This is a genomic window from Motilimonas sp. 1_MG-2023 (assembly GCF_030547455.1).
Classification (GTDB): domain Bacteria; phylum Pseudomonadota; class Gammaproteobacteria; order Enterobacterales; family CBDFNC01; genus Motilimonas.
In genome coordinates this window covers 57,672-102,945 of sequence record NZ_JAUOPX010000016.1, presented here as the reverse complement: position 1 = coordinate 102,945, position 45,274 = coordinate 57,672, and the positions used below count along the sequence as shown (strand labels likewise).

At 43.2% G+C, this 45,274-nt stretch carries 36 protein-coding genes (1 of these 36 running past the window's edge); 20 read left to right on the top strand and 16 right to left on the bottom strand.

Annotation, left to right across the window (positions count from 1 at the left end):
* Positions 1-196 precede the first annotated feature (196 nt).
* The 6 genes from Q4519_RS10865 to Q4519_RS10840 form a co-directional block, all read right to left on the bottom strand.
* Complete coding sequence (locus Q4519_RS10865) at positions 197-508, bottom strand: transposase (RefSeq protein WP_303512130.1); 312 nt, start codon at positions 506-508, stop codon at positions 197-199.
* 150 nt (positions 509-658) lie between these two features.
* A complete protein-coding gene (locus Q4519_RS10860; RefSeq protein ID WP_232801554.1) occupies positions 659-934 on the bottom strand; it encodes a peptidylprolyl isomerase in 276 nt (91 codons plus the stop codon).
* 178 nt (positions 935-1,112) lie between these two features.
* A complete protein-coding gene (locus Q4519_RS10855; RefSeq protein WP_233051470.1) occupies positions 1,113-2,105 on the bottom strand; it encodes a hypothetical protein in 993 nt (330 codons plus the stop codon).
* 432 nt (positions 2,106-2,537) lie between these two features.
* Positions 2,538-4,232: a murein L,D-transpeptidase gene (locus Q4519_RS10850; RefSeq protein ID WP_232801556.1), complete on the bottom strand. Its 1,695-nt coding sequence runs from the start codon at positions 4,230-4,232 to the stop codon at positions 2,538-2,540.
* A gap of 25 nt (positions 4,233-4,257) precedes the next feature.
* The gene (locus Q4519_RS10845) at positions 4,258-5,400 is read right to left on the bottom strand and encodes a BamA/TamA family outer membrane protein (protein ID WP_303512125.1); all 1,143 of its coding nucleotides are present in this window, start codon (positions 5,398-5,400) and stop codon (positions 4,258-4,260) included.
* A gap of 184 nt (positions 5,401-5,584) precedes the next feature.
* Positions 5,585-5,860 carry a hypothetical protein gene (locus Q4519_RS10840; protein ID WP_232801559.1) on the bottom strand — a complete coding sequence of 92 codons (276 nt, stop codon included), beginning with the start codon at positions 5,858-5,860 and terminating at the stop codon, positions 5,585-5,587.
* Positions 5,861-6,207: 347 nt separating this feature from the next.
* Between Q4519_RS10840 and yjeH the strand changes: the two genes are divergently transcribed.
* The 4 genes from yjeH to Q4519_RS10820 all read left to right on the top strand — a co-directional run bounded on the left by yjeH (position 6,208) and on the right by Q4519_RS10820 (position 10,644).
* Positions 6,208-7,470, top strand: a complete 1,263-nt coding sequence (yjeH, locus tag Q4519_RS10835) for an L-methionine/branched-chain amino acid transporter (protein WP_303512124.1) — start codon at positions 6,208-6,210, stop codon at positions 7,468-7,470.
* Between the two features lie 74 nt (positions 7,471-7,544).
* Positions 7,545-8,579, top strand: coding sequence for a porphobilinogen synthase (hemB, locus tag Q4519_RS10830; protein WP_232801561.1), 1,035 nt, complete (start codon positions 7,545-7,547; stop codon positions 8,577-8,579).
* Positions 8,580-8,587: 8 nt separating this feature from the next.
* Positions 8,588-9,466, top strand: a complete 879-nt coding sequence (locus tag Q4519_RS10825; protein WP_232801562.1) for a LysR family transcriptional regulator — start codon at positions 8,588-8,590, stop codon at positions 9,464-9,466.
* Between the two features lie 284 nt (positions 9,467-9,750).
* Positions 9,751-10,644: a cation diffusion facilitator family transporter gene (locus Q4519_RS10820; protein ID WP_232801563.1), complete on the top strand. Its 894-nt coding sequence runs from the start codon at positions 9,751-9,753 to the stop codon at positions 10,642-10,644.
* Positions 10,645-10,716: 72 nt separating this feature from the next.
* On the opposite strand, the gene gppA is transcribed toward Q4519_RS10820, so the two are convergent.
* Positions 10,717-12,216 carry a guanosine-5'-triphosphate,3'-diphosphate diphosphatase gene (gene gppA, locus Q4519_RS10815; protein WP_303512123.1) on the bottom strand — a complete coding sequence of 500 codons (1,500 nt, stop codon included), beginning with the start codon at positions 12,214-12,216 and terminating at the stop codon, positions 10,717-10,719.
* A gap of 80 nt (positions 12,217-12,296) precedes the next feature.
* Positions 12,297-13,574 (bottom strand): ATP-dependent RNA helicase RhlB, encoded by a 1,278-nt coding sequence (gene rhlB / locus Q4519_RS10810; RefSeq protein ID WP_232801564.1) that lies wholly within the window; start codon positions 13,572-13,574, stop codon positions 12,297-12,299.
* Positions 13,575-13,684: 110 nt separating this feature from the next.
* Between rhlB and trxA the strand changes: the two genes are divergently transcribed.
* From trxA to Q4519_RS10770, 8 genes are all read left to right on the top strand, one after another.
* Positions 13,685-14,011, top strand: a complete 327-nt coding sequence (gene trxA, locus Q4519_RS10805; protein ID WP_232801565.1) for a thioredoxin TrxA — start codon at positions 13,685-13,687, stop codon at positions 14,009-14,011.
* A 235-nt stretch (positions 14,012-14,246) separates the two neighbouring features.
* Entirely contained in the window at positions 14,247-15,512 is a 1,266-nt protein-coding gene (gene rho, locus Q4519_RS10800) for a transcription termination factor Rho (RefSeq protein WP_232801566.1), read from the top strand.
* A 126-nt stretch (positions 15,513-15,638) separates the two neighbouring features.
* Positions 15,639-16,754 carry a hypothetical protein gene (locus Q4519_RS10795; protein ID WP_232801567.1) on the top strand — a complete coding sequence of 372 codons (1,116 nt, stop codon included), beginning with the start codon at positions 15,639-15,641 and terminating at the stop codon, positions 16,752-16,754.
* A gap of 220 nt (positions 16,755-16,974) precedes the next feature.
* Positions 16,975-18,459, top strand: a complete 1,485-nt coding sequence (gene ubiD, locus Q4519_RS10790) for a 4-hydroxy-3-polyprenylbenzoate decarboxylase (RefSeq protein ID WP_303512119.1) — start codon at positions 16,975-16,977, stop codon at positions 18,457-18,459.
* Between the two features lie 17 nt (positions 18,460-18,476).
* On the top strand, positions 18,477-18,740 hold the full coding sequence (locus Q4519_RS10785; RefSeq protein ID WP_232801569.1) for a 2Fe-2S iron-sulfur cluster-binding protein: 264 nt from the start codon (positions 18,477-18,479) through the stop codon (positions 18,738-18,740).
* Positions 18,741-18,755: 15 nt separating this feature from the next.
* Positions 18,756-19,451: an NAD(P)H-flavin reductase gene (fre, locus tag Q4519_RS10780; protein ID WP_232801570.1), complete on the top strand. Its 696-nt coding sequence runs from the start codon at positions 18,756-18,758 to the stop codon at positions 19,449-19,451.
* Between the two features lie 156 nt (positions 19,452-19,607).
* Positions 19,608-21,401 (top strand): choice-of-anchor I family protein, encoded by a 1,794-nt coding sequence (locus tag Q4519_RS10775; protein WP_303512114.1) that lies wholly within the window; start codon positions 19,608-19,610, stop codon positions 21,399-21,401.
* A gap of 211 nt (positions 21,402-21,612) precedes the next feature.
* Positions 21,613-22,629: a 2Fe-2S iron-sulfur cluster binding domain-containing protein gene (locus Q4519_RS10770; RefSeq protein ID WP_303512112.1), complete on the top strand. Its 1,017-nt coding sequence runs from the start codon at positions 21,613-21,615 to the stop codon at positions 22,627-22,629.
* Between the two features lie 41 nt (positions 22,630-22,670).
* On the opposite strand, the gene Q4519_RS10765 is transcribed toward Q4519_RS10770, so the two are convergent.
* From Q4519_RS10765 to Q4519_RS10750, 4 genes are all read right to left on the bottom strand, one after another.
* A complete protein-coding gene (locus tag Q4519_RS10765; RefSeq protein ID WP_303512110.1) occupies positions 22,671-23,996 on the bottom strand; it encodes a hypothetical protein in 1,326 nt (441 codons plus the stop codon).
* Positions 23,997-24,292: 296 nt separating this feature from the next.
* Positions 24,293-25,741: a dihydrolipoyl dehydrogenase gene (locus Q4519_RS10760; protein WP_303512108.1), complete on the bottom strand. Its 1,449-nt coding sequence runs from the start codon at positions 25,739-25,741 to the stop codon at positions 24,293-24,295.
* A gap of 110 nt (positions 25,742-25,851) precedes the next feature.
* The gene (locus Q4519_RS10755; protein ID WP_303512106.1) at positions 25,852-26,580 is read right to left on the bottom strand and encodes a glutathione peroxidase; all 729 of its coding nucleotides are present in this window, start codon (positions 26,578-26,580) and stop codon (positions 25,852-25,854) included.
* 141 nt (positions 26,581-26,721) lie between these two features.
* Positions 26,722-30,081, bottom strand: a complete 3,360-nt coding sequence (locus Q4519_RS10750; protein WP_303512104.1) for a transporter substrate-binding domain-containing protein — start codon at positions 30,079-30,081, stop codon at positions 26,722-26,724.
* Positions 30,082-30,157: 76 nt separating this feature from the next.
* On the opposite strand from Q4519_RS10750, the gene epd reads away from it, so the two are divergent.
* Complete coding sequence (gene epd / locus Q4519_RS10745) at positions 30,158-31,192, top strand: erythrose-4-phosphate dehydrogenase (protein WP_303512102.1); 1,035 nt, start codon at positions 30,158-30,160, stop codon at positions 31,190-31,192.
* A 253-nt stretch (positions 31,193-31,445) separates the two neighbouring features.
* Here epd and Q4519_RS10740 read toward each other — a convergent pair whose 3' ends face one another.
* The 3 genes from Q4519_RS10740 to Q4519_RS10730 all read right to left on the bottom strand — a co-directional run bounded on the left by Q4519_RS10740 (position 31,446) and on the right by Q4519_RS10730 (position 35,211).
* The gene (locus tag Q4519_RS10740) at positions 31,446-33,449 is read right to left on the bottom strand and encodes a methyl-accepting chemotaxis protein (protein ID WP_303512100.1); all 2,004 of its coding nucleotides are present in this window, start codon (positions 33,447-33,449) and stop codon (positions 31,446-31,448) included.
* Positions 33,450-34,247: 798 nt separating this feature from the next.
* Positions 34,248-34,688, bottom strand: a complete 441-nt coding sequence (locus Q4519_RS10735; protein WP_303512098.1) for a DUF3010 family protein — start codon at positions 34,686-34,688, stop codon at positions 34,248-34,250.
* A gap of 397 nt (positions 34,689-35,085) precedes the next feature.
* Positions 35,086-35,211 carry a hypothetical protein gene (locus tag Q4519_RS10730; RefSeq protein WP_282561121.1) on the bottom strand — a complete coding sequence of 42 codons (126 nt, stop codon included), beginning with the start codon at positions 35,209-35,211 and terminating at the stop codon, positions 35,086-35,088.
* Positions 35,212-35,608: 397 nt separating this feature from the next.
* On the opposite strand from Q4519_RS10730, the gene polA reads away from it, so the two are divergent.
* On the top strand, positions 35,609-38,368 hold the full coding sequence (gene polA / locus Q4519_RS10725; protein ID WP_303512095.1) for a DNA polymerase I: 2,760 nt from the start codon (positions 35,609-35,611) through the stop codon (positions 38,366-38,368).
* Between the two features lie 620 nt (positions 38,369-38,988).
* Here polA and yihA read toward each other — a convergent pair.
* Positions 38,989-39,633 carry a ribosome biogenesis GTP-binding protein YihA/YsxC gene (yihA, locus tag Q4519_RS10720; protein WP_348983265.1) on the bottom strand — a complete coding sequence of 215 codons (645 nt, stop codon included), beginning with the start codon at positions 39,631-39,633 and terminating at the stop codon, positions 38,989-38,991.
* 143 nt (positions 39,634-39,776) lie between these two features.
* Here yihA and Q4519_RS10715 point away from each other — a divergent pair, with 143 nt between their 5' ends.
* The 6 genes from Q4519_RS10715 to coaA form a co-directional block, all read left to right on the top strand.
* Positions 39,777-40,400 (top strand): cytochrome c, encoded by a 624-nt coding sequence (locus tag Q4519_RS10715; protein ID WP_232801585.1) that lies wholly within the window; start codon positions 39,777-39,779, stop codon positions 40,398-40,400.
* Between the two features lie 342 nt (positions 40,401-40,742).
* The gene (gene yihI / locus Q4519_RS10710; protein ID WP_232801586.1) at positions 40,743-41,321 is read left to right on the top strand and encodes a Der GTPase-activating protein YihI; all 579 of its coding nucleotides are present in this window, start codon (positions 40,743-40,745) and stop codon (positions 41,319-41,321) included.
* A 3-nt stretch (positions 41,322-41,324) separates the two neighbouring features.
* The gene (locus tag Q4519_RS10705; RefSeq protein ID WP_303512091.1) at positions 41,325-41,771 is read left to right on the top strand and encodes a DUF2489 domain-containing protein; all 447 of its coding nucleotides are present in this window, start codon (positions 41,325-41,327) and stop codon (positions 41,769-41,771) included.
* A gap of 245 nt (positions 41,772-42,016) precedes the next feature.
* Positions 42,017-43,357, top strand: a complete 1,341-nt coding sequence (gene hemN, locus Q4519_RS10700) for an oxygen-independent coproporphyrinogen III oxidase (protein WP_303512136.1) — start codon at positions 42,017-42,019, stop codon at positions 43,355-43,357.
* A 153-nt stretch (positions 43,358-43,510) separates the two neighbouring features.
* The gene (locus Q4519_RS10695) at positions 43,511-44,701 is read left to right on the top strand and encodes a sugar efflux transporter (protein WP_232801588.1); all 1,191 of its coding nucleotides are present in this window, start codon (positions 43,511-43,513) and stop codon (positions 44,699-44,701) included.
* 62 nt (positions 44,702-44,763) lie between these two features.
* Positions 44,764-45,274: the 5' portion of a type I pantothenate kinase gene (coaA, locus tag Q4519_RS10690; protein WP_232801589.1), read on the top strand. Its footprint extends 446 nt past the window's final position; only the first 511 of its 957 coding nucleotides appear in the window; its start codon is at positions 44,764-44,766; the stop codon falls past the right edge of the window.

Sequence of the window (45,274 nt, the reverse complement as noted above, 5' to 3'; positions counted from 1 at the left end):
GCGAGCAATACCTGCAACGTCCTTTGACCTGCCGAACCACAACTTTTACCAAACCAGCGCTTCAGCTCAGAGATGAGTTTCAGCCTTTTGGGGTCTAACTCATGACGACGCTCGACCCAATAACGATAGCTACTACGATTGACCTTAAATGCCTTACACAGCCGTTCAACACCCCAATAGGCGCTTAGCTCCCTTATTAACGCGAACCTTTGAGCGAGTCCTGCATCAAGAGAGCGGAAGCCTTTTTTAGGATGGTGTTATCCTCTTCAAGGCGTTTAATCTTACGCTCTAGCTCGCGTATTTTGACTTGGTCTGGCGTCATCGGCATGGCACTCGATAGGTTGCCATTTCGCTCTTCTTTAAGCTGTCTTGCCCATTTATCGACGGTTGACTTGCCTAACTCTAGTGACTCAGCAACCTCGCGAACTGAGCGCCCCTTGTCGACGATTTCTTGGGCAACTTCTAGTCGGAATTCTGGTGAATAAGTTAGTCTTGTACGTTTTGACATATTGATACCTGCTTAGTTACGGTGATCTTATCACCTCTAATCAGGTGGCCAAAATAGTTGTACCACTACAATAGCGGCTTCTAAGCTAGAAAGTGTATGGGAGTTGTTGGTGGATGTACCTATTTTACAGCTTAGCTGGGTAATAAGCTATCAACTACGATAGAGGATCTTAATTAGGTGAAAGCCAAATTTGGTTTTGATTGGGCCGTGCACTTTGTAGAGCTCTTGCTTAAAGACAACATCATCAAAGGCTTTAACCATAGTGCCTTTACGGAATTCGCCTAAAAATCCTCCTTTTTTGCCTGAAGGGCAAACAGAGTGAAGTTTGGCGAGTTTGGCGAAATCGGCACCTTTGTCGAGCTGTTGTTTCAGCTTTTCACATTTATCACGTTGCTTAACTAAGATATGGACGGCGCTGGCTTTCATGCTGGTGTTCCTGATATGAGTGGAAGTGTGCATGTTACCTTAGCTAGGTAGAGAGGAAAAGCTCACCTAAAGGGATAAGGGTAGGTGAGCTTAGTGATATTAATAAGATCAAGATAATAGCGCGGCGGTGATTTTTATTGGGTCGCGATAGCTAGTATCTCAATAGTGTGGGTTCTTTCTATTCCACTTCTAGTTCAAATGAGAAGAACTCGCTAGTACCGTCATCGTTATCGCTAACAAGTGCGCCAGAGATTTCCTCTTTGTCACTTTCTACAATAGCAATAGACTCAACTTTGGTGATGATTGGCTCACCTATTTCGTTTAGCAATGGTACAGAGGTAGCGGTTAAATCAATGTTTTGCTGCTCTTTTTTGAATGCTTTTAATGGAATAAGGCCGATAAAGCTACCCAAGATTTCACCATCGTTATAAGCATCACCTGTTGCTTCAACTGAGGCTGTGTAGACAAGTGATTTACCTTCAACCCAGAATTCGCCACCAGATAGCCCAGCTTCAAAACCTGCCACGGTCGGTAGCGTTACGTTAAAGGTTTTTAGCTCAGTTACTTGAGTGGTTTTACCAACCATGTAATCAACTAGCTCAGCTTTATCTAGCATAAAGATCAAATTGCCGCCTGAGTTGCCACGGTTAAAGATGAACGCTTTGTCTTTGGCAATGGCTAAGCCTTCGATGTTCAACTCTTGGTCACCACTAAAACCACCTGCTTGGTATAATTGAGCGTATAAAGGCGCAAGTGATGTCTCAATCTGTTGCTTGGTGTTTTTGGCGATCATGTAACCCCATTCACGCACCTCCGCTTTGCTGCCTGAGCCCAAAACAAGGAACCAGTCTTTTAACTCGTGCTCTACCATTGCCATTGCTTCATAGTCAGGCTTAACTGCTTTGACAATGCGGCCGTCTTCGGTCATTGGATAGTCTTTGATTAGGTGTTTATCTTTAATATTAAAGCGTTGGTTGAGTTTAAATAACCAAGGTGAGTCATCACCTACCGCATATAGTGCTTTACCGTGAGAAACTAAACCAGAAGCAGAGGATAGTTCGGTATTGAGCACAGATGGGCCTAATTCTAGTGACAGGTTATCCATTGATTTGGCATTAACTTGTGCCATAGCACCTACTGCTAACATAGCAACAACAATCTTGTTAAACATTACAACTCCTTGATTAATATGAGGCGAAAAATTATTAAATAGTCTTTTGTGACACTTTTATGACAAAATAAATTCTAAACTGAATGTATCTTCCCGTTGCCATAGGGTCAATTTCAATTTTACTAGAATGAGATCTATCGCATTTAAATGGGATTAAATTCCCAAATATTGTCGGGGTTTTTCTCTTGAATAGCAGCAGTTTAAGTATGGAGCACGGCAAGTCATGGCAAGGGAATTGTGGTCGTTGATAGTATTAGCTGGGTAGAAACGCGAGTGATTGATGCTTGTAACATTAATCCTATGGGCTGTCAGTTCACCACTGTGGTTGGATAAATTTAAGCCGTTTTTCATCTCTGCGCTGAAGTTTTCGAAAATACGTTGGCCGCTCAGTTTGCTTAGGTAACTCAGCTTTTTAGTCGGCGTATGATTTACTTATAGTCGTTTTAGTAGTAGGTCATCGCGTTGATATAGATCGTGATGAAAGCTAACCGTTTCACCACTTACGCTCACGGTCCAGTACATTAGAAATACATCGATGGGCCGTTTAATGTTAACTCGTGTCCGCTTTTCACTGGCGACAACATGGGCAATGTTTTGTGCTGACCAATTAGCATCATCATTGAGTAATAGTCGCGCTAGCTCCATGGGGTTTTCAACTCGAATACAACCATGGCTAAATGAGCGTTGTGCTGAGTTAAACAAACGTTTTTGCGGAGTATCGTGTAAAAAAACAGAGTGCCGATTAGGGAAAATAAACTTCACTTGTCCCAGGGCGTTATTTTTCCAAGGTTGCTGCACTAAGTGATAGGGAAAATTTCGTGCCGTATAGGCCTCCCAGTCAATTTCTGTTAACTCAACGGGACGGCCATTATTTTGCACCACTTGGTACTGCTGCTTTATTAGGTAATCAGGTTCATTAAGAATCTTATGCCACATTTCTTTTAAAATACTGCGCGGTACTGTCCAAGTCGGGTTGAACTCAAGATATTGCAGCTGCGATTTAAATACTGGAGTGGCATTGAGTGGAGTGCCTACCATTACTTTAGTTTGCCAGTTTAATTGACCGCTTTGATAAAAAAATAATTCAAATCCGGCTATATTGACGATGATAAACTCTTGGCTGAGATCAGTTGCCAGCCAGCGTGCTCGCTCTAAATTGATTTTGATCTTTTCCGCTCGCTGTTGATAGGGGATATTTAATGCCGCTAATGTCGCGGGGCCAATCACACCATCTGTGTCGAGATCATGGTGCTGCTGGAATTGCTTGATCGTTTCTACCCATGCAAGGTGATACGTTTGTTCACGTTCTAGGGCGCTTTCAAAGGCTTCATTAGTGATTTCGGGAAAGGAATAACCAAGTTGCTGCAAACGTTTTTTAAGCAGTGGGATGGCAGGGTGAAGCATTCCAGGCTTGATTGATTTTATGTCAATTGTGATCACTTCAAATGGATAGCGCTCAGCGATGGCTCGGTAGCGTGCTAATGCCTGTTTAAGTTGACCGTATAAATCATATTGTGGGCGTTGCTGCTCGAATAGTTCGGCAATGGTTTGTTGTTGAATATGCTGCAATAGTTGCACTGAAGTCGCATTATGCTCAAGTGCGGCTGGATCATAATTCCAAGTAGGGTCAAGCTCTGCTGGGTTGAGTTTGCCATTATGGAGGTGATGGGCAAACGTCAGTACGGCATCGCTGAGCAATATATCAAATTGCGCTGCGCTGCTTTGGTCGTTGGGCTCGAGTGCTTGTTGATTCGCTTGTTGTAAATTTAAGTGCAAAGATTGCAGTGTGGCGAGATGATAGTCGTTAGGGTTTAACCCGTCTTGGTCAGCTTGCGCAAGTAGTTGGATCACTTGACCTGCGTATTGCTTATCGCGCCAGAGTATTTGGTATTGCTGTGTTTGATAAATAAAAGTGAGCAGGGGCATTTGACCGAGGGACTGGCCTAGCAGTTGGGGATTGGCGGCCTCTAACAAAGGGTTGATCAAACCAGCAATAGGTGTGGTCGGTATCTCGGTAGGTATTAAGGCTGCAGGTGTTTGATAGATTTGTTCTGTAGCCTCAACATGATTAGAAAAAACGAGAAAAGCCAAAATACTGAGTGACAGTTTTCTGCTGATACCTTTCATTGTTGACCTCGACAGCTGAAAAGATCTAAAACGCCTCGGTGACCGACAAGTACACAGCATCATCGTCATTAGATTTTGCGTAATCCACGCGTAAATTAATTCGTTGTGATTCTAACACCATGTAGCGAATTCCTACGCCATAGCTTGCAATAGCATCATGCTCACCAAGGCTGTTAATGGTTTTGGCATGCTCGCCAGCGCCAGCAAAACCAACAAATCCTAAGTTCTTCCAAGCACGCCATCGTAATTCAGCTTGGCTGGAAACACTGGTTTTATCAAGGTAGTTGGTGGCAGAAAATCCTCTTAGGCCGATGGTGCAGTAATCCCACAGCGGGGCATTACCTTTTTTGTTACAGCCTCTTGCTTCGAATGCAAAAATTAATGGCGTGAGTAATTGCTTATAAAAACGATAGCGTATTTGGTAGGACTGGTATGTATTGGTGCTACCAAGGGCTTGGTCGTTAAACATGGCGTCCAGTTCAAAGCGCTGACCATTATAAGCGTTGGTTTGATTATCGCGGCTGTCGTATTGTAGTAGTGCACCCGCTCCAATGGACTGCGTTTGTGATGCAAATAGCCAATCTTGGCGGTCTAATGAGGTAGAGAAAGTTTGCTCGTTCTCAATCCATTTCGCTTGTATGCCGAGGTACCAATTATCAGCAACACTGCGAAGTAGCTGAGTCTTGGCAAAGACACCATTGATTTGCCAACCCACTTTAAAAGGGATATTGGCAATGTTTTCATCAAGTAGGTCAAGCTGTAGGTCGGCATAAGCCAAGGTAGCGTTAAAGCGCCATTTATCTTGTTGCCAATAATTCTGTTGGTTAATACCAATGCCATAGCTTTTGTTGTTGGTGTACATGCTAAATAATTGTGTCACGTTTGGCGGCTGCTGTTCTTTTTCTTGTTCAGTTTGTCCGTAGTAATAAGCCGCAACGCCAACAATACCTGAGCCTAATGTAGGGTCTGACAGCGGGATTGGAACCGCGATAAAGTCTCCTTTTTGCACTTTTAGTTTGTATTTTGATTCACGTGCGTTCTCAGCCCATTCTGGCGTAAAGGAATCAAGCCCATAGGAATAAGTATTACTGTTGTCTTCGATAGCCCAAGCTGGACGGCTGATGATGGATAAGGTGACAACGAGCTGGGTGATGAGATTAAAGCGCAAATGACATTCCTTGAAATACGAGCTCCGAGGGTGAATAAGCAATATACCTAAGCAACTTTAAGGCGGGTCTATTGGCTGGTATTAGGAATATCATAACGTTCTAGAGTGAAACAAGTTTTATCACGTGGTTAATGAGATTGGTGGGATATTTATTTTCACTCGGATTAGAGTAACTCCATATCGTCTACAGTAAGCTCGCTATTTTTCGATACAAGGCAATGGCTTGTTGCTCAGTGAGGGAGCCTTGCGCCGAGCTTTGCCCGGTGGATGCGCTGACTTTGACTGAATCGGTCGCGCTGGTTTGATTTTGTTGTGCTAGACGCTCAGCCTCTTGGGAGAGAGCTAAAAATTCTTTTTGTGGTGAAGGCGCTAAGGTTTTTGACGCGACTTGGCTTGCTGCTGCAGGTTGCACCCCTGAAGCAGGAGATATATTCAGACTTTGTACGTTATCTATCTGCATGTCTCAGCCTCCACACTTTATTATAGCCTGAAAATGCTCGTTGCAAATGTATGGGTCGATTTTCTTACTGCGATGCTAACACTGGATACACAGAACTGGAGGCTGGGCTATGTGAGCGGTGGCAAAACTCTCATATTAGTGGCAACTAAAGCCCATCAGGCTAGACGGGCTTAATTTCAGCATGCATTGATACGCGTTTAGGTAAGGCTCTGAAGCATCCAGCTGCTAGTTGATCGGCTATATACTACGAGCTAAAAATTATACTAGGGTTAAGGGTTTACAGTGGGCTAATTGACATATCAGGAATTTATTAGCACACTGATTTTTTAACGTTTTAAGCGAAGTGTATGTCAAAACAGCATGGCAATATTAGCGTTATTCAGGGAGCCGGCATGCTGTTGGCTACGTTACTGGGCTCGGGAGTATTATTGGTGCCGGCGCTAGTGGCGACTGAATCGGGTGTTTATTCTTTGTTGGCTTGGCTGTTAATGGCGTTTGCCATCTTACCTATCGTGTTTACTTTTGCAGCCCTAGGTAAGCGTTATGCGAATCAAGGCGGCACTGCACACTTTGTGAAATTGGCATTTGGCACTAAAGCGTCAGCGAGCTTAGCTTGGTTATACGTCTCTATTGCGCCGATTGGGCCGCCCGTTGTGCTGATCACTGGGGCGGCATACTTAACTCAGTTATTTAATTGGTCACTCGCGACAAGCATATTGATTGAGCTGCTAATGTTAGTGGTTATTCTGTTGCTTAATGTATTGAAGTTAACCACTTCGGTGCGTTTTCAAACCCTGCTTAGCTTTATTGTTACAGCGATTATTATTGCCATTTGTGGTGTGGCGTTGTGGCAGTCAGAACAGCCGTTACCTGACGGAGAATTAATGCCGTGGCAATTAGGGCAATCAATGGCAACGATCTTTTGGTGCTTTGTCGGCATTGAAGCTATTTGCCATGTTTCTAATGATTTTAAACGGCCTGAAGTTGATTTCCCACGTGCGGTTTTTCTGGGGGTGCTCATGGCTGGATCGATCTATTTTGTGCTCAGTATTGCTGTGCTTAAATATAGCGCTTATGGCTCTGAAGCTAAAAACCTGCTCTCTGTCTTATTTGTTGCGCAATCCGCGTTGGGTGATTGGGGCCATAGATTAATGGCTTTAGTGGGCTTTATTGCGTGTTTTTGTGCGGTTAACTTATATGTGTTGAGTTTTGCTAGAATGCTCGCAAGTATGGCCGAACAGGGTTATGTCCCTAAACGGCTGGGACAAACTAATGCAAATTCAAGCCCAGCACTTGCCGTGTTAGTGGTGGTATTGCTGATTGCTGCTGTACTGGGGTTGCGCGCATGGCTAGACTGGTCGTTTGCTAGTTTACTGGCGTATGCTAATGCTGTTTTTGTCTTGATTTATTTAGCGGCGGGGCTAGCGGCCATTAAATTATTATCAGGGATAGGGCGATATTGGGCTTGGTTCACCACCTTGTTTTGTGGTGGCGTTGCGTTGTTGATGGGCGTGGATGTGCTGTATGGTTTGGCCGTATTTTTTCTGACTTTTGTCGGTTACCACTTGCAGCAAAAGCGCCTCGCACGTAAACCGGCGACCGCCTTGTAATCACTGATAAAATCCTGCCTTTATGATAATGTGTCGGTATTATTTAGCGCTTTAGTAGCAACAGGAGTAGCCGCGTGTCGATTAATTTTGTTGGTGGATTTCCCCATCGTCGCCCTCGTCGTGTCCGTAAGCATGATTTTTCTCGTCGTTTAGTCGCTGAACACACCTTAAGTGTCAATGACTTGATTTACCCCATGTTCATTGTAGAAGGTAATAATCGCCGTGAAGCGGTGGAGTCGATGCCGGGTGTCAGCCGTGTTTCTATTGACTTATTGCTTGAAGAAGCCAAAGAGCTGGTGGCCTTAGGAGTGCCAGCTGTGGCGCTATTCCCTGTCACGCCAGCAGGACTAAAAAGTGAATTGGCAGAAGAAGCCTATAATCCCAAAGGTTTGGCACAAAAAGCTGTTCGCGCTTTGAAAGCCGTGTTCCCTGAGTTAGGTGTGATCACCGACGTAGCACTGGATCCTTTCACTATCCATGGTCAAGACGGCATTATTGATGAGCAAGGCTATGTGCTAAATGATGTCACCACTGACATTTTAGTTAAACAAGCTTTATCTCATGCAGAAGCGGGTGCAGATGTAGTTGCGCCATCGGATATGATGGATGGCCGTATTGGCGCCATTCGTGAAGCACTAGAAGCTGCTGGTTTTGTTAATACCCAGATCATGGCCTATAGCGCCAAGTATGCTTCTCATTACTACGGCCCGTTTCGTGATGCGGTCGGCAGTGCCGGTAATCTAAAAGGTGGCAATAAGTCGACCTATCAAATGGATCCTGCTAACAGTAACGAAGCGTTGCAAGAAGTGGCGATGGATTTGCAAGAAGGTGCCGATATGGTGATGGTTAAACCGGGTATGCCTTATCTTGATATTGTACAGCGGGTAAAATCTGAGTTTGGCGTCCCCACCTTTGCTTACCAAGTGAGTGGTGAATATGCGATGCATAAGGCGGCCATTATCAACGGCTGGCTAAAAGAGCGAGAGTGTGTTCTTGAGTCGCTATTGTGTTTCAAACGGGCTGGCGCCGATGGTATTTTAACTTACTTTGCTAAAGATGTAGCGACTTGGCTTAATGAAGCTAAGGCGACGGAAGAGGTTGGCGAATAAGCTAACAGATGAACTTAGCCCAAGTTGAAATCTTCTGCCGTGTGGCAGAGTTAGGCTCCATTGCTGAAGCGGCGCGTTTACTTAACAGTAACCGTACCCGCCTAAGCATGGCGTTAAAAAGCCTAGAAAAAGACTTGGGCGTTGAGTTGTTCATTCGCTCCGGTAATCGCTTGGAGCTAAGTGAAGCGGGCAAAACGATTCTGCGTGATTGCGAAAACTTAGTCTCCACCGCCGATCGTATAAAAAATATGTGCCGCGCGAAAGAAGATACCTTTGCTGCCGAAATCTGGATCGCTCGTGATGATTCATTGCCCGGTGATTTTTGGCGTGATACTTCCTTAGCGTTAAGTAAAAAGTATCCCGCCACCTCATTCAGTCTAGTGCAAGCTTCTAGTGGTGATTTGGCGTCGATGATCGAGCTTAAGCAGGTAGATTATGCTTTTGGCATTGACTACGTGTTAGATGATATGCCGAGCTTGAAATATCAGCGCTTAGGCAAAATACGCATGATGTCGGTGTGTCGCAGTGAACACAAGTTGGCAAAAATGCGTCGAGTGGAAGACTTTGACTTACGCCGTGAACTGCAAGTGTGTTTGGCCTATTTGAACCTTAAAGAAAACCCCGAATTAGCACCGATGGCAAGTCGCTTTATCGGCTTTAATAGCTTTGAACACATGCTGGATGCGATTTTACGAGAGTCGGCTTGGGGCGTGTTGCCCGAGCCTTTAATTAAGTCGTATTTGCGCGAAGAACAGTTAGGTGTTATTCGTCACTCTTATGGTTTGGTACAAGAGGAATTTTGTTTATTAACCCCTGATTTTAGCCAAACCCACCCAGCAATGGAGTGGTTAGCAGAGCAAGTTACGGAATACCTATTTTCTTACTAATTACATAAAACACACCCATCTAATTGAGTTTGTTGACTTATTTTATAAGCTTTAGCTTTGTCCTCTTTGTTTCATTTCTGACACAATTAGCATTAATAAATCGCCCGTAAAAAATGCTGTCACTCAGCGTCAAATATATTGACTCTACATTTTGGTTTTAAGGTGTTGATTTTAAATGGTTAAATTTCTTTGTGAGTTTTTTGTATGGCTTTTTACTATTTCTCCTTTTGAAAAAAAACACATTTGAGCAGACACTCATGTCATCTTATGGTTTCGGGGGTTATATGAGTAACAGCGCAAATAAAGAGCGAAGTTTGCTGGTTTTATCGGCATGGTTGGCGGCTTTTTTTGCAATCTTGTCTATTGTGTTTGGTCTAATGCTGGGTTCTTTGGTTATTGCATTCGATGGTTTTTATTCCTTAGTCAGTGTTGCATTAACATTATTATCTGTACTAGCTGTCAGAATTATTGACGCTCCTCGAGACAAGGCTTTTCCTTTCGGCCGTGCCATTTTTGAACCTTTAGTGCTGATCATCAAGGGCAGTGTCATTTTTATCTTATGTGCCTATGCTTTTTACGGTGCTATGGTGTCTCTTTTCGCCGGTGGTCGTTTAATTGATGTCAATATTTCACTGCTAATTGGTGTGATCAACACGATAGGCTGTTTTGTTATTTTTGCTTATATGAGCCGAGCTTCTAAAGCAGAAGAGTCAGGTTTACTTGAAGCTGAAAATGCACAGTGGAAAATGGATGGTTACTTGAGCTTAGCTGTATTGATTGGCTTTGTTATTTCAGCTTTACTGCAGTCATCGCCCTTTGCTAAGTGGGCCGTTTACGCTGACCCGGTGATGATGTTAATGGTAAGTTGTTACTTTATACGTATGCCCCTGAATATGGTGCAAGGTGCGGTACGTGAAATATTGCACATGAAAGCGGACGATAGTTTAGAGAAACAAGTTGACCAATGTGTGCACAGTTTAGATGCAAAAAGCCCAGTGAAGTTTCGTTTGGCTGGTTTAACTAAAGTGGGACGTGAATTACACATTCAACTTGAGTTGGATGAGCAAAAAACCAGTCCAGGTTTGCAGTTACAGCAAATTCAAATGGCGCAGCTAGAGCTGGAAAAAAAGTTAGAGCGATTGCCATTTCGTTCGCAATTGAATTTAGCGTTAACTTAATACTAAATCTGAGCGATAAAAAAACCTGCTGCGGCAGGTTTTTTTATGTCTGAGTAAATCAAGCAAGCGAGTTTAAAAAGGCTGTTCAACGAGTGTTAATTGTAACCCTGCTTTTAATTCTTGCTCTACTTCTATCTCTAACTCTGCTGCACGTAATGCGTGCTCTGCTAGCCAACCTGAAGGTAAGCTAAGAGTCCATGCGCCATCATCATCACTTAAGGTGAAATTGGGGATAGAGCCCTTGGTGCGACGCATGCAAAGAATGATGGCAAGCCTGAGTAATCGACATAAACTGATGGCCTGGCTTAAGTCTAGGGCATTTTGCTGAGCAAACATGTCGAGCGCCAACTTGCCTCTTTGGTTAAAGAGTAAAGCTGCAAGCAACTGTTTTTGTGCAGGGGTAAAACCGGGTAAATCGATATTATCAATTATGTAAGCAGCGTGCTGTGGTGCTTTTTTATACTCAATACATAGGCCTATTTCGTACAAGGTCGCTGCACTCGTTAGCATGGGTAACGCCACTTCATCGTCTAATTCGATGACTTTAGTGATGGCTTTATAAAGTTGCACAGCCGTCTTTTTAACATGTAGTGCTTGTTTTTGATCGATTTGATAACGACTTATTAGGCTTTTTAAGGTGCGTTCACGCACGCCTTGATATTGAGATTCACCGATCATTGAGTAGACCAAACCTTCACGCAGCGCACCGCCAGCTAAGGTCATCGAATCAATATCAAGATATTCAAAAATAGCGATTAAAATGGCTAGTCCGCTTGGAAATACGGCTAAGCGCTCACTGGATAACCCTTGTAACTTTAACTTGCCGAGTGAGCCGCATTCAATGCTTTGTTGTTTCAGTTCAAGTAGCTTGTCTAAGGTGACTTGTTCATTAAGCCCTTGGGCTTTTAAAATGTTTTGCAGTGACTGCACGGTACCAGAAGCGCCGACACAGTTTTGCCAACCGAGATTAAGGTAATCTTGTGCGACATCTTTTAGTACTTGTTTAGCACCGTTGATCGCAGCGTTAAAGTTAGTGTCGTTTAATTTTTGATCTGGGAAGTAACGTTTTAGCCAAGTAACGCAGCCCATGTTAACACTGTTAAGCAGTAAGGCATCACAGGCTGCCCCTATCACTAGCTCGGTACTGGCACCGCCAATATCAATGACTAAACGATTACCTTCACCACAGCTAGTCTGTGCCACGCCTTGGTAAATGGTGGCTGCTTCTTCTAGTCCGGAAATAATATCAATTTTATGGTTGAGTATGGTTTCGGCTTGTTCAAGAAAGGTGTTCACGTTTTTGGCTAAGCGTAAAGTGGCAGTACCGACAATGCGAATATTTTCAGCTGGGATATCTTGCAGTTGTTCGGCAAATAAACTCAAGCATTGCCAACCTCTTACCATCGCGTCATGGCTTAGGTTAAAGTCATCATCTAGGCCTTCAGCTAAGCGTACTTTACGTTTTACTTTGGCTATGGTGCGAATGGCATCTTCGACTTCGCGAACCACCAACATGTGAAAACTATTTGAGCCAAGATCAATGGCTGCGTAAAGAGGAGATTTACTGCTCACTTTGTTCACCTACAAAATAGGCTGGCTTAAGCTTATAAGCCAGCAATGGGCAAACTCAGGGTTTAGGCCTTAGGTTTACCTTATGGTTTTCTGCGATGATTGTGCGATCTGTTGCCTGACTTGTCTCTAAATTTTTGCGTATTAGGTGATTTTACTTTATGAATACGCAATGGAGGAGGCAGATCGTCAATCAGTGCATCTTCATCAAACTCACTGACCGGAATTTCAGTTTTAATGTATTCCTCAATGGCTGGTAAGTTAAAGATGTATTCTTCACAGGCTAAACTAATAGCAAGACCACTTTCACCGGCTCTTCCAGTACGACCAATACGGTGCACGTAGTCTTCTGCATCATCTGGAAGATCATAATTAAATACGTGAGTCACAGATGGAATGTGTAAGCCGCGTGCTGCCACGTCTGTTGCCACTAAAAAGTCCAGTTCACCTTTGGTGAATTGGTCCAGAATTTTTAAGCGTTTTTTCTGTGGGACATCGCCAGTGAGTAGTCCCGCACGATGGCCATCGGCAGAAAGTTGGCCCCAAACCAGTTCGCATTTATATTTAGTATTAGCAAAAACGATGGCTTTATCGGGCCATTCTTCTTCGACTAACGTCATAAATAAACGCATTTTTTGATCATTTGACGGGCGGAAAAGTTCCTGTTTAATCCGCGTGCCAGTCATTTGCTCCGCTTCTACTTGCACATGAATGGGATCGTTCATGTGCTCAAAAGCCAGTTCTTGCACACGGAAAGACAGCGTGGCAGAGAACAGCATGTTTAATCGTTGTTTAGGATCCGGCATGCGACGGAACAAATAACGAATATCTTTAATGAAACCTAAATCAAACATACGATCGGCTTCATCTAATACAACACATTGGATTGCGTTGAGAGAGAAAACGCCTTGTTTGAAATAATCAATAATACGGCCAGTGGTGCCAATTAGCACATCCACACCTGCTTCAAGTTGTTGGCGTTGGCTTTCGTAGCCTTCTCCACCATAAATTAACCCCATGCTGAGGTTGCAGGTTTTTGCCATTGATACTGCATCATTGTGAATTTGTACTGCAAGTTCACGGGTGGGAGCCATAATAATCGCGCGCGGCTGATTTTGTTTACGGCCCTCTGCTGCAGGGTTTTCTAACAGGTGATGGAAAACGGCCGATAAAAAAGCGATTGTTTTGCCGGTGCCTGTTTGTGCTTGTCCGGCAATATCTTTGCCTTCAAGTAGTACAGGCAGGCTAAGCGCCTGAATCGGGGTGCAATTGTGGAAGCCTTTAGCTTCTAATCCAGAAATAACTTCAGCGCGTAATGCAAAGTCTGAAAATTTCTGTTCTGTTAAGTGTGTTTTGCTCATGTGCGTTAGCATATCAGGTAAAGCTTGCAATAAGAAACAGGATCTATTCAAATAAGACGACTCTTTGTGGATAAAAATCCATCAGAAGCTAAATTTTTTTGGAGTAAGAAATGAGTGACAAGATAGTTCAACTGACAGACGCAAGTTTTGATGCAGATGTTGTAAATGCCAACGGACCGGTATTGGTTGACTTTTGGGCAGAGTGGTGTGGCCCATGTAAAATGATCGCGCCGATCTTAGACGAGATTGCCACTGAGTACGAAGGCAAACTGACTGTTGGTAAATTAAACATTGACCAAAACAGCGCAACTCCACCTAAGTTTGGTATTCGTGGTATCCCCACGTTGTTATTATTTAAAGATGGTGCGGTAGCGGCAACAAAAGTAGGCGCACTATCAAAAACTCAGTTAAAAGAGTTTCTTGAGCAAAATATCTAAGGCTTATTAGGCCTGCTTTAAACACTTTAGTAGCTTGTTTTATATGCGCTTAATAGTGTTTTTAGTGTGATATGGGGCACGCGGTGCCCCCTATTTTTGGTGAATTAGTAGACGCATTGCCGTTTTAGTGCTAATTTATTCAGCGTTAGAAAAATTCCAAACAGCTATTCTCATACGCAATAACCTGTTTATTAACCCCTTAATTCAAGTTTCTCACATTGAAAACCCCACAACTATGAATCTTACCGACTTAAAACATACCCCCGTACCTGAGTTAATTAAACTTGGTGAATCGATGGGGCTAGAAAACCTAGCTCGTTTACGTAAACAAGACATTATTTTCTCGATTCTCAAAGCGCATGCAAAAAGTGGCGAAGACATTTTTGGCGACGGTGTGTTAGAAATCTTGCAAGACGGTTTTGGCTTTTTGCGTAGTGCAGACAGCTCTTATCTTGCTGGCCCAGATGATATCTATGTTTCTCCAAGCCAAATTCGCCGTTTTAATCTGCGTACCGGTGATACGGTAGCAGGAAAAATCAGACCACCTAAAGAAGGTGAGCGTTACTTTGCTCTGTTAAAAATTAACGAAGTAAACTACGACAAGCCTGAAAATGCCCGTAACAAGGTATTATTTGAAAACTTAACGCCAATTCACCCCAATGCGCGTTTGCGTATGGAGCGTGGTAACGGCAGTACCGAAGACATTACCGCTCGTATTCTTGATTTGGCATCGCCTATCGGTAAAGGTCAGCGTGGCTTAGTGGTTGCACCGCCAAAAGCGGGTAAAACCATGTTGCTGCAAAATATTGCGCAGAGCATTGCTTTTAACCACCCTGACGCTGTGTTAATGGTGCTTTTAATTGACGAACGTCCTGAAGAAGTAACGGAAATGCAACGCCTAGTGCGCGGTGAAGTGGTTGCTTCTACCTTTGATGAGCCTGCTAGTCGTCACGTGCAAGTGGCTGAAATGGTTATTGAAAAGGCTAAACGTCTGGTTGAGCACAAAAAAGATGTGATCATCTTACTTGACTCAGTAACGCGTTTGGCTCGTGCATATAACACCGTTATTCCTAGCTCTGGCAAGGTATTAACTGGTGGTGTTGACGCCAATGCATTACATCGTCCCAAGCGTTTCTTTGGTGCGGCGCGTAATGTTGAAGAAGGCGGTAGCTTAACTATCATTGCAACAGCCTTGATCGACACGGGCTCTAAAATGGATGAAGTTATCTACGAAGAGTTTAAAGGTACTGGTAACCTAGAGTTACATCTGAACCGTAAGATTGCTGAAAAACGCGTTTATCCTGCCATTGATATTACTCGCAGTGGCACGCGTCGTGAAGAATTACTGACCACTGCTGATGAACTTCAGAAAATGTGGATATTACGTAAAATTGTTCATCCTATGGGTGACATTGATGCGATGGAATTCTTAATCGATAAGCTTTCGATGACTAAATCTAACGATGAATTCTTTGATGCGATGAAGCGTCAGAAATCGTAATCGTTAATAGGGAGGTTACCTTTGTGACCTCCCTTCTAAAATGGCTTTTTAACTGCGGCCAAAATTTGTAATTCGTTTATTTTAAGCGCACACTCAAATGGTAAATGCCAAAGTAGGATGTGTTTAATGGCCTTCGCCAAATGGATGCGGCTGACGGTCTGGTTGTTTAGCTTCCCCGTAATTGCTCAATCCAGCAACTTCACCGACAATAACGACGAGACCTTTGTCATTGATGAGCGTCACGTTGCTTTAATTGAACAAAGCTATCAACTGAAAGATCGCTTTAATTCTCTATTGCCTTTGTTACTGCAAGGTGATTTAGACACAGTAAATGCTAACTTAATTACCCTACCTCGCGCGCAATACGAATACCTACTCTTGCTTATCTGCCAACAAGCGATGGTGACAGACCATATCGACGAGAAAATTCGTAATTGGCTAGTCGAGCTGTCGCAATCTCGGCCGCACGTATTACTCGAAAAACGTAACGAAGATTTTATTGTTAGCGAGCCTGCGTTCGATTATCCCGCACTGGCTCGGGCTGCGCTGCGTGGCTGGCGAGTCAAAAACCAGCATTTAGAGTTTAAACGTCAGTTAAGTCAAGGCTTGCTGGACGTGAAGGCCATTTTTAACAGTAATAACCCCTACATTGAAGACCAACAAGAGTCGCTGGTGAAAGTGTTGCCAATGCAAAACCCAAAGCGCCTACAATGGTTAGAGCGAGAGCTTGAGAGCAAACATGTATTTTTTCCTGACAATTTAGTGATAGCCAATATTGCGATGTTAAATGGCAGTGAGGCTTTTTATCGGCGCCTTTGGCAACGTCCTGTTGATCAACACAGTATGAAAGCCGCTTGGTGGGTTAAACATAATTATCCTTCGGAGCATGCATTTGAGTTGCTTTGGATTGCAGCGCAAAACGAAGAGTTAACAGAGCATGCTTGGCAATTAATGGCAGAGTTAAAGCCGATGCCTCCCCAGGCGGAATCGTATTTGATGGCGGCTTTATCCAGTGAAGACATGGGTGAAGTAGCGGCACAAGTGTTGGCGCAACTCACCGATCATAATATTTTGTCTCGTCTGGTGCAGTTAGTGACCGAGGGCGACCCCGCCAATACTGATACCCAAAATGCCTGGCTTAGTTTATTTCTCAATACTTCCCCTGAAGCAAAACGCCTTATTAAACAGCTGTTTGAACTAGATGAAATCCGCAAAAACTATGGCCCTGTACCACAGCGCTAGTCGCCAGCTTTTTCTTTTCAAGTAAAGCAGACTATTTACGCCGTTGAATCGTATTAGGCTGCTTATCTCAAAGCATGATGAATGTTTCTCCGTTCGCACCTTGAAGGCCTAGGTTGCTGCATTAGCTTGCTTAGTACTGAAAACACGGCGGCGCTCTGAAACATGCATCTTCAAGTGGATTGGGTATAATACCCGTCTCTGACAAACAGGTTTGCCCCATATGAAATATAAAGACTTACGTGATTTTATTGCTTTATTAGAGCAACAAGGCCTATTGAAGCGGATCAGCCAGCCAATCGACCCTAATCTTGAGATGACTGAAATAGCGGATCGTACGTTAAAAGGAGGCGGCCCAGCATTATTGTTTGAGAACCCAATTGGTTACGATATGCCTGTATTGGCGAATTTATTTGGCACCACTGAGCGGGTTGCCTTGGGCATGGGGCAAAAAGATGTTACCGCATTGCGTGATGTCGGCACTTGGTTGTCTTATTTAAAAGAGCCAGAGCCACCAAAAGGGCTAAGAGAGCTATGGGAGAAAATCCCAATTTTTAAGCAAGTGCTTAACATGCCGGTGAAAAAGCTCTCTAAAGCACCTTGCCAACAAATCGTATTAACGGGCGACGATGTTGATTTAACCAAAATACCTGTGATGCGCTGTTGGCCTGGCGACGTGGCACCCTTGGTGACATGGGGTTTAACCATTACCCGAGGACCAAATAAAAAACGTCAAAACTTAGGTATCTACCGTCAGCAAGTATTAGGTAAGAACAAACTGATTATGCGTTGGTTGTCCCATCGTGGTGGGGCGCTGGATTTTCGTGAATTTCAGCAGCAAAACCCCGGTCAGCCTTACCCTGTTTCAGTGGCTTTAGGTGCCGATCCTGCCACCATCCTAGGTGCGGTTACACCAGTGCCTGATACCTTGAGTGAATATGCTTTTGCAGGCTTATTGCGCGGAGGCCGCACCGAAGTAGTTAAAAGTATTTCAAATGATCTAGAGGTTCCCGCCAGTGCTGAGATAGTGCTAGAAGGATACTTATACCCTGACGAAATGGCGCCAGAAGGGCCCTATGGCGATCATACGGGTTATTACAATGAAGTGGATGAGTTCCCGGTCTTTACCGTTACCCATATCACGATGCGAGAAAATCCGATTTATCACAGCACCTACACCGGTCGTCCGCCCGATGAGCCGGCAATTTTAGGGGTGGCATTGAATGAGGTGTTTGTTCCTATTATTCAAAAGCAATTTCCTGAAATTGTGGACTTTTATTTACCGCCTGAAGGTTGCTCATATCGCATGGCGATAGTGACAGTTAAGAAGCAATATCCTGGTCATGCTAAGCGAGTGATGCTAGGCGTTTGGTCATTCTTACGTCAGTTTATGTACACTAAGTTTGTGATTGTTTGTGATGATGATGTCAACGCTCGTGATTGGAACGATGTGATTTGGGCAATTACCACGCGGATGGATCCGACGCGCGATACCACGCTTATTGATCATACGCCGATTGATTATCTTGATTTCGCCTCACCTGTGTCTGGCCTAGGTTCAAAAATGGGCTTAGATGCCACTAACAAATGGCCGGGTGAAACCAATCGAGAATGGGGTGAGCCCATCGTCATGGACCCGAAAGTCACAAAGCGCATTGACGACATCTGGCATGAGTTAGAAATCGACACGCCGTTAAAGCGTGATTAATTTTATGAGATTGTTAAATGTTTAAAGCCAGATTGCTGCCTGATGGGGTAGAATTTGATATCAACGAACATGAAACCATCTTAGCGGCGGCCATTCGCCAGCAGATCCCGTTTCCCTATCGTTGTCGCACGGGCGGCTGTCAAAGTTGTTTGTGCCAACGCACTAAGGGCGAGGTGGAATACGGTGCCATGGAGCCTTGGCTAACAGATGCAGAGCAAGCCAAAGGCTGGACTTATGCCTGTTTGGCTAAGCCATTAACGGATTTAGAAATAAAGCTTTAAGCTTTAGGAAATGTTATGAAATCATATAGTTGTAAATTAGTAGAACTGTCACAGTTCACTGACTTTGTTTATAAGCTGGTATTAAAAACCACTGAGCCAGCTGAATTTATTGCAGGCCAATATTTGACAGTGGTGATGGGTGAAAAGGACAAACGCCCTTTTTCAATTGCTAACAGCCCAACAACTGGCTTAATTGAGTTGCACATCGGTGCCTCTGAGCATAACCCTTATGCGATGGAAGTGATTGAAAAAGTAAAACAAACAGGTGAGCTAACAGTAGAAATTGCGGCAGGTAAAGCTTACTACCGAGAAGAATCTACACGTCCAGCAATCTTAATTGCCGGTGGCACAGGCTTTTCTTACGCTAAATCAATTTTGGAATACAGCCTAACCACCGCCAATAAACAGCCGATGTTTATTTATTGGGGCGCGCAGCAGCCAGAGCACCTTTATTATCATCAAGAGCTAGCAGCATTAGCAGCGCAACATGAACATCTGACCTATATCCCTGTAGTAGAAAATGGCGCAGTTGCAGGTGGCAAAACCGGCCTAGTACATAAAGCCGTTCTTGAAGACTTTGTCAGTTTAGAAGGTTATGACGTTTATATTGCTGGCCGCTTTGAAATGTCAGGCGCAGCACGTGAAGACTTCCGCCAACAAGGTATTGAAGAGGCGCATCTGTACGGTGATGCGTTTGAATTTATTAAATAATATTTTCTCTTCTTAAACATCTAAAACCGAGCAGATCTAGCTAAGATTGCTCGGTTTTTTGTCACATTACTGTCACAAAAAGTGAAACTTAATGTAAACTGTTTTCCTTAGCATTAGCGCTATTTTATTATTATTATCACTATAAAAAGGAAAACCATGAACTTTAAGGGCACCACAACATTATTAGCTAGCAGCCTGGTTTTGGCATTTCAAGCAACGGCGGCAGCTCCCACTGAAGTTTCTCTTGACTCCGCGCCTAAGCCAGCACTAATAGCACGTCACGCTTCTGGTGTGTTTGATGCTAGCGCTGCTGAAATTGTTAGCTTTGACAAGCTCAGCCAACAAATTTTTGTGGTCAATGCACAAAGCGGTGCAATTGATGTATTTGATGCCAGCAAGTTATCGAGCCAAGCTAAAGTGGCTGATGAGCTGACCTTAAACAATCTACCTAAAGTGGCTACATTAGATGTTAAGCATGATGTGGCTAATAAATTGGCAGGCGCTGCAAACAGTGTGGCTGTTTCAGGCGACTTACTCGCAGTTGCGATTGAAGCAGGTGACGGTAAGGGCAATAAGCGTCAAGGTCGTGGTTATGCGGCGTTTTATAAAATTGGCAGCGATAAGAAAATCACTTTTATCAAAGCTGTTAGAGTGGGTTTTTTACCCGATATGATCACCTTTACCCCAGATGGCAAAGCCGCTTTAGTGGCTAATGAGGGAGAACCGTCTGGTGATTATAATGTCGATCCTGAAGGCTCTATATCGTTGATTAAAGTTAATAATGGTCAGCCAAGTGAAGCCCTTGAGCTGGCCTTTACTGACTTTAATCAAGGCGGTAAGCGTGCTGCTGAAGTACCAGCTGATTTAAATGTGTACGGTAAAAGCATGAAAGGTGTGGCATCGAGCTTGGCGCAAGATCTTGAGCCTGAATATATTTCGGTGACCAAAGACAGCAGCACGGCTTTTGTCTCACTGCAAGAAAACAATGGATTAGCGGTGGTTGATGTAGCCAACGGCAAAATCAAGCAACTGATTAGCTTAGGCTACAAAGATTATAGCCAAGCAGAAAATGCCCTAGACTTGAATGATCGCGATAATATTGAGTCAATCAAAGGTACGGTTCTTGCGAACGGTAAAGCCAAAATCAATATCCAGCCTTGGCCGCATGTGGTGGGGATGTATCAACCCGATTCCGTGGCCAGCTACACCGTTAATGGTCAGCACTTTGTGGTGACCGCTAACGAAGGTGATGCGCGTGAATATTTCTTTGATGCCACTAAAGAAGAATGTGAAGCCCAAGGCGGATTGGACTGGGATGAAGATGACGGTTGTTTATCATTCAATGAAGAAGTTCGCGTTGAAGACTTAGTTGGCAAAGCACAGTTTAGCCCTGAGCTAGCCAAAATGACAGGAGAAGAGCAGTTAGGTCGTTTAAAGATCACTAATACCTTAGGTAAAAATAGCCAAGGCCAATACGACACTTTCTACTCTTACGGCGCCCGTTCGTTTTCAATTTGGACTGCAGATGGTAAGCAAGTGTTCGACTCAGGCAGCGACTTTGAGCGTATTACTGCCGAGCGTGTGGGTGAAAACTTCAACGCCAGTAATGACCGCGCGCAAAATCATAAGAAAAATGACCGCTCAAGCGCCAAAGGACCGGAGCCTGAAGCACTGACGTTAGGTGAAATTGATGGCCGCACTTATGCCTTTATTGGGTTGGAGCGTGTTGGTGGCTTTATGATTTACGATATTACCACGCCAGCAGAAGCAAAATTTGTTAGCTATACCCTTAACCGTGACTTCACTAAGAATCCAACAAAAGAAGCGGCGGGCGATGTTGGGCCAGAAGGCATGGCGTTTGTTAGCAAAGGTGATAGCCCAACTGGCAAACCATTGCTAATTATAGGCAATGAAGTTAGTGGTTCGACCTCTGTTTACGAACTGAGATAAGCCTCTGAATTTGCGAGTAAGCTTAAAAAAGACGTCAAGCCACCTTAAAATAGGGTGGCTTTTTGTTATTAATTTGACTTTTTTGTCTCGCTCAAGGCGAGTTTATCCCCTATACCTTAAGTCACAACTGAATAAAGGAATGTACGCATTCATACTGCTCGGTTTGCTATTTAAAAGCTGATTGGAGTGATGTTGTTGCTTAAGGTTTCCGATGAAAAAAATAATCTTTAACGGCCAGACCTATCCGCTCGATCCTAGTCATTCTGTATTGGATAACCTGCTAGCTGCTGGGTTAAAGATCCCTCATTCTTGCAGAACGGGCATTTGCCAAAGCTGTATTCTCCAAAAAATATCTGGAGAAGTAGATAGTGAAGCTCAACAGGGTTTAAGAGAGGCGCTGGCAATGCAAGACTATTTTAAAACCTGTTGTGCATTTTGCGATACAGATATTGAAGTCACTTCTGGTAAGCGTGCAGATTTTCTCGGGCGAGCGGTGATAACGCAAAAACGTCTACTCAACAATAAGGTGTGTTTGTTAGAGATTGAGCCTGCCAATCCTATTTATTACCATGCAGGGCAGTTTTTGAATATTCGTCGTGATGACGGCGAAACGCGCAGTTATTCCATTGCTAGCCTGCCTTCACGAGCAGGTGCATTGGAATTTCATATTGAACGAATGAAAAACGGTACCCTTAGTAATTGGCTATTTGATGAGGCTCAAGTAGGCGACTGTTTGGAAATTCAAGGGCCTTATGGTCGTTCTTTTTATCGCACTACCCCCAATAACATGAACATCTTACTGGTGGCCAATGATTGTGCTTTGGCTCCCGCTTTAGGTGTCATTAGAGATGCTCTTGATTCTGGCTTTAAGGGACAAGTGTACCTTTACCATGGCAGTCATAACCTTGATGGTCTGTATTTTCATGAGCAGTTAATGACCATGGATGAAGCGGTCGATAATTTTCATTATCGAGCCTGTATTGATGATCAGACTCGGGTTAGGGATGAGCTACCAGCAGGCTATTATCAAGGTAATATGGCACAATTAGCTTTGTCGCGCTTTGCCCATTTACAGGCGTTTAAGGTATTTTTGTTTGGTGAGCCGACAATGGTTCGAGCAACCAAAGAAGCAGTGATAACAGCTGGCGCGTTGATTGAAAATGTATTTATTGATCCCTTTGATTATCGAGATTTGAGAAAAATTAAGCGGCCAACTAAGGCCGCATAATTTAGTTAAACCCTGTTGGGCTCATTGTTAAAGTGTTCCACTTAGTAGCGAATAATATCTTGCATTGGGTCATAGTCGCTGTTGCTTAGACTGCGGCTATTTGGATTAATGGCCGAGCAGTAGCCAATTAATGGCAAGGTGGTCGGCGAGCCTAAGCGATTGAAAAAATCTTCTACTTCTACTAAGTCAGTACCACTGGCATTGGCTAGTGCTTTTTTCACTACGGCCAGTGCGCGTGGGCGCACTTCACTTGCTGCAATACGATTGCGTTGACCCCAACCGATAATGTAATCATCACATTTAGGGTCGGTGATGTCAGGAACCTCTAAATACGCAACATCACGATCAACATTAAAGTGTTTTTTCATCATACTTTCTTCAAATAGCATGGCAAAATCTTCTTCGGTTTTGTAGTAGGCGTATTGGTCATTAGCCCCTTCTCGCTCAAGTAACGAACCGACCTCTGCTGCGGTGTAGGTTAATATTCTTGCTTGCTGATCTTTATCTTTAGATTCTTCCCCACCGTAGAGATTGAGAGAGATTGCCTGCATATCGGAATTGGTTAGTTTATAGGTGCTAACAAATACTTGGTCACTCATTTGGGGAGTGTCGCGGTCATGATAAATTTCTGACAACTTTTTATCGGAGGGGGTCAAAGTAACCATAAAAGAGTCATGATAAATATCACGGGCATGGGCTAACTCATGAAATAGTAATCCCGCAAACTCAGGTAGCGCCGCACCTAAACTACGCTCCGTTTTATCACTTAATGAGCCTGGCGCAGAGATAGTTGTATTGTTAAAAACAAAACGCCCGGTGGTTAAGAATTGGAATTTTTTCGCATATGCTGCGCGATAATCATCCTCTTTCTTAATAGTGGCTTTTTCGGCATTGGTTAACCATAAATAGTCTGGATCAAGATAGATAGCGCCTGAGTAGGGAGTAAAATAAGATGGACGAATATCAGAGCTAATTACAATGGCGCGCACACTTTGGAATAGTGGCATGATGGTATTAGGCATATTGTTATCCGTTAACATATCGCGAAAACGGTTAATCATCCAATCATCAGACACGACTAGGCGATTCATTATGTCATCAATCGTCGGATTGGGGTTCTCGTTATAAATAAACGACAGCTCGTTAAGGGAGCATGAGTCCGCGCGGGTTTGTGCTTTAACACACTTTACTAACGTGCTGGCATGGGGGCTACTGGATATCGCTACTTTTAATTCGGCCGTTGGCTCGATGGGGGGAGTTGGATTGCCGCCATCAACAGGCTTACCTGATAAATTAATCGGATCTCCGCCACCGCATGCTGTGAGAGAAAGCGCTGCAAATAACAGCCCAAATTGATAAATTTTCATTGCCACGGATACCTGTGAATAATAAATAAAATTAACGTCATATTTTCAGGGTATTTGGCTCTCTGTCAACCAATGGAAAGTGTTTTGATGAGGTAGAACAAGTTTCAGCAGTTTAGATAATAAAAAGCTCCGTCAGCGTGACGAAGCTTTGTGTAGCAATAACTATATCCAAACTACTTGGAGTTGCAGGTAGGCGGCAAGTGAGCAACTCCCATGAGCATAGATAAACTATGTGATTGAGGTGAACGAGCTTAGCCAACTCCGTTGCAGCTTCAAGTAGCAAGGGTATATACGGGCTAACAGCCTGGGCCACATTCCATACACATTTGCGTCATTTCTGGTCCCAAATGTAATTTCGAGTTGAGGTCACGTAATGCCGTTCTTACGCCTTCTTCTATTACTGGGTGGTAGAAAGGCATATCGAGCATTTGTGCCACGGTCATTTTATTTTGATGAGCCCAAGCCAGTAAGTGTGCTAAATGTTCGGCATTAGGTCCGGTCATTTCCGCTCCTAAAAAACGCCCTGTACCGTTTTCGCCATACACTTTTAATAGGCCTTTGTTTATTAACATCACGCGGCTACGGCCTTGGTTTTCAAAGCTCACTTCACCGGTGGTAAAGCAGCCACAACTGCCAAGGCGCTTTTCAATCTCACGGTAGCTTTCACCGACCATAGCAATTTGTGGGTCACTAAACACGGCAGCAATTGGCGTGCGACGAAGGCCGGCGCGAATATCTGGAAAAACACCGGCATTGTAGCCAGCAATTTTGCCTTGATCGGCGGCTTCATGTAGCAATGGAATTTGATTGCTGGAATCGCCTGCGATAAAAATGTTCGGTATCGAGGTTTGCATGGTGTATTTATCAGCAAGCGGCACGCCTTTTTCATCTAGTTGAATGTCGAGCTGATCCAGGCCTATTTTATCTACATTAGGGCGACGGCCCGTGGCTGCAACTAGGTAATCCACTAAGGTTTCTTGCTCGACCCCTTGCTTATCTGTGTATTTAATATAAACCTTGTCGCCTTCACGCTGCACTGTTGAAACGTTAGCATCAGCATCTAAGTAGAACTCATCGGCAAAGGTTTTATAGGCGTAAGCCATCACATCGGGATCGGTTAATGGGCCCACTTGGCCACCAACACCAAACATGATCACTTTCACGCCTAAGCGATGTAATGCTTGGCCTAGCTCTAAGCCAATCACACCTGGACCAAACACGGCCACCGACTCAGGTAAATCGTCCCAATTGAATACGTCATCATTTACCACTAAACGATCGCCCAAATCATTCCAAGGGGCCGGCCAGCTAGGGCGAGAGCCTGTCGCGATAACAATGCGTTTTGCTTTAATTTGTAAGTCATCACCTACTTGTAAGGTGTTGTCGTCGACAAACTTAGCGTAACCTTGAATTTTATCTGACTCGGGAATGCTATCAACGGATTCCAGTACAAAGCCAACAAAGCGGTCGCGTTCATCGCGTACACGTTTCATTGCTTCTTTACCGTTAATATTTGGCTTGCCTAAGTGAACACCAAAAGCGGCAGATTTTTCATATTGATGGGCATTTTCTGCTGCGGCAATCAATAGTTTACTTGGCATGCAGCCTACCCGCGCACAGGTTGTGCCAAATGGGCCGCCTTCAATAATGGCTACTGAATCTGTTGACTCTTTGGCTGCGCGATAGGCCGCTAACCCTGCTGTGCCACCACCGATTATAGCTACATCTAACTGTTTAATTTTCATAACAACCTCATAAGTGGAATTTGTTTGCCTGAATTCACTGCTGATTAAATAAAATCAGGGAAAAAAACTGGATTAGTAAAGGGCGGGTTTACCGCCCTAAGTGTTGCTGATTAAGCGAAGTAAGTCGCTAGCTCATCACTCCCACCTATGTGTTTACCCGCGATAAACACTTGTGGCACTGTGGTGCGGCCACTGATGGCTTTTAGGGTGATGCTGCTAGCATCTTTACCCAATACAATCTCTTCAAATACTAAGCCTTTTTCTTTTAATTGTGCCTTAGCCTTAGCACAGAAAGGACAACCTGGCTTAGTGATAACGCTGATGGCTTCTGGCGCTTTGGCATCGGCATTAATGTAGTTCAGCATAGTATCAGCGTCTGACACCTTGAACGGGTCGCCAGGCTCATTTGGCTCGATAAACATTTTGTCGATGATGCCGTCTTTAACCAGCATCGAGTAACGCCAGCTGCGCTTACCGAAGCCAAGGTCATCTTTATCAACAAGCATGCCCATGCCAGCGCTGAATTCACCGTTGCCGTCTGGAATAACACGGATGTTTTCAGCCTCTTGGTCGGCTAACCATGCGTTCATGACGAATGTGTCGTTAACGCTAATACATACGATTTCGTCAACGCCATTTTCTTTTAATACGCCCGCTAGCTCGTTGTAGCGTGGTAAATGCGTTGATGAACAAGTTGGCGTAAATGCACCTGGTAGTGCGAACACTGCCACTGTTTTGCCTTTGAAAATTTCGTCAGTAGTTACGTCAACCCAAGCATCGTTAGCGCGAGTATGGAATGTAACTTGAGGTACTGATTGGCCTTCTTTATTGTCTAACATGTCGTATTCCTTGTTGTTTATAAAAGGTTTGTCGTTTTGATGGGTTAAGTATGGGGTAACCTAGTGAAACTTAGAAATGGTTTAGAACAATAGTATTGATAGTTTTTAACTATTACTTTTTATTTTTTGATAGTTTTTGTTTTATTTGGCTAGCAGCACGCAGTTACGATTGTGGCCCTTGGCTTGATAAAGGGCGTCATCGGCTTGTTGGTAAATAGTTTCTTGGTCAATATCTTGATCAAAATGAACAATATTTACTCCGACGGAGATAGTAATAATATCGTAAGGTTGGTTACGAACATGGGTAATTTGCAATGCTTCAACAGATTCCTTTAGGCGATAGGCAATGTCGGATATGTCGCTATCGAGAACGGCTCCAGACACAATCACGGCAAACTCTTCGCCGCCAAGGCGAAAAACATAATCACAGGCACGGTGAAGATTGCTTTTTAGTGCTTTCGCCAAGTCGATCAATACTTGATCTCCTTTCGGGTGGCCATAAGTGTCATTAAAGGCTTTGAAATTATCAACATCGATGATCATAAATCCAAACAGCTTATTATCTCGCTTAGCTCTGGCTAACTCCTTTGGAAAAATCTCATTGAAATGACGGCGGTTAAATAAACCTGTGAGTTCATCAATGCGAGTGATGTTTTCAATGCGTTTTTTGTCAGTAATGTCTTGCTGGATAACACTGAAACCGATCACTTGATGACCTCGTTTGAGTGGTGAGAGAAAGGTTTGGGTAGTGAGCTTTTGATTATTCTTATAACGGTAGCTGAATTCACCTTGCCAATGTTGCTGCTGCTGTATGGCGTTAAAAAAGCTGTCTTCTGTTTCTTCTGAATTGACGTTGTCGTATAACAACCTGAAGTCACTGTTTAACAGTTTATATTTGGCGATACCTATGGTTTGGCAAAAGGCATCGCTGACATCAATAATATTTTGATTGGTATCAATTTTTAAATTGAGTACATGGTGGTCAATGATATCCAAGTAGTTGTTTATTTTTCTGTTTAAGGCGCTTAGCTTGCGGTTCCAGTAGATGAATAAGCTCAGTAAAGCGAATAATGAGAGTGCAATAGGCCACAGCTTGCGATAGTCGCCTTCATATAGGTATTTAATATTAATCCATCGATTAAATATTTCGTCGTGCTCAGTGGGTTTGATATCGCGAGTTGCGATATCAAATATCTCGCGCAGCAGTGGTTCATCATTACGGGTGGCGACGCCAATAGACCACTCTAAGCCTGTGGCTCCGTTGATCTTTACATTACTGATTTTACCTTGTTGAATTACATGGCTTACCGAGGCCACAGTATCCAAGAAAGCGAAAAGTTCGCCACTGGAGACCATCTCAATGCCTTTCTCCACATTACGGACCTCAACAATGTTAGCCCTAGGGTACTTTTCTTTTACTAACTCAATAAGCGAGTAACCAGCAACAACCCCAATTGGCTCCCCCTCTATCTGCCCTAGGTTACCAATAAAGTAGGGCAGCTCACGGGTTACCACCACTACTGGTAGCTTCATAAACGCTTCGCCAAAATCTAAGTATTTAACTCTACTTGGTGTTTTAGCGGCAGCTGAAATGATGTCACATTCTCGTTGTCTTGCTTTGGCTAATGTTTGCGTCCAGTTGCGCGAGGGTATCAACTTAAATTGCTTGCCAAGCTTTGCTTCATAAAGCTTGATAGTATCAGCCACGATACCTTGATGTTGTTGCTGTTGATCTATCCATTCAAAGGGAGCCCAGTCTGGGTCAACACACATGGTAATCCAAGGCTTATGGCTTAGATAAGCTTGCTGCTCTAAGGTAAATAGCTCGTTATTAAACTCAATATCTAAACCCGCTTTTAAGCTGTTCTCAATCAGCTGCGAGTTGTGTTGCGCATCATTGGTACTAAGCCACTGTTTACGTAGGGCTATGTGTTCCTCTGGTGCTATATTGATTAGCGCTTTGTTTATAATGCTCGTTAGTATAGGGTCTTTGTGGCCAATACCGACGCTGAAGTGGTTATTGAATGGAGTAAAGCCGTGCAAGCGTAAGTTTGCTAAACCTTGCGCTTGGATGTGATACAGGCTAACAAACAACGTGCCTAAAGTAGCATCTACTTCGCCAGTAGCGGCTGCTACCAATCCTGCGCTCACATCTTTATAGCGTTTTATGTTTATTTCGGGGTAACTTCTGGTGATTTCTGCCTCATCCGAGTAGCCTTCAACGAGTGCCAATGTTTTACCATTGAGCTGCTCTAAGGTGAAATAGGGGTTATCACTTTGGCTAATGATAGCAACGGGGGAGCTAAGAAATGGCTGGCTAAAATTAAGGTAGTGCTGGCGTTGTGGCGTATTAATAATACCTGAAATAAGGTCGCAATTGCCTGCTTGAGCTTCATCAAGTGTTGCTTGCCAGCTATCTGTTGGTTTAAGAAGGATATCCAGCTTTAAGCGTTTACTGATCAATTGAATATAGTCGGCAAAAAGTCCCTGATGTCGGCCTTGCTCATCAATTTTATCGTAGGGCATCCAGTCGGGATCTGCACATAATGAAAGAATACCTAATGTGCTTAAATAGTCTTGCTCTACTTGGGTTAAATTAAGGGCGTTTGCTTGGGATAGCTTATCGAATTCACCGAGCCATTTTTTTCTTAACGCGATCAGTTCACTTTCTTTTATCTCGGCCATCGCTTTATTGATGATGCTATGGAGTAACGGCCAATCTTTACGCACCCCTATGTGTAGGGTCTCGGCTTTACCTTCAGAAACATCAACGCTGCCCGCGACAACTAAGCTTGCCAGTAAATGCTTTTCGATTAGGTAGTTGACCGTGGCTAAATTATCAATGTATGCATCAGCTTTATTGGTAGCCACTGCGCGTAAAGCTTCCACCGGAGAGGCGACGTTAAGCAGCTTAATATTGGGGTAGTGTTTAGCAATAAATTTAGTGGAGTAATAGCCCGAAATAACCGCTAAGGTTCTATCTTGTAGTGCGGCTAAATGAGATAGATGAGCGTTATTTGGGGAGGTAACAATGACGGAGTGAAGCTCAAAATAAGGCTTGCTAAACAATAAAAAATCTTGCCGCTCAGGTAAATCGGCCACCACATGCATTAAATCGATTTCTTTCGCTTTGGCTTGTTCCAGTAATTGAAACCAGCTATAACCATTAACGTAGTCGAACTTAACTCCAATTTTATCGGCGATGATATCTAGATAATCAATGGAATAGCCTGCCGGAGTTTGATTATCCACAAAATCTAAAGGGGGCCAGTCGGTTTCGTTCGACACTCGGATCACTGGGTGTTCGGTCAGAAATGCTTCTTCTTCAGGTGTCAGTTTTAAATCATTAGCATAGCTAGCCGAGCTGCTAATAAAGCAACAAACTAGCAAGGTGAATTGAGTGAACCTGACTAAGTAAAACAATAAATAAGCACCTAAAAGGTAAAGTAAAAATAAACCGCGCTGATTATTCAATATACACACAATAATTGATATAGACAAAGTTCACACTTTATTGTGACAAGTAGATTAAGTAAGGTGTGCTGGCGAGTTGCGTTTGATTAGTTAAGGTAGGGGAATGTTAAAAATAGCGATAAATGGTTTTGGTCGTATTGGACGTAGTGTATTAAGGGCGTTATATGAAAATAATTATACCCAGCAAGTTCAAATCGTCGCGATAAATGAATTGGCTACACCAGCAGCGATGGCTCATTTGCTGCAATATGACTCCAGCCATGGCCGTTTTGAGCAGTCAGTCGACTTTGATCAACAACATCTTTATGTTGCAGAACATTCGATAGCTATCTTTCACCAAGCCGATATTCAGCTACTACCATGGCACGATTTAGACGTTGATATTGTGCTCGATTGTACTGGTAAATTTGGCAGCCGCGCCGATGGTTTAGCGCACATTCATGCGGGGGCAGGCAAGGTGTTATTTTCACATCCTGGGGCGGCAGACTTAGATCACACCATTATTTATGGCGTGAATCATCAAAGCTTAACCCAAGCCGACCGCATCGTGTCTAATGGCTCGTGTACCACAAACTGTATTGTGCCAGTGATCAATTTACTGCATCAAGCCTTTGGCATTGAGTCAGGCACTATCACTACTATTCATTCGGCAATGAACGACCAGCAAGTAATTGATGCTTACCACTCTGATTTGCGTCTCGCACGTGCTGCCAGTAGTTCAATTATTCCTGTTAATACCAAGCTAGCTAGGGGAATTGAGCGTATTCTGCCTGAGTTTGCCGATAAATTTGAAGCGATTGCAGTGCGGGTGCCTACTATAAATGTCACCGCGATGGATCTGAGTGTTAGCTTAAAAACACAAGTAGACGTTAACGCGGTAAATCAGCTGTTGCAGCAGCAAACCAGCTCGTTTTATAAAGGCATTGTTGATTATAGCGAAGCTGAGCTGGTCTCCGTTGACTTTAATCATGACTCTCACAGTGCCATTATTGATGGCACTCAAACTCGCGTAAGTAACGGTAATTTATTGAAAACATTGGTTTGGTGTGACAATGAATGGGGGTTTGCGAATCGTATGCTAGACACCGCGCTGGCGATGCATTTTTCGCCATTGAGTGTAACTGAAACCATAGTTTGACATAAATAAACCATGCAGTGGCATAGTTGTTTATTTAGTTGTATCAAATTTAGCACTATGTAGAGTGAAATTAGCTCTCGTTATGTCACTCTATGGTTACATTTTATGTCATCGTATGGTTGCTAAAGTTACGTAACCTATTGATCTTAAAAGTTGGCTTATGACGCTCCTTGGCTCATCACCTATCCATACAGCTTCAAATGTTGTGAAGCTCGCATTTTGAAGTTGCGGTTATATCGTATCTCAACGGGAATTAAGTGCTGACCCGTGCGGAATGGGGTTGCTTTAATTTAAACAGCTGGGTGACGCTTTCCAGCTCACCGGCAAGTTGCGCTAAATTACTACTGGCTTCAGATGTTTGTAGTGCGCCTTGACTACTTTGCTCTGCCGCAACGCCAATATTGCTGATGCTACGGGCAATATCGGCGGTGACTTGCGATTGCTGCTCGGCAGCGACGGCGGTTTGCATGGCATGCTCATTAATTTGGTTCATGGTTTTCGCCACTTCACTTAATGCCAGCTGCATTTCTTTGGCTTTACTAAAGGTGTGCTCTGACTGGCTGGCACTGGCGCGCATTGAGTTCGATACACTGGATGCTTGGTTGTTTAACTCGCCAATGACCACTTCGATATCTTTAGTGGAAATCTGTACTTTTTTCGCTAACTCTCTCACTTCATCGGCCACCACAGAAAAGCCCCGTCCTTGCTCGCCGGCTCTGGCCGCTTCAATGGCGGCATTTAGCGCAAGTAGGTTAGTTTGTTCAGCGATGGTTTGGATCACTTCTAGTACTTGGCCAATTTTTTGGCTGTGCAAATTGAGATGTTCCATATCATCAGCTGTATCGGTATTTAGTTTTAAGGAGTCAGCCATTGAGGCTAGTGTGTCATTAATCGCTTGATCGACATCGTTGAGATGGCGGTTGATATCGCTAATTTCTTCTGCGGCCAAATTAGCATGATGATTGATCTCATTGGCTGCCGCATTCATTTCTTCCATTGCAGTAGCCATCATCTCAATTTCTTTAGTTTGTTCTGCTGCTGAAATTCGAGTTTGATTTGATACCACTGATGTTTCTTCGGCTTTTTCTGACATTGTTTTACTGGCGATAGCTATTTTACTGAGTAAGTCAGACAGGTTTTGCTGCATTTTTCCTAGGCCGGAGTAAACACTGCTATCTTGCGGATTAAAGGTAAAATTATAAGTGAGATCGCCATTGGATATATTGCTAGTTAAGTGCAACATATCACTGGGCTCGCCGCCCAGTGGCCGAGTAATGCTGCGTGTGGTTAACCAAGCAACCAATAAAATAATTAGGCTTGATAGGCCCATAATGTAATAGGTACTGTTGGTAAGTTTGGCTACAGCAGCCATCGCTTCTGCTTCATCGATCTCGGCTAATAAAGCCCATTGGATTTCACCAAAACGCACATCTCCATAAGCAGATAAAACCGCGTTTTGATTGTAATCTTGGATCACCGCGAAACCTTGCTCTCCGCGAAAGCTGGCTTGGGTTGCTGCGGTGTTAACGCCATTGTTGGCAACGGTTCCAGCAAATGACGCTTTAATGCTGCGGTTTGTAGGATCGAGGAAAGAATCGGATCGCATTAAATTATCTGGGCCGACTAGGTAGGTTTCTCCCGTGTCGCCTAGTCCTTCACGCAGCTGCATGATGCTATTTATTTCATCAATAGAAAGCTGTAGCGCTAGCACATATGGTTGATTGTTAAGTGTAACTTGAGTTGCAATAAAAGAGGCTGGCTCATTATTGCTTGGGTTATAGGGTGCAAAATCGACAATCTGAAAGCTTTTCTGTTGGGTGGCCTTATTAAAAACCTGTGCTAAGCCAGAGGTGCTATAGGGCCCGTTGCGCATATTTGTCTGGTAGTCGGCTTCTTTTGTGACCGAATAAAAAACTAGGCCTTGCTGATCAATGAGGAGTAAGTCGTAGTAATGTTTCTTGAGTATAAAAATTTCAAGTAACGCATGATAGCGGTTGATGTACTCTTGTGCACTTTGACCTTGGTTTTCTTTTTGTAGATTACTCAATAGGCTACTAAGTACGGCAAGATCATTCTGCTTATTATCGAAGTAATTTTTTAACTGTACTTGTTTGATTTTCCAGAGCCCAGATAGCTGTTCATGAGCTTGTGTTTTTAGGGCTTTAGCTGCAATTTGCTCGACGATGAAACTGCTAAAAATAGCAGGGATCAAACCAATGGCTATAAACAGCAAGCCTAGTTTATATTTGAGCGGCATATTCTTTGTCCTGAATTGATCAAACCTTTGTAACTTTAGTATCAATTCTGTTGTTCATTTAGCTTAATTCGATTAAATCCTACTGATAGAAATAAAGTGTTTTAACAATAATAGGTTAGGCTTAATTTATTTTTTCGGTGTGAGTATCGAACAGGGGGAATTGAGCCTCATTTGAATTGGCTGAGTCGCTTCCAAAAGTTGTTTATGTATCGGTTTTATTGGTTCGACTCAGCTGTGTCAAAATGGGTCTATTTATGGCTGTGAGAGATCGGCTATTACAATTGTGATTTTTTACCTTTTATAGCTAGGGTTATTTCGTTTTGTGTAGATGGTGATAACTGGTGTTTTTTTTGTAAGCTATTGTTTTTTAATTATATTCTTTTTTATTTTGGGTGCAGCGTTATTACATTGTAATTTTTGTTTGGTATTTATAGGTATTTTAACTGGGGTTTTCCCTTATATTTAGCCTCGCAGGAAGCAAAAAGATGTTTAACAGGATGTTGAACGTCGATGTCGGACAGGATGTTTGACAATCAAGGAAGAAGTAAGGACAACTGCAGGATGCAGTAAGGGACACCTCCAGGATGGAGAGAGAAAGCAAATCAGGATGATTTGTTAGGTTATGGATAACCGAGAAATGCAACCAAAGGATAGGCTGCTAACATAGTCAAAGTGCAGGGAGCACCATACATCACGGAGTAGATGTTATGACTATCAGGGGCGATGTTGAAAAACATCGCCCCTTTTCTTTGCCTGAAATAGGCAGCTTTGATACTAAAGCTGCCTTGTCGCCACAAGTTAATCTTTGTTATACATACTTTCGGTCATGTTAGCGTAAGCGGCTGTGAATGCAGCTTCCTGAAATTTTTTCAGGCCCGTTACGGCAAAGTCGATAGCAATTGGGTTACGCTTTATTTGTTCTTTGATAGTGTTACCGTTAATAAACTCAACGGTTAAGCCATCAATAAGTTGGATCGCTGCTTCAATTTTAAAACCGACAGCGCCGCCAGCAAACTTGCCTTTTTGTGGGCGAGATTTAATTACCACTTTCTCAATCTTGTAGTCTTCGACTAGTTTTGCAAAATCAAACTGAAACTTTTTAAATAGTGCCTGATCTGCATCGTCTTTTAGTAAAAATTTACGTGTGCGACATTCCGGTAGCTCAAATAGCCCCTTATCGAGTGCCAATAGTGAAATAACAGCTTCGCTGCCCTGAATTTCAACGCCACAAACTCTCATTTGGATACCCCTTAATAATTTTCGTCTTCATTATACTCAAATATCATGCAAATGCGCGATTTCAGCTTGGCTGTTTATGTCTTAAAGGTCGGTAGCGATAGGGGTCTTAGCGAGTAAACCTAAGAGCTCGGCGGAAAAGATAAAAATAACAGTTGCAAATGATAATTAATATCATTACTATCTATCTCGTTGTCCAAGCACTCCTAAAGCGACAAGCTAATCATGGCTTAATGTTCTAGGCAAATGGCACGACATTGCTCACATTGCTTCCAGTTTGCCGACTATTCTTATAGTCGGCTTTTTTTTACTTAAATTTCAAATACAAAGAAAGTATCTAAAGTTATTTACTTTGTAAATGATATTTATTATCATTTGATTTGTTGGCACGGCAGATTTTTTAACAAATATCTTTTACAGGTTTTTGTATCGCTTTCTGTTTTAGTGCAAGCACGACATTGCTCACATTGCTTTTTCTCAGCGTTTCGTTGAGTTTGGGGGCTACTTGCATGATGGCTTCTGTCATTCACTATCCAGCCAGAGTGTAAGTAGTGCCCACCTCTTTTCTTTCTGTCATTTATTCCACGATATATCTCACTTTAAAACCGCCTTCACTTTAGATTTTTCAGCTGAATTTTAATGAGTTTTACAGAGTTTGAAAAAATTCAAGAAATCTTTTCCACAATTATTATATTTTTATGCTTTATTTTAGGAAGTAACTTTAAAGGTTATTGTTTTTATTTTTCAGCCACTTATATTTTTTCACTAGTACTTTATTATGTAAATGTTACAGATGAGACGTTTTTGTGAACAGAGATATCCACAGGCTATCGCTATTGAAAATAAAAAAAACAGGTTCAAACATAGAGCCTAGGCGGGGCTTGTGGCATCCTAGCAACATCATTTTTCAATAGACGCTTTTTATGCCGCAGATACCTGAAAATCCTTTCATCCTTGTTGATGGTTCTTCTTACCTTTATCGCGCTTTTTATGCGCCGCCTCATTTAACAAATTCAGCCGGTGAACCAACCGGGGCGGTATATGGTGTGGTGAATATGCTGCGCAGTTTATTGAACCAATTTTCACCCAGTCATATTGCGGTTGTGTTTGATGCGAAAGGTAAAACATTTCGCGATGAAATGTTTGCCGAATATAAGGCGCAGCGGCCATCGATGCCAGATGATCTGCGCTCTCAAGTTGAGCCTTTGCATGACATTATTCGCGCTTTAGGCCTACCTATAATCATCCATGAAGGGGTTGAAGCGGACGATGTGATTGGCACATTGGCGCGCCAAGCCAGTGCAAAAGGTATCAATACCTTGATCAGTACCGGCGATAAAGACATGGCGCAATTGGTGGATGATCATGTGCTATTGATTAATACCATGACCAATACCGTGCTTGATCGTGACGGTGTGGTGGAAAAGTTTGGTGTCGGCCCAGATTTGATCATCGACTATCTCGCGTTAATGGGCGATAAGGTAGATAACATACCCGGAGTGCCGGGGGTGGGTGAGAAGACGGCCATCGCTATGCTGCAAGGTATAGGTAGCATGGATGAAATTTATGAACGCTTAGATGAGTTGCCCGCTCTGGGCTTTCGCGGCTCAAAATCGATGCCAGAGAAAATGCGTGCAAATGAAGCAGAAGCACGTATGTCTTATACCTTAGCAACCATTAAAACGGATGTTGAACTGGCTGAGCGTTATGAAGATCTCAGTGCCAAGCCTGCCGATAAAGATAAATTGATTGAGCTTTACGGAAAAATGGAATTTAAGCGCTGGTTAGCGGAAGTGCTTGATGGGCCTGTGGTATCAAATTCGGCAACGCCAGCAGAAGTTGAGGAGCTGGTTTCTGCGGCTACTTTAGATAGCTCAAAATATGAAACAATTTTAACTCAAACTCAGCTTGATACATGGCTAGCTAAATTACAGCAAGCCCCCCTATTTGCCTTTGATACAGAAACCACCAGTGTTAACTACATGCTCGCTGAGCTAGTTGGGTTTTCATTTGCTGTCGCCCCCGGTGACGCCGCTTATCTTCCGGTGGCACATGATTATCCCGATGCGCCAGAGCAGTTAACACTGGATCAGGTGTTGTCGCAACTTAAGCCCATCTTGGAAGATGCAAGTAAAGCAAAAGTGCTGCAAAACTTAAAGTACGATGCCAGTGTGTTGGCGCGATATGATGTGACTTTACGCGGTGCTGATTTTGACACTATGTTGGAATCTTATGTATTTAACAGTGTGTCTAATCGCCATGACATGGATAGCCTTGCACTGAAATATTTAGGCCATAAAGCCATTAGCTTTGAAGATGTAGCGGGCAAGGGCGCGAAACAGCTCACTTTTAATCAAGTGCCATTGGAAACCGCTGCGGTGTATGCTGCAGAGGATGCTGATGTTACTTTACAGTTACACCAAACCTTATGGCCTAAGTTAGAGCAGCAGCCATCACTGGCCAAACTATTTCATGAGGTGGAATTACCACTGGCCAATGTGCTATCGACCATTGAGCGCACGGGGGTGCTGATTGATTCTGATTTATTAAATAAGCAAAGCCATGAATTAGGTGAAAAAATTATCGCCCTTGAAGCCAAGGCTCATGCTATTGCCGAGCAACCGTTTAACTTAGGCTCGCCGAAACAGCTACAAGAAATTTTATTTGAGAAAATGAAATTACCGGTGGTGAAAAAAACCCCAAAAGGGGCGCCTTCTACGGCGGAAGAAGTATTGCAAGAGCTCGCATACGATTACCCACTGCCAGCGGTTATTTTAGAGTATCGTAGCTTAAGTAAACTGAAATCTACTTATGCTGACAAGTTACCTAAAATGGTCAATTCTGCAACGGGGCGAGTACATACGTCTTACCATCAAGCAATCACCGCGACTGGCCGTTTATCGTCGAGCGATCCTAACTTACAAAATATCCCGATTCGTAATGAAGAAGGTCGCCGCATCCGTGAAGCCTTTATTGCTAAGCCTGGCTTTAAGGTGGTGGCAATCGATTACAGTCAAATTGAACTGCGGATCATGGCGCACTTATCGCAAGATGCTGGCCTGCTGAGTGCTTTTGCCGATGGTAAAGATATTCATAAAGCAACCGCTGCCGAGGTGTTTTCGGTGTCGTTGGATGATGTAACCACTGAACAGCGTCGCAGTGCTAAAGCGATAAACTTTGGCTTAATCTATGGCATGAGTGCGTTTGGTTTAGCTAAGCAGCTAAATATCGGTCGCGCCGAAGCGCAAACGTACATGGATCTCTATTTTGAACGCTACCCTGGTGTCTTACGTTATATGGAAACCACGCGCGCTAATGCGATGGAAGATGGTTTTGTGGAAACCTTATTAGGTCGACGCTTGCATTTGCCTGATATTAAAGCACGCAATGCGATGCGTAAAAAAGCCGCTGAACGTGCAGCAATCAATGCGCCGATGCAAGGGACTGCGGCTGATATTATCAAGTTAGCCATGATCCACGTCGCTGATTGGATTGAGCAGCAGTCTGACAACTCCATTCAAATGATCATGCAAGTACACGATGAATTGGTGTTTGAAATTGCAGAAGATAAATTGGAGCAATATGTTCCAACATTACAACAGCTAATGGAGCAAGCGATGACCCTCGATGTGCCTTTAGTGGCGGAAGCTGGCATAGGTGATAACTGGAATCAGGCACACTAATAAACGCTCAGTTCGCTAACGCTGGTTGGCGAACTTGAAGTTGTGATTGGGTGCGGGTGAAATTTAATGTTTTAGATCAAGTGATGTAAATAAATTACAAATTAGCACTTTAAATGTTCAACCCCTTTAACTATAGTTTTAGCTGTAGGGTACAGAGGGAAAGGTAGTCAATCTAAGATGCTTATCTAAGATGCTTATCTAAGATTTTATCTTTCAGACCTTTTATTTCACTTATTGAATAAAGCTATATTAAGCGCCTTGGTAATTTACCAAGGCTTTTTTTTGCCTAGAAATTAGCTTTATCTGCATTCAGGCAGATCATTTGTTCACTCAAAACGGTGTTAAAGATACGGTATTGTTAAATAATTACAGTCTTATCGAAATAATACTGTCGTTATTCTGATGATCAAAAACCAGTATTCGCGCAGGGCAAACGCATGAATGATTTTGCAACGATAAGTGACGTTTTTAGACGAATATCTGCCGCAGGGAAGCGGCAGTTAAGCCATCAACAGCTTTTGAAGGATGATTTCACGGCGTTTCGTATAATAAAATGTGACTTGTTTAAGGATGTGCTCAAATATTGTACATTCATGTGTCCGGCCTAAGTATTAGCGGATTTATTCTGCGTCTTTGAGCTCTGGCTCTGCATCTTCAATGGCCGGGCAGTACCATTGATTGAGCTTAATCATTAATTTTTCTAAGCCGATACCTTTGGTTGAAGAAAATGCTTCAACTTCTACATCACCTTCAAATGTTTTTGCTTCTTCACGCATCCGTTTTAACGTGGTTTTTCTTAGGCCTTGTTTGAGCTTATCGGCTTTGGTCAACAAACAAAGTACTGGTAAGTTACTATCAACAGCCCAGTAAATTAAATCTTGGTCAGAATCTTTAAAAGGGTGGCGAATATCCATTAACACCACTAAACCTTTAAGTGACTCGCGTTTTTGTAAGTACTCCCCCAGTGCTTTTTGCCAGTTTTTTTTCATATCTTCTGGTACTTTCGCGTAACCGTAGCCGGGTAAGTCGATAATACGTTTGTTTTCAGCTAGTTCGAAGACGTTAATTAACTGAGTACGGCCCGGAGTTTTACTGGTGCGCGCTAAGGTTTTCTGTCTGGTTAGGGTGTTCAGCGCGCTGGATTTACCTGCGTTAGAGCGACCAGCAAAGGCGACCTCGATACCAATATCGTCGGGCATTTGGCGAATATCAGGCGCACTTGTAATAAAGTGGGCAAGGTTGTAGTTCATGGTTTGCTTGGTCAAAATGCTTACTCCAGCGGGAAAGTTTTACGTATTGATTACTTTTTTTTAAAATTGTGTAAAATATGCGTGTTCATAAAAATAATGATTGTAGCATGCACGGATAAGCATGTGATCTGGAAGCTTAATAATAAAATTGGATTGCCATGAAAAACATAGCGCTAGCTCTAGTAGCAATGATCGGGTTCAGCGGTGCCGCTTTAGCACAAGGTGATGCTGCTGCAGGAGAAACTAAATCAGCAACATGTGTTGCTTGTCACGGGGCTGATGGTAACTCACCAACAGATATGTACCCTAAATTGGCAGGCCAGCATCCCAAGTACCTTGAAAAGCAGCTTAAAGAATTTAAGCTGGCAATGGAAACGGGCGGTGAAAAAGGCCGTAATAACGCCATTATGGGTGGTATGGTTGCTGGCTTAACCGAGCAAGATATGGCTGACTTAGCTGCTTATTATGGCGGTAAAAGTATGTCTCCAGCGACCACGCCTGAAGAGGTAGTTGAAGCAGGACAAAAATTATACATGGGCGGTGATGCTGCTCGTGGTATTCCTGCTTGTACTGCTTGTCATGGCCCTCGTGGTGAAGGTACTGAATTGTCTGGTTTCCCGAAAATTTCAAGCCAGCATCCTGCTTATATCAAATCACAGCTTGAGCTATTTCGCAGTGGTGAGCGTAATAACGATATGAATGGTATGATGGGCGACATCGCGAAAAAGTTAACAGACGAAGATATTGCTATCTTGTCTAAATATATCGCAGGTCTGCACTAGGCAATTGTCACGGGCCAAGTGATTGGCCGTTAGTGAATGCAATTAGCCGCACTATTAACTGTACCAGCCTTGTTGCTTGTACAGTTTTTTGTGTTTCTGGGGTTTAATATTTTTGAATTGAGTTTGCGTTGCTTAAGGCTTTCTATTTGTTACTTTTTAGTAGATGCAAAACCTGTTTAAAGTCGGTGTTATTTTGTTTCAGCAAAACGAGAAGGTAGCTTACGACTGCCATATTAGCTTTTATAGCCAATAAAACCATGTGTTGGATTGCCAAGCAATGCAACTAACCAGCTAGAATTTTATGATGCAGCCGTGATGCTGCTTCAAAGTAGAGAATAAAATATGTCACGTCAGAAGAAGACCCGTAAAGTAAACGCTAATGGCCCAAAAATGGGTGAGCGAATTAAAGTCAATCAAGAAGAAGCAAGGTTACAAAAGAAGCTGCAAAAGCGTAAAGGATTAAAAGCTGGTAACCGTAACGCAGAAGAGAAGAAAGCGGTCACATCCGCTCAAACAAAAGAGCCAATCGACCCTCGTGCCGGCAGTAAAAAGCCAATTGCTTTAACGCCTGAGCAAGCCGTTGAGTTAGCGCCAGTAAAACTAGCTCAGCATCAACCAAAAGCAAAATTGGTCAAAGCTAAGCCTAAAACAACCCTTTCTCCTGAGAAAGAGCTGGCTAGACTTGAAGCTGACGAACGCTTAGGTAGCTTGCTTGATAAAATAGACGAAGGTGAAAAAGTCAGTAGCAAAGATCTGGCTTGGGTAAACCAGCAAATGGAGCGTCACCAAGTGCTACTAAAGCAACTTGGCTTGCTAGACGAAGATGACTCTTCGCGGGATGAAGATGAAATGTTAGATGCGTTCAGCAATTTAGATGATAGCTGGCTGCAAGATGTTAAAAATGAAAGAGAAAAGGACTAAATAATGTTGTGGTGGATCCTTGCTGGTATTGGCTTAATCGTCATCATTGGTTTATCAGCTTATGCCGGTATTTTATTACGCAAAGTAAAAGATCAGCAGTTAGCCTTAGCTAAGGCTGTTGAAAAACGAAATAACACGTTAATGGACAGTATTACCTTAATCGCTAAGGCCATGGTGCAAGGACAGTGTAATTTGTCAGAAGGCGCTATTAGATTGACCGTATTACTTGGCGAGTTGAAGTTAGCCAAGCCGATCGATTTTGATCAGCAGTATCCAGCGTTAAATAAGTTGTACCAAGTGGTTAAAGACATGCCAACCCATGAAGTACGTAAAGAGCGCAGTAAAAAAGAAATTCGCCAACTTGATGAAAAGCGCGAAAAAGCTGAGCAGCGCTTAGAGCAAGAGATTATGGCTGAGATGCAGCAGCTGCAAGAGTGGCAGCTATCCTAGTAAGCTATCGTGGTTTTCAAAAAGATAAAAACGGCAGTGGGGCTCTCACTGCCGTTTTTGTATCTGTATTCGCCATCACATAAAGGCTGACAGGATCGAGCTTCAGTAATTTATCTCTAAAGAGATAGGCCTTATCTACACTTTTTTGTTCTTGCTCAGCTTTGCGTTTAAGTGGCTATGCCATACTTTGTCACAGTTTTGCTAATAGGATGTAACAAGTGGAAAAATTGGTTTGGGATCAAGGGATCATCGAGAAATATAACTATAGCGGTCCGAGGTACACCTCATACCCAACAGCGCTCGAGTTTGATGAAGCATTTAGCCATGATGATTTATTACTCGCGGCGCAGCGCTATCCTACACGCCACTTATCCTTGTATGTGCATATCCCGTTTTGCCATAAGCTTTGCTACTACTGTGGTTGCAACAAGGTCATTACACGTCACCAACATAAGGCCGATCAATACTTAGACTATCTTGAAAAAGAAATTCGTTTTCAAGCTCAGTACTTTAAAGATAGAAAGATCAGTCAGCTACACTGGGGGGGCGGTACGCCAACGTTTTTAAACCCAGCACAAATTAAACGATTGATGGCAATATTGCGTAGTGAATTTACCTTTTTGCCTGACGCCGAAATGAGTATTGAAGTTGATCCTCGCGAAATTGAGTTGACCACCATTGATCTGTTAGCGCAACAAGGCTTTAATCGCCTGAGTTTAGGTATTCAAGACTTTGATAAAAAAGTACAGCAAGCCGTAAACCGTGAGCAAGACGAAGGCTTTATTTTTCAGTTGCTCGAACGTGCCAAAGCGAATGGCTTTCGCTCAACCAATTTAGATTTGATTTATGGTTTGCCTCATCAAACCAAAGAGAGCTTTGCGCGCACATTAACTAAAGTGATGGAAATTGAGCCTGCGCGCCTGACCACCTTTAATTATGCTCACTTGCCGAGTCGTTTTGCGGCGCAGCGTAAGTTAAAAGAAGCTGACATGCCTAGCGCGCAAGAAAAGCTGGATATTTTGCAATACACCATCGAATACCTAACAGGGCAAGGTTATGTTTTTATTGGCATGGACCACTTTGCCAAGCCTGATGATGAGCTTGCTCAAGCACAAAAGTCGGGTGTTTTGCATCGTAACTTTCAAGGTTATACCACCCAAGGCGATGCTGATTTATTGGGATTAGGCGTTTCATCAATCAGCCAAGTGGGCGACTGTTACTCACAAAATCAAAAAGACTTAAAGGCTTATTATCAGCAACTTGATGAACAGCAGCAGGCACAATGGAAAGGGGTTGCCCTGAGCCAAGATGATTTAATTCGTCGCGCGGTGATCAAACAATTGATATGTAATTTTAGTTTGTCGTTTGCCAGTATTGAACAAGAGTTTGCTATTGATTTTAATACCTATTTTGCTAACGATATCGCGTTGCTAGCGCCGTTTATTGCCGACCAGTTAGTGTCGCTGAGTCGAGATTCCATTAAAGTTGAACCGAGGGGCATGTTACTTATTCGCAATATTTGCATGTGTTTTGACCTTTATTTACGTCAGCGTGCTCGTCAGCAACAATTTTCTCGTGTTATCTAATCTGTAGACTATACCCAATCAACTTGAAGATGCATGTTTCAGAGCCAGTTTTCTGGCTCTTATTTTTATCAAACAAAGCAATGCTTTCGTGCACTTTTATAGGCAAAGCCGTAAAATTGTTCCCTCGCTATCATTCTCTCATTGAGCGCAATTGTGATTAAAAAATACTGCCGGTCGCTTTTTCCTAATAACCAAATTGATTCTGTTTCATTGGCTTTATTGTTTAGTTGCTTTGTCGTCGGGGTGGCTGGCTCATTCACTATTCCGACCATGAGTCTGTTTATGAACGATGAAGTTGGCGTGCGTCCGGCGTTGCTCGGTGGCTTTTTTGCAGCGCTGGCTATTTCTGGTGTGTTAGTAAGCCAAGGTATTGCATACTGGTCTGATAGTGGTATAGACCGGAAAAAGCTGATCCTCATATGTAACTTAATGGGGGTGATCGGCTTTTCCATTTTTGCTTTTAGTCGTGACTATTATGTGTTGCTTGCCAGTGCGATGTTATTTATGAGCACCTCTTCGGCCGCACTGCCACAAATGTTTGCTTTAGCGCGAGAAATTCTCGATCGCCGCAAACAAAATGCCGAAAAATTTAGCTCAGTATTAAGAGCGCAAATAGCCCTAGCTTGGGTAGCGGGTCCGCCTTTAGCTTTTTTTATTGCCGATGGTTTTGGTTTTCGTTTCCTATTCTTACTCGCCGCCTTGATGTATGTCTTGTTGACATTGGTGGTGTTAGCTCGTTTACCTAGCCTTGAGCCTGTGCCCCCTAGTAGCCATGCAAGCGATAAAAAAATAAGTTTATGGCGTGATAAAGACTTGCTGTTGTTATCGGCTTCTTTTGTATTCATGTATGCCGCAAACAACATGTACTTAATTAGTATGCCGCTTTATATCGCTAAAGAGTTACAGTTGGCGCCTGAGTTAGCAGGCATGATGATGGGTGGTGCGGCGCTACTTGAAATTCCAGTTATGTTGATGGCGGGAACCTATGCATTACGTTTTGGCAAGCATAAGCTAATTTGTTGCTCGGTGTTGGCGGGCACGGCTTTTTATATTGGCATTTTGCTAAATGAAAGCTTATGGGGATTTATCGCCTTACAGTGTTTTAACGGCATTTTTGTCGGCGTTACTTCCGCGCTTGGAATTTCTTATTTTCAAGATCTAAAGCCAGATAAAATCGGCCAAGTAACCACACTTTATGCTAATTCCATTAAAACAGGTGGTGTTTTAAGTGGTGTGATGGCGGGTTTTATTGCTGATAGTTTTGGGTTCTACTCTGTTTTTATAGCTTGTACCTTGTTAACCTTGCTGGCGTTTTTCACTGTATTAAGGGTTAGGCATGTTTAAACACCTTGTGATCGATATACAGTCTATTGTATGTTGCGCCCTCGCCTGACAGGAAATATGCCATGCCAATTCTAGACAACAAGGATCTCGTTCACTCTGCTTATTTAGAGTTTACCCGCCAAAGCTGGGCTGAGTTGCGAGATAACGTTCCACTGACTTTGTCTGAGCAAGACTTGGCTAAGCTGAAAGGGATAAATGAAGATATTTCACTGCAAGAAGTAGTGGATATTTATTTACCTTTATCGCGATTACTCAACTTGTATGTTGAAGCGAGACAAAAGCGCAGCACGGTACAGGGGCAATTTCTTGGCGTAACCGATTTCCACGTGCCCTATATTATTGGTATTGCCGGTAGCGTGGCCGTTGGGAAAAGTACCACTGCACGTATTTTGCAGGCTTTGTTATCGTGTTGGAGTGATCATCCTAAAGTTGCGTTGGTCACCACTGATGGTTTCTTGCACTCAAACCAAGAGTTAGAGCAGCGTGGCTTGATGGCGAAAAAAGGCTTTCCTGCCAGTTATGATATTCGCAGTTTAGTTAAGTTTGTATCTGACATTAAATCTGGTCAGCCGA

Coding starts and splice junctions, on each gene's coding strand:
- Q4519_RS10865 (WP_303512130.1), bottom strand. CDS start 508: ATGTCAAAACGTACAAGACTAACTTATTCACCAGAATTCCGACTAGAA.
- Q4519_RS10860 (WP_232801554.1), bottom strand. CDS start 934: ATGAAAGCCAGCGCCGTCCATATCTTAGTTAAGCAACGTGATAAATGT.
- Q4519_RS10855 (WP_233051470.1), bottom strand. CDS start 2,105: ATGTTTAACAAGATTGTTGTTGCTATGTTAGCAGTAGGTGCTATGGCA.
- Q4519_RS10850 (WP_232801556.1), bottom strand. CDS start 4,232: ATGAAAGGTATCAGCAGAAAACTGTCACTCAGTATTTTGGCTTTTCTC.
- Q4519_RS10840 (WP_232801559.1), bottom strand. CDS start 5,860: ATGCAGATAGATAACGTACAAAGTCTGAATATATCTCCTGCTTCAGGG.
- yjeH (WP_303512124.1), top strand. CDS start 6,208: ATGTCAAAACAGCATGGCAATATTAGCGTTATTCAGGGAGCCGGCATG.
- Q4519_RS10825 (WP_232801562.1), top strand. CDS start 8,588: ATGAACTTAGCCCAAGTTGAAATCTTCTGCCGTGTGGCAGAGTTAGGC.
- Q4519_RS10820 (WP_232801563.1), top strand. CDS start 9,751: ATGAGTAACAGCGCAAATAAAGAGCGAAGTTTGCTGGTTTTATCGGCA.
- rhlB (WP_232801564.1), bottom strand. CDS start 13,574: ATGAGCAAAACACACTTAACAGAACAGAAATTTTCAGACTTTGCATTA.
- trxA (WP_232801565.1), top strand. CDS start 13,685: ATGAGTGACAAGATAGTTCAACTGACAGACGCAAGTTTTGATGCAGAT.
- rho (WP_232801566.1), top strand. CDS start 14,247: ATGAATCTTACCGACTTAAAACATACCCCCGTACCTGAGTTAATTAAA.
- Q4519_RS10795 (WP_232801567.1), top strand. CDS start 15,639: ATGGCCTTCGCCAAATGGATGCGGCTGACGGTCTGGTTGTTTAGCTTC.
- ubiD (WP_303512119.1), top strand. CDS start 16,975: ATGAAATATAAAGACTTACGTGATTTTATTGCTTTATTAGAGCAACAA.
- Q4519_RS10785 (WP_232801569.1), top strand. CDS start 18,477: ATGTTTAAAGCCAGATTGCTGCCTGATGGGGTAGAATTTGATATCAAC.
- fre (WP_232801570.1), top strand. CDS start 18,756: ATGAAATCATATAGTTGTAAATTAGTAGAACTGTCACAGTTCACTGAC.
- Q4519_RS10775 (WP_303512114.1), top strand. CDS start 19,608: ATGAACTTTAAGGGCACCACAACATTATTAGCTAGCAGCCTGGTTTTG.
- Q4519_RS10770 (WP_303512112.1), top strand. CDS start 21,613: ATGAAAAAAATAATCTTTAACGGCCAGACCTATCCGCTCGATCCTAGT.
- Q4519_RS10765 (WP_303512110.1), bottom strand. CDS start 23,996: ATGAAAATTTATCAATTTGGGCTGTTATTTGCAGCGCTTTCTCTCACA.
- Q4519_RS10760 (WP_303512108.1), bottom strand. CDS start 25,741: ATGAAAATTAAACAGTTAGATGTAGCTATAATCGGTGGTGGCACAGCA.
- Q4519_RS10755 (WP_303512106.1), bottom strand. CDS start 26,580: ATGTTAGACAATAAAGAAGGCCAATCAGTACCTCAAGTTACATTCCAT.
- epd (WP_303512102.1), top strand. CDS start 30,158: ATGTTAAAAATAGCGATAAATGGTTTTGGTCGTATTGGACGTAGTGTA.
- Q4519_RS10740 (WP_303512100.1), bottom strand. CDS start 33,449: ATGCCGCTCAAATATAAACTAGGCTTGCTGTTTATAGCCATTGGTTTG.
- Q4519_RS10735 (WP_303512098.1), bottom strand. CDS start 34,688: ATGAGAGTTTGTGGCGTTGAAATTCAGGGCAGCGAAGCTGTTATTTCA.
- Q4519_RS10730 (WP_282561121.1), bottom strand. CDS start 35,211: ATGACAGAAGCCATCATGCAAGTAGCCCCCAAACTCAACGAAACGCTG.
- polA (WP_303512095.1), top strand. CDS start 35,609: ATGCCGCAGATACCTGAAAATCCTTTCATCCTTGTTGATGGTTCTTCT.
- Q4519_RS10715 (WP_232801585.1), top strand. CDS start 39,777: ATGAAAAACATAGCGCTAGCTCTAGTAGCAATGATCGGGTTCAGCGGT.
- yihI (WP_232801586.1), top strand. CDS start 40,743: ATGTCACGTCAGAAGAAGACCCGTAAAGTAAACGCTAATGGCCCAAAA.
- Q4519_RS10705 (WP_303512091.1), top strand. CDS start 41,325: ATGTTGTGGTGGATCCTTGCTGGTATTGGCTTAATCGTCATCATTGGT.